Consider the following 55,650-nt stretch of genomic DNA (forward strand, 5'->3'; position numbering starts at 1 on the left):
CAAAGGAAGCCACCGAAAAACAAGCAGCCTAACCGCTGTCTAACTCACCTTGGTACCGCTTGACTTGAAAAATTCCGTCTCGCCAGCTGATCTCTGTGGCGGGGGAGAGCACGGTGTTCTCTGCGCCGTCCATGAGCTGCGCCCATTGACTACGCGTCACCGGTACTGTCCCTATCTCGAAAGGTTCGAGTTGCACCTGCCACTGTCGTTGACGTCGGGCGTCGTGCATCTGTATCTGCCCAGCTGGGAGCAGCTGTAGCTCGAACATGACGGAGGTTTCTTCCTTGAGGATTTGTTGATCGATGCTTAGTGCGGAGGGTGCTCCGCGATGCAGAACAGATTTCCTTCAGGATCGGCCAGAGTAGTCCACTGGACGTGGTCAAACTCCTCGAGAACGTCCCATTTGAAGGTGGCGCCGAGCGCGAGAACGCGCTCCACCTCGCTCTGTCTGGATCCCCACGGGACAGTGAGGTCCAGATGAGAGTCCTGTTGTGACGGCCGATTGCCCTCTCTTGGCTGGAAAAACATGCCGAATCCTTCTGGCCCGCTCGGAGCAAGATAGGCAGTGCTGCCGTTAACGTCAGGGGCACCACCGGTCAGCGCTGCCCAAAAGCTCGACAAGGCGACCGGGTCATGTGCGTCCATGTTGATAGCGCCGAGGGTAATCAAAGATTTACTCATGATCGTGAGTCTAGATGATTATGAGCCGGCAGTCTTCATGAGCCTGGGCGCGGTGAAGTCAGAGTTGTCGACAACGAAAGAGGCCCGTTCCCAAGGACGTGCCGCCTGAAAGTAGAGCCGTTGTCCGCCCACGTAGCGGCGCATCGAGGGGTGTTCGGGATCGGCATGGCTACCGTCTCGACGGGCCATGCGAGCAGCGGTTTCGGTAAATGGGACATCAAGAAATATGGACGCATCCCAGTAGTCAGCTAGCTCCTCACGATGCAGGAACATGCCTTCCACCAAGGTCACAGCGTCCGCGGGGGATTGGAGCCGCGTTGGATGGATCGAAGCATCGCAGTCGTGATCGTAGGACGACGTCGAGTACCACCCGTCACCGGTTGAACCCAGTGGTAGGAGTACCTGCTCACGCAACGCAGCGTAGTTATAGCTGTCCTCCCAAAATCCCAGGGGCGAGGAACGGCCCTGAGCATGTCTGAGCTGTGATGGGTTCAAGAAGTCATCTGCGTGGATGACAATGACCGGCCGGTCCAGAATCAACGGTGCGAGCCTGGCCACGAAGGACGTCTTCCCGCTGCCATCGACGCCGTCAATGGCGACGAGCCGACGGCCAGATCCGATGGTGCCGAGAATCTCGGCTGCCAGCAAGCTCATCAACGGTTCCATACGGCCGTACTCTCACCCGAGCGGTCCAGGCGAAAGGCCGCCGTGACGTGCGGAAAGCTCAAAAGCCCGGTCTTGGCTGATGCCGCACTACTGCCAAGCTGATAGATGCGCGCCAAAACGTCATCACGATCGGGGCGCTCGTTCACGAATGACCACGAGCTGGCGAGGCCGAGGAGTTGTTCCACGGTCATGTCATAACTAAAGGGGAAGTCCTGACGTTCAAAACTGCCTCGGCTGGCCAACACACGAGGCACACTGCGAGTTTGATCGGCTGCCCTCCCGGCCGGCTCAACAATGGCCGCTAAGGCCTGCACCCACTCCTTGCTGCGGTCCCAGGTGTGCCACGCCAAGCCCATCATGCCCCGCTCACGGAGGACACGATCGCACTCGAGAACTGCCAGGGCAGGATTCACCCAATGCCATGCTTGAAGGCACATGATGGCGTCAACACTGTTCGCTTCTAAGGGGAGGTGTTCAGCCGATCCAAGGGCGGTGGAGATGCGAGCCGACATACTCGATGGAAGCTCCTCATTCACCTTTCGGAGCACGGCAAGCATGTCTTCGGAACTATCTACGGCAATGACCGTATGGCCAAGAGCTGCGGCGCTTCGAGTCCCAAGCCCGGTGCCAGCGCCCAGATCCAGAACCTGAAGATGGGTCGCGGGCAAAGGTGACCCCAAAAGCCAGGACAGAACGTCCTCAGGCCATGACGGGCGGACAGTATTGTGCAGAGTGGCTCCGTTAGCCACACCAAGGATCGGTCCGGGCGCCTGATTCATCCCTGGTGTGCTTCGCGCTGAAGAAGGTCGAGGTAGGCGCCTTTCACGAGTGCGGCTTCGTCGATTCCGAGGACCGACATGAGTCGGCGTGCCTCTGCAATCGCGGCTTCAGCGTCTAGCACGTCCCCTACGGTGACCTCTAGCTCGAGGAATTCGCCCAATCCTTCGACCCTGTCCAGGTGAATGGCTGTGTGCCCGGCACGGAACACAGTTCGCTGTTTGCGCACTCGTCCGGATTCGCCATAGGCCAACGACAGCACCTGCCGAAGGCCATCGGGATCGGCTGTTGCCGAGTGGACATAGAAGGATGGTTTAGGCCCTAGCTCATCGCTCCGGCGATAAAAGATCAGGACACCGTGGCCGTCGTCGAGTACTCGGAGTTTGAGGCGGCCGTTCGGACAGGTGAAAACAGTATCGTCCTGCGTGAGGTACTCAGGAGCCGCGTCGGATAGGGACGCGACACGTGGGTGTAGCTCGTCGAGGCTTCCTACTCGGGCCTTAATTTCAGTGTTCGTAGACATATTCTCGCTTAATCAAGTTCTCACCATCGGATGAGTTTCGCCGCACTCGACGATCGGAATCTCAGGTGTAGTCGGCGGCGATGGTGCGGGTTCTGCCGTCCATGGTGATGGTTCCACCGTGCGGCAGGATCCACTGAGGTCGAGTGTGTCCAAACGGGACACCTACGCAGACCACCGCGGCGGAGTTGTAGCGTGCGATTTGCTCGATGACGGTGTCTCGCTGAGCGGCCCGCAGCTGCGCACGCTCATCCGCGCCGGGGAGAGGCGAGTGCATTGTACTAACGGGTGGACGGGCGACGATCACACCAGCGACGACCTCCAGAACGCCGCGTTCGCCGAGGCCGCGCACCCACCGTTTCACCTTGTCGGCGGAGGGAGCCTCTTCGCTGGTCTCGAGCAGGAGAATCGCGCCCCTCAGTGACTCTGTCGGCGGCATGCGATCGGCCAGCGCTATCTGATCGATGACCTCGATGCGCCCGCCCCACGTTCGACCCTCGACGATAATCTCCGAGCCTGCCCAGGTCCACGGCTCGCTCGGTTCACGCACCCCAAATTCATTCAGAGCACGGGGGTTATCCCACGGCACGCCGAAATCCTCCGACTCGCCGGGGTCGGTGAGTTCGAGAACGCCGCCGTCCAGGAGCGCGGCACGCAGCGAGATGAGATGTATTTCGTCAAGATGCGGGCCGGGGCCGAGGTGAACCTGCGTGGAGCCGCCGTAAAAGCTGGGGACCCCGAGGTTCCAGAGCAGATTGTGCACGTTGCTGTTGTCACTGTAACCAAGGAAAGGCTTCGGGTTCGCAGCAAGAACCGTGCTATCGATGTGCGGGATGACGGTGATTTGATCGTCGCCGCCGAGGGTCGCTAAGACCGCCCGAATCGTTGGATCGGCAAAAGCTGCGGTCAGGTCATCCGCCCGCGCCTGAGCACTAGCGCCCAACAGTCGTGTTGTGGGGTACTCAACGGGTATGAGCCCCGTCAACTCCGTCAGGCGTTTGAGTGCCTGCTCGTGTACCGCCTCCGACACGGCAGGCGCCGCGAAGGCCGGTGAGAGTACGGCTACACGATCGCCGGGTCTGGCCTTCGGGACTTTAAGAAATGGCTGCGACGTCATTAGACCATTGAACCAGACCCACTTAACTGCAGGGAGCTGCGAGAAGAGACCGCGTGCCACAGCGGGATAAAGCCGCCGGGGACTGCCCTGATAAATCTTCGCGGCAGCTCGCAAAACCCTGTTGCGCAACCGCTAATCGGTGTTACTATCTACTGGTAGTCAATAACACCAAGTAGCCAAAGGGAGGGTTCCATGGGCAAGCAAAGAACGGAAATGCTCAAGGGGACACTTGAGGGCATCATCCTGGCAATTCTTGCGGTCAAGCCAGCGTACGGCTATGAAATTACGGCCAGGCTGCGAGATCAGGGTTTCACCGAGATTGTCGAGGGCACGGTCTATGCCCTGCTGGTCAGGATTGAACAGCGAGGTTTCGTGGACGTTGTGAAAGTCCCCTCAGAAAAGGGTCCGCCTCGGAAGGTGTATTCGCTCAACCCTCAAGGGAGCGACTACCTCGAAGAGTTCTGGAAGACGTGGAGCTTCCTCTCGGAACGCATTGACCATCTCCACGAGATCATCAAAAACCCCCAGAAAGAAGGACAGTGATCATGGCCGCGGAATGGATTGAAAAGCTCACCGGATCGTTCGAGGACAAGAAACGCTGGCGCCACTACAAGGCCCGCAAGGAATTGCTCCCCGCGAACTACCGAACCACCATCGACGGACTCGAGCGCTACTTCATGTACGCCGGGGCGATCGTCAAGGGCGATGTCCTGATGGCGATGTTTGAGGACCTCATCGATCTGATCGAACGGGCAGCCGCCGATGCAACTCCCATCCGGGAGATCGTCGGGGATGACCCCGTTGATTTCGCGGAAACCTTCATCGCGAATTACGCCAACGGTCAGTGGATGAAGAAGGAGCGCAAGCGCCTCACTGACACCATCGACGGCGCCGCAGACTAAGCCCCACGAATTAGAGAAAGAAACGCTCATGACAACAGATCAGTCCCTCGAACCCGCCATACGGGTCGAGGGCATCGAGAAGTCGTTCAAGGACCTGCACGTGCTGCGGGGCGTCGACTTCACCGTGAGAGCCGGGAGCATTTTTGCCCTCCTTGGCTCCAACGGAGCAGGCAAGACCACGCTGGTGCGGATCTTGTCGACCCTGCTCCACGCCGATGCCGGGGCAGCAACCGTCAACGGCTGCAACGTCGCCACACACCCGCACGAGGTACGGCAATCAATCAGCCTGACCGGGCAGTTTGCCGCCGTCGATGAGGTGCTCACGGGCCGGGAGAACTTGATCCTGATCGCACAACTGCGACACCTGAAGAATCCAGGACACATCGCCGACGAACTCTTGGCGCGGTTCTCCCTCGCCGAGGCAGGGAACCGCAAGGCTGGAAGTTATTCGGGTGGCATGCGCCGCCGGCTCGATATTGCGATGAGTTTGATTGGCACCCCTCCCATTATTTTTCTCGACGAACCCACCACCGGGCTCGATCCACAGGCCCGCATCGAGGTGTGGCAGACCGTCAAGGAACTGGCCCAGGGTGGGACCACGGTTCTCCTCACCACGCAGTACCTGGATGAGGCCGAGTATCTGGCGGACCGCATAGCCATCCTGCACGAGGGCACGATCATCCAAAACGGCACACTCGCCGAACTCAAGCAACTCCTTCCGCCCGCCAAGGTGGAGTATGTCGAGAAGCAGCCCTCGCTAGAAGAGGTCTTCCTCGCTCTCGTTTCCGACAAGGACAACTCCGACGGCGGATCAGACTCGCGCGGCGAAGGTTCAGTCCGCGCAGGAAAGGACTTGCCATGAGCTCCCATGCCTTAGGGGACACCGCAGTTCTCACCGGCCGTTCGCTGCGCCATATTCTGCGCAGTCCGGACACCATCATCACCACGGCCGTCACGCCGATCGCACTCATGCTGCTCTTTGTCCACGTGTTTGGAGGAGCAATCAACACCGGCTCCGCGGAATCGTATGTCAACTACATGCTCCCAGGAATCTTGCTGATCACCATCGCATCCGGCGTCGCCTATACCGCCTACCGCTTATTTTTAGACTTACAGGGCGGCATCTTCGAACGCTTCCAATCCATGCCCATCGCCCGCTCGAGCGTCCTCTGGGCACATGCGCTGACCTCACTGGCTGCGAATGTGGTCTCGGTGGCGATCGTCATCGGCGTCGCGCTCATCATGGGCTTTCGTACCGGCGCCTCTTTAGCGCTCTGGCTCGCGGTGGCCGGCATCCTGGTCCTCTTCACCCTGGCGCTGACGTGGATTGCGGTGATTGCCGGGCTTTCCGCCAAGACGGTCGATGGTGCAAGTGCCTTCAGTTACCCGCTGATCTTCCTACCGTTCATCAGCTCGGCCTTTGTGCCGACGGCGTCCATGCCGGGACCGGTCGCGTGGTTCGCCGAAAACCAGCCGGTGACTGCCATCGTCGACACCCTCCGGGCCATGTTCGCCCAGCAACCCGTCGGCAGCGGAATCTGGATCGCCCTGGCCTGGCTCGTGGGCATCTTGGCTGTGGCCTACGTCTTTGCCAATAGCAGCTACCGCAGAAAAATCAGCTAGGTAGCCCGTCACTTCACCATTAAGTACGACGCCGGACCGTCACCAAGGCGCCTCACCTCAGGTTTTCGCGGGGCAGTTTGGGGGAGTCCGGTGTCGGCCTTTAAGATTGGCTAAATGGTGCCAATCACGCGTCGATCCCGTTCGCTGTCTCTCAGCAAGCCAGAGCTTGCCCTTATCGCTATCACGGCACTCTGGGGTGGGACGTATCTTGTCATCCACGTGGCCATGCTGCACAGCGGACCCATGTTTTTCGTCGGTTTGCGCTTTGCCGTCGCCGGATTGCTGGCCGCCCTGATGTTCGGGCGCTCCTTGCGCGGGATGACCCGTGCAGACCTTGGCGCCGGTGCCGTCATTGGTGTCATGATCTTCTTTGGCTACGGATTACAGACCGTGGGCCTGCAAACCATCAGTAGCAGCACCTCCGCGTTCCTGACAGCCCTCTTCGTTCCGATAGTGCCGTTCCTGCAATGGGCGGTTTTCCGGAAGCGGCCCCACCTCATGGCCTTTGTGGGTGCTGGGCTGGCCTTTGCCGGACTCGTGCTGCTGGCCGGACCGAGCGCCCTGGCTCTTGGGCTGGGAACGGGCGAGCTCGTCACCTTGCTGAGCACAGTCGCGATTGCCGCCGAAATTGTGCTGATCAGCTTGTTTTCGACCAAGGTTCATCTGGGCCGCGTGACAGTGATCCAGCTCCTGGTCTGCAGCATCCTCGCGTTCTTGACCATGCCGGTCGTGGGCGAATCCATCCCAGCATTCTCCTGGGTGTGGCTTGTGGGCGGCGTTGGATTGGGCGTAGCGAGCTGCGTCATTCAACTGACCATGAATTGGGCGCAAAAGTCGGTTGACCCCACCCGCGCTACCATCATTTACACCGGTGAGCCCGTTTGGGCCGGAGTCATCGGGCGGATTGCGGGAGACCGGTTGCCGGGTTTGGCGCTCGTCGGAGCGGTTCTGATTGTTGTGAGTGTTCTGGTCAGCGAACTCAAGCCGCTGGGACGGAAGCCGGCCGGGAATGCCAGTTTCGCCGTCGAACTTCCAAGCGCCGGGCAGGGCGCCGAGGATACGCGGGCGTAGGAGAAGGACCGCCCGTCAATCCATCTCACTCATATCGATCCCGGTCACGGGAACTCCCGCTCGTTCATAGCTCAGCAGGACGGCACCTTGGGGGAACGCCTGCGGAGCTTGCGCGAGGGTGAACGCCGCGGGCATGCCAGTTCCGTCGGCGAAGAGGCGTTTTCCCGAGCCGAGCGCCAGGGGATAGAGGTAGAGATTAAGGCGGTCGGCGAGCTCGGCTTCTAGCAGGGAGCGAGTCAAGGCGCCGCTGCCGATGACGTGGATATCGCTAAATTGCTCTCGCAGTGCGGCCACCTGGTTCATGGTTGACAGTGCTGTGGTGCCTGCCCAGGCTGGATCGTGCGGGGAACGCGACACCACGAACTTCGGCATCGCATTGAATTTCGCGGCAATCAAGTTTCGATCTCCGAGGGCCGGCCAGTAGCCGGCAAAAATGTCGTACGTTATTCGACCCAACAGGAGCGCATCCATCTGCTCAATGCCTGCGCTAATGGCTTCACCCTATTCCGCGTCGCCGTAGCTGCCTTGCCAGCCGCCCAAGGCGAAGTCTCCGCTGGAGTCTTCCTCTGGCCCGCCCGGCCCTTAGTACACGCCGTCGAGAGTTATGAATAAGTCCACGGAAATGGTGCCTATGGTGCGCTCCTTCAGGCACGTAGATGCCGCCCGTTTCCCGAGTCTACGCTTGGCGACAGCTACGAGATAGCCTCCTTTGTGCCTGAGAGAGTCCGCCAAGAGGGGGTTCTGTCTTGTGGCAGGCTCCCTAGTGTTTTTGCCCCAGCAAAGAACGACGGCGCGCCCCGCACCCGCCGCTTCCGTACGTCGACCCGCCAGATAATGCCGCTATAGATTTTTTTAGCGGCATTATCTGGCGGGTCAACGCAGAGGGAGCCGTGTCCGACGCCGACCACCCCACTTTTTGCGCCCAGCCCGCCTCAATCCCACCACCACACCGCACCATCAACACCCACGACTCCTGTCACTGACCCGCGCGGAGACTTTTTCGGGTAATTCCCCGCCACGCCCCTTGACGCATCTTTTTACTCGCGTTGTTCTTCCCGAACTGGTTTGAGGCTCACGGGCGTCATATGGCCTGCAGTTGTGGGGAACTCGCAGGTGAATTCACCGTCGTATCCGAAGAGGAACCCAAAATAAGGGTTGTGGACCTGCATCCGGACGGTGTAGACGCCGCGGGCATCGTCGTAACTTTCATAGAGGTCAGCGGTACCTGTGCCAATGGCCGGAAAGTTGAAGGCCACGGGGCCCTCAAAGAAGCGCTGGCCGGTGGTTTGCAGATGCAAGGATCCATCATCGAGAACCTCCAACACCAAGTCCGTGGCCAGATGCTGATGAGTTCCGAGGTAGTCGACGATGGCTCCACGTATCTTGCTGTGCACCATGGTGGCGTCGAAGCGCCGTTTCTTGCCACCGGGCAGCTGGAGGGTTCTGACGAAGGTGACAGTTTTTCGGCCATATCCATCGAGGTAGGGATAGTTCTCGATCGTGAACGGGATATTGGTGCCCTGTTCGGGGAAGAGAATATTGCGGAAGGCCCCGAGGCGCAGGAAGGGTACGGTCCACCAAGCCCCGCGGCGGACCGAGGAAAAGACGCCCGTCCCGACACAGGCGTACGCTGCGTCAACGTCTACGCCGAAACGTTTTTGCATCATGGGATGCAGGCGCTGAAAGTCTTCTCCAAGTTGAACTTCAAAGATCGACGCCATCTCTATGTCCTGTCCTCTTGATCGCCGGTGGCGGATACGACCTGATCTGGCGCGGGCAAATCGGCGAGGGCTGAGGGTACCCGTGCCGATAGTGCATCGGGTGCCCGGCGTAGGCATCGTCGTGCTTGTGGGACCCCGTCATGGGGCTTGGCGAACAAGGACATGGCAATGGCTGCCATTCCCATCGTGGCCAGGAGGGGGTGCCGTATGGATTGCGCCCGTCGCAGGAGTCCGAATCCTGTCAGGGCACCGGCGGCCCTGCTCCCAACATCTATGAACCAGCGATTTCGAGACACCGTGGGATCCACGTCGGACTCGGCCCACAGACGCATCCGGTCGAAACTCAGGGCGGTGGCCCAGCCCAGCGCAGGACGGATGACTGATGTGTCGAGAAGTTTTCCAACCAGACTCATGCCGGGCACATAGTTGTACCCCGTGATGAACCGGACTCCATGATCCGTGGGGATGTAGCGCCAATAGCCCGCACCAGGGCCGATAGGGGAGAGGGGGTCGCTCGTGGTGAATTTAAGAACGGAACTGGCCTGACCATCTGCACGCTGGCGGTGCCCCAGCGAGGTACCGGTACCTCTAATAGTGTGCAGTGGCAGCCGAAACTCGTAGCGAAAGCGCAGCTGACCTTGTTCGTCTTCTGCGATAGGAACAATGCGGGAGAATCTGAGGTCCCACCGTGGGTGCTGTTGCGGATTCTGGCTGAGCTCCCACACCCGTTCCATGGAGGCTTTGATGTGCGTCTCGATGTAAAGCGGTTTGCCGGCTTGTGTGCGCTGTTCCCGATTGTTCCCCATGGCGTTACTTTATCCCGAGGAACCCACCTCACGTAACAGGGCGCATCGGCGACAGGTGGGGGAGTGGGTTGTGTGGATTGGCCGGCCTACGAGTATTATCCGCAATCAGTGATCCGGTTGGTGGTTGGCCAGTCGCGGCATGGCCAATGCAAGAACCTTTGGCGACGTGTCGTTCCATGTTGCCACGTCATAAATCCATGGCTACCGGCTTCGCCGCAGTGCCTTGACAAGTTCACCATGGTGGAGATAGCAGCGCGTTGTCTCGTCCCAGAAGGGTGCACCGGCACGGGCGGCGAACAGTCAGTCGTTGGGGTGAGCTGGTGCGGAGCTCGGTGACTTCGCCGTTGACAAGCCCGTGGGACGCCACCCAGCGTTGGCAAGGAGAGTTGCTCAATGGGTTTGATGAAGGTCCACCTGGAGTTCATTCGTCCAAATCAGACGGAACAGCGCGGGAGGACCGACCGTATGTCCAGCTGCGCAGGCGACGTTTCGCAGATCAAGCGGACCATCGTGCAATATCCGGAAATATTTGGGCATCAACTGCATCGTGAATGATTGTAGGCGGCAAGCACGTGCAAATTGGCAGCAAGGTCCGGGGGAGTGCCCCAACTATCTTGTAACCCCAGCATACGGTTCGGACGTTCCGAGTCGTGCTGGCAAAGACGTCGCGGTCATGGGCATTGATGTGGTCGTCCGGGCGGACATCAATTACCTTGGACGAACCGACGGAAACTTTCACGAAGTAGTCGGGGACGTGAGAGGAAGGGGTCCGTTGAGTTCAAAATCGAGCCGGAACGGCTGTGAAGCGACGCCAATGATCGTCGGGTCCCGGTCAAGGGAGATCAGCCGGTCGCGTTCGAGCCAAGGCTCATAACCGACTTGCCGGGCATTGCTTGCACACCAGAGCAGGCCGGTGAAATTCTTCTGGCCGTCATAGGATGGCAATGCGCGAACGGGTGCGAAGTCATGGAAAGGTAACGACTAGGCTTGCGTCAAGGGCTGAACGCTGAGCCCGTCGGCGCCGTACTCGCGCGACGCCACATGGCACACGTTGTGACCGAGTGATGGATCAAGTACAGCTGCTGACATCGAGGGCGTCATGCCTCAACTTTACGATTCAGGTGCCGGTGGTCCATGTGTAGTGAGACAGATCTTGCTAATGGTCCATGTGTAGTGAGATTGGGCCACTTTAGATGAGACAGGACAACAACTAGGGACAACGAGACAGTTTCGAGAGGGGCAAATTCACTTTACTTGACATAATGTAGATTATCGGCGCATTTGAAACATTGGCCACTAAGGGGATTAGCGCCCAGAAATCGCTGGGCAAGACCCTGTAACGACAAGCCTTCGGATCCGTGCAGTCAACGTCTCACACAACAGATGACACCAGAGGATCTGCCGTGTCTGCGTGGAGAAATCGCCTCAGGACATCAATCCATTGTCCGGGCTGATCTAGATGAGCGTCATGACTGGCATTGTTCAGATCGGCTCGCAACGTTTCTGGCCTATGGGCAAGGAATGCTGTTTTCTGTTCTTGGGAGAACATTCCGTTGTCTGCGTAAACCACCAGCGTCCGGGCCTGGACACTCAGCCATGCGTCCCATCGAGGATTCATGACGCTTCTGATGCTGGATTTCATGATGTCAGCATCGAATCGTGGCCACAGTCCATCAGGACGACGTTCCATGGCGGCCACCCAGGCCCAAGCTATGGGTGAATCCCCTAGGTACTTTTTCGCTTCAGCAACGTCTTTAGAAGGCACTGGCCAACTGGCGAAATAGGCTTCCAATTTTGAGGCATCCTCAGGGTTTCCTGAACCTGCATCCGCTTCCAACAAAACGAGCGAATCCACTAAATCCGGGCGTATCGCCGCCGCCAGCATGGCCGTATGTGCCCCATGGACTGACCAACTAGATGCACCCGATCATCAGGACTGACATGCTCAATCAGTGCAATTACGTCATCAACATAAGCGTCCCTAGAAAGATCTGACGGCCAACGCATGCTCTGGCCATGCCCACGCTGGTCCAAGGCCGCAACACAGAAATCGGCCGATAACGCCTCAATCGTGGGCACAAACTCCCCCGAATCCCCCGCCAAACCATGCAAAATGACGACGATCTGGCCAGAACCAGCCATCACATACGACAGCTCAGTCTCATCTCGCCGCAGCGAATATCTCAGTGGAGGCACTAGGCTCCCACGTACGACGCTAAATACTGGCCCGTCAGTGTCTCTTGGCCAGCCACCAGCTGGGCCGGCGTTCCCTCGAAAACGATCGTTCCGCCGTCGTGCCCGGCGCCAGGACCAATATCAATGAGCCAGTCGGCATGCGCCATGACAGCCTGGTGATGTTCGATCACAACGACCGTTTTTCCCGACTCCACGAGCCGATCCAGCAGTCCCAGGAGCTTCTCGACGTCGGCCAGATGCAGGCCGGTGGTGGGCTCGTCGAGGACATAAATGCCGCCCTTCTCCCCCAAATGTGTGGCAAGTTTGATGCGTTGGCGTTCCCCTCCGGACAAGGTTGTCAGGGGCTGGCCCAGTGTCAGGTAACCCAGCCCGACGTCGGAGAGGCGGCTCAGGATCTTGTGGGCGGCGGGCAGCTTGCCCTCACCTTCGCGGAAGAATTCCTCAGCATTGTCCACCGACATCGATAGGACTTCGCTGATGTTCTTGCCGCCCAAATGGTATTCGAGGACTGCGGCCTGGAACCGTCGACCCTCACATTCCTCACACACCGTGGAGACACCGGCCATCATGCCCAGATCGGTGTAGATGACGCCGGCGCCGTTACAGGTGGGGCACGCACCTTCAGAATTGGCGCTGAACAGGGCAGGCTTCACGCCGTTAACCTTGGCGAACGCCTTGCGAATGGGCTCCAACAAACCCGTGTAGGTTGCCGGATTGCTGCGTCGTGAACCACGGATCGCACCCTGATCGACTGTCACCACGCCTTCACGTCCGGAGACCGAACCATGAATGAGTGAACTCTTGCCCGATCCAGCCACGCCGGTAATGACGCTCAGGACGCCCAAGGGAATATCGACGTCGACGTTCTTGAGGTTGTTGGCGTGGGCGCCGCGGATTTCAAGGACTCCGGAACCTTTACGAGGCGCTGCTTTCAGGGAGATCCGGTCATCAAGGTGGTGACCGGTCAAGGTGTTACTGGCACGCAAGTCCTCAACGGTCCCCTCAAATACCACCTCTCCCCCGAGCGTTCCGGCCCTCGGCCCCAGATCAACCACGTGATCTGCAATGGCGATGGCCTCCGGCTTATGTTCCACGACAAGAACAGTATTGCCCTTGTCGCGCAGCTGCAGCAGAAGCCTGTTCATCCGGGCAATGTCATGCGGGTGCAGGCCGATGGTCGGTTCGTCGAAGACATAGGTGATATCGGTCAGTGATGAGCCCAGGTGGCGGATCATCTTGGTGCGCTGCGCCTCGCCACCGGAAAGCGTGCCGGAGGGGCGGTCCAGGGAAAGGTAGCCCAGTCCAATGTCCACGAAAGAGTCAAGGCTCTCCCCCAGCGACTTCAATAGCGGTGCCACGGATGGTTCATCAAGGCCACGAACCCAGTCCGCCAAGTCACTGATCTGCATGGAGCAGGCGTCGGCAATGCTGACGCCGTCGATCTTGGAATTGCGGGCGTGCTCGGCAAGCCTGGTCCCGTTGCATTCCGGGCAGGTCGTAAAGACGACGGCGCGTTCCACGAAGGCGCGGATGTGCGGTTGCAGGGCGTCGACGTCCTTGGCCAGCATCGACTTTTGCATCTTGACGATGACACCCTCGTAGGTGAGGTTGATGCCGTCAACCTTGATCTTGGTGGCCTCCTTATGCAGCAGATCGTGCAGTTCTTTCTTCGTGAACTTGCCCAGCTTCTTGTCCATATCAAAGAAGCCGGAACCGGCGAAGATCCGGCCGTACCAGCCGTCCATGCTGTACCCCGGGACGGTGAGGGCGCCTTCGGAAAGTGACTTCTCGGCGTCGAACAGGGCCTCCAAGTTGAAGTCATTGACCCTACCCATGCCTTCACAGCGCGGGCACATGCCGCCGGTGATAGAGAAGCTGCGGCGTTCCTTGATCTTTTCGCCGCCCTTCTCAATGGTGACGGCGCCGGCGCCAGAGATCGACGCGACGTTGAAGGAGTACGCCTGTGGGGATCCAATGTGGGGTTGGGCCAGGCGGCTAAAGACGATGCGCAACATGGCGTTGGCGTCGGTTACGGTGCCCACGGTGGAGCGGGGATTGGCTCCCATGCGCTCCTGGTCGACTAAAATCGCTGTCGTCAGCCCCTCGAGAACATCGACGTCCGGGCGGGCCAAGGTTGGCATGAAGCCCTGGACGAAAGCACTGTAGGTTTCGTTGATCATCCGCTGCGACTCCGCAGCAATGGTGCCAAACACGAGGGAGCTTTTGCCGGAACCTGAGACGCCGGTGAAGACCGTGAGGCGGCGTTTGGGGATATCAACGCTGATGTCCTTGAGGTTGTTAACCTTGGCTCCCCGAACCCGAATCAGCTCGTGACGATCGGCAGCATGAGGTGTATTCAAGGAGGTGCCTGCGTTCGAGGGCATCGTCTCTCAATTCTGTATGACGGCGTTAGCTGTTCCGGGCAAGGATGCCAAGGTTCGACCTTAACTGTATCCGGGGGCCACGACACTCTCCGGGAACGCAGCTGCGATGCAGGCGCGAAATTCTTACATTGCGACGATTCACGGGGTCACGGCTGGGTTCTCCGACGTCGACGGCCACGGATACATCGACATGATGTTCGTGGCCCCCGACTGCCTACGGCGCGGAGTGGCCCATCACTTGCTCCACCATATTGAAGACGTGGCCCATTCAGAAGGAATGAGTGAGCTGACAGCCAACGTCAGCATCACGGCACGTCCCTTCTTTGAGCACCATGGATTCACCGTTCAGGCCGAGCAACATCCGATGATGCTTGGCGTACAACTGACCAACTACAGAATGAAAAAGAACTTACACGGCGATAGAAAATGAAAACAATCAGTCAGCCGTTGGCCTTGGTAAATAGAATTCACTCAGGATAGGCGTCTAATGCTGTCGCAATTGCTTCAAATTTCATCCCGATGGAAAATTTGAGGAATCAATAATTCTTGACTGAAAGTACATCGAGTAGTTAATTCAAAATATTGCAAGTTGCACTCAACTTTCCTTTCGATCAAATCCGCCCACTTCCCCAGCAATTCATGTCAGCGCTCTAAGATTCTGCAACTCGGGGCACGTCACTGACGGCAAGGACTCTGCCGAGCGAGATTTGCCCTCCTTGGTTTCCATAAAACCAAGGCGATTCTCAATTTTCCTAGGAATCTTGCGACCAAAAACATCTAAAAATCGATAAAACGACGGGGATTGTTGTGAACGTCACCAATTTCGTTCTTGATGATTGAAAATTGCTCCTGATTGATTCCCTGAAATCAATCAAGAATGTCAATATGCACAATTCTGTAACGTATAATTGAAAGACCATCTCAATTAGGTGGGTAAGAACTTGCCGAAGGGAGTTGGCGCGTGAAGGCCAACAGGCTGCTATCTCCCCATGATCCTTCTGGAGAGGATCATCTAGAAGATCAGGCAAACAGTCCGAACCCACCATTCGGCTCCCGCCTACGGCTAGAATCCGATGTCGAGTTCATTCATCGGCCTGGGGATGAACTACCTGCAGACGGCAATGACGCAGCAACACGGATCAGGAAGCGATCTGTCCTCGCATGGTTGAGACGTGGAGTGCTCGTGGCGACAGCCCTACTGGTGGTGTGCCTTCTGATCCCGGTCAGCTACGTCTGGGTCACTCCCCCACGCACGTCCTTTATGCTTCAGAATAACGGTCCGGTTGTGTATCAGTACGTCTCCCTCGACCATGTCAGCCGATACATGATCGCCTCCACAATCGCTCATGAAGATCAGTTACTGGGCGCACGCAAGGGCGCCTTCGATTACGACGATTTCAAGAATCGCATTCAAGCATTTGCTGATGGAGAAGCAGACCCTAGCGGTTCAACGATCCCCCAGCAGCTCGCCAAGAACATTTTCTTCTCGGCAGACCAAAACGCCGTCAGAAAAGGCCTAGAAGCCGTCGTCGCCACCGAGTTCAGCTATACCCTCAGCGATCAGCGGATCATGGAGCTCTACCTCAACTACGCTCAGTTTGGTCCCACAATTTATGGAATCTGCGCGGCCACGTGGTACTACTTCAACACGCCACCGTCGGCCATGACGGAGTATCAAGCCGCACAGCTCGCAGGAATATTGCCTTTCCCGGCCACCGTGGCGCGGGACGTCAACGGTGGCATCCGAGCAACCCCAGAAATTCTCCGGGAAGCTAACGAACGCGTCCCGTGGCTGATAGCCGGCCTCGGCGGCTGGGAAGCGGCTGTGGCTACCATTGGAATTCACGATTCAGCCTCTGACCATGCCTCCACTAGGGGCGCGTCTAACGGCTGCTCAACGATGCCGAAAGACGTCGCGAAACTCTTGGCAGGCAAATAACCGTTTCCGGAGAGAGCTCAATGTGTCAGGCAACTACGGTGATCATTGAGCTGACTTGAAGCCGCGACTTAGGAGCCGCTGGTCCAAGGCCAACGTGGAGCGGGCCACGAGCCGGACGGCATGACGCCGTTGGAAACCACACGCGATCCTGCTGCACCACGATCAGCAGACCGTCGTGGTTACCCATAGATGCGAAGGTACTCGAGCAATCGTAGAAATGGGGAATGGCTAACTCCTCGGACAGCACCCTTACGGTGTCCAAGACGTCTGCCACACCAAACCCCACTTCGCTGATCGACAGCATACGAGGACTATCGACGGCGGGATCACCATCCGTCATATCGGCGTCGCGAGCGATAAATTCAAGCACAATGTCCTCTGGACCGAAGAAGTATAGGGAACGCGACTTCCACTCATCCGATCCCAGAATTATTTCTGTTCCTTCCGCCGTCAGCAGCTCAACACGACGAGCAAGCCACTTGTGTGCAAGCTCAAATTCCTGTGGCAAGATTCCGAAGGCAAGGTGATGGGCACCTTCAAAGCTGTCCCCCGATGCCAGGGACAGCCGACTGAAACCTACCGTGACTTCCGCTCCCGAGGAGGTCACCTCAACAGGAAACTGCAAAACGTCGCGATAGAACCGGACCGCTTGTCCCAGGTCGCGGACCGTGAGGGATACGTTGAAGATTTTCATACTTACCAAGCCTTTTCTGTGAGGTTTCTTCTGCGTGATCATCTTTCGCGTCACATGATTCGTGAGCCGAGGCTTCCGACCATCAGGCTCTGGATCGATTCGTGAGGGCGCAAGGTTTTGGGAACTTGCCGTGACCGGTCTTCGCTGCGGTTTAGTTTGCGCAATAACCGCAACTTTCGGCGGTGCTCACCTGCCACCTCGGCTTCTGGCGCGGGGGCCACGCTAGGAACCCGATCGTCGGCTACTTCGCAATCGTCACAGATCAAAATGGCAGTCATGTTAGTCCTTGAACTCGAGGGGCGTTGCCACCATAGAACTAGCTAAAGCTAACTTGAGGTCAAGCTCGCGACATGCAAGCATGAGTCCATGACGACGTCGGAGTCCAAGAGCCTTCTGCCCATTGGAGAAATCGCGAGCAGAGCGGGGCTGTCGGTACCCACCATCCGGTACTACGAATCGCGAAATCTCATCACTTCGGAACGCACATCCGGTAATAAGCGGCTCTTTCGCCGCTACACCTTGCGACGGCTAGCCATCATCGCCGCGGGGCAAAGGGTCGGTCTCACACTGACAGAGATCGCTGAGGCACTCGCCGAGCTCCCTTCCGATCGGGCACCCAGCCAAGATCAATGGCACCAGCTGAGCACGCACTGGGCGCTCATGGTGGCGCGGCGAATCCGCCAGCTAGAAAAACTTCAAGGCTCACTCGACGAATGCATCGGCTGCGGCTGTCTCTCCCTCAAGAAATGCCACCTCTTCAATCCCCATGACGAAGCAGCCCTCGAAGGCCCCGGGTCACGCTGGATCAGAAAGAGCATGGAGTACGACGGCGAGAGCCCCAAGAGCTAATCGGAAGCTAAGTCTCTACTCTGCTCAGGTGACGACTTAGAGCTGCTCCGCCTTGGCGTCATAGCCAAACGGCAACAAGTCACCGGCGGAGACACTCACAAGGTCCTGGCCCGTTGTCATGATGACTCGGATCTTCGGGTAATGATCGGCAAGTATTTGCCGATCGCGTCCACAAGGATTCTTCACTCCTCGACCATGATTTCCCACGGCCACAATGTGTGTCAGCTCCGTTGCGCCGGCAGCACGCGCTGCACCCAACGCGACTAATTCCGCACAAGGGCCGCCCGTGAAATGAAAGAGATTTACGCCAGCAAACATGCGTCCATCTGCTGCCCTGACGGCCGCACCCATCGTGTGGATACCATCTTCGTTCGGGCCAGCGTCTGTCGTGGCATCGATAGTATTTCTCGCAAAATCCACCAACGCGTTTTCTATGTCGGACAAGGCTAGGGCCGAGGGCGGAAACAAATTCGTCATATCGCGATCATAGGTGCCAGTTCAATGCCCCATGAAATACGGCCGACACCTTGCAGGGCACATCATCCCCTACGGCCACGAACAGCTGCCACGGCCCCAGCAAATCGTTCGTTGAATTCGTCAAGCTCCTCCGCTTCGGCACCGGTAGCCACATAGTATCGCCGTTCCAACTCCGCGCCACCCCTCCGAAACCGCTCAAGGGCAGGGATGTCACTGATAATCACAAGAGGATTACTTGATACCAACTGCAGCTCGGCCCGTACCCCTACAGCCAGGCGTCCCCGATCGTCCGTGTCAATATTCGCGCGGAATCGGACGTGGCGCCGTCAAGGCAAACCTCCCAACGGCCCAACCTAGTAGCAAGACGTCGGCCCACCCATGGCGTCAGAACGACGTAGATGAACTCAGATACGGACCACAAGCGGTCGGCTGTCCGCACAAGGATCCTCCACCCGACAAAACACGCTCGGACCCATGTCATTTCAAACGTCATCCTCACGGCCTTGGGATGCTCGTAGGCGGAACCAGCTGCAGAACAGCAATGACAACTGATACTGACGGGCTAGTGTCATATCGACTTACGGTGATGTAGTGATCCATGTTGGGACTCGCGGGCTGTCGAAACCGGAAACGTTGGCTTGAATTTGATCCACGTTTGTCCGTTCCATAAGGGGCCACGATGAGGGTACGAAATCGGACACGGTGCCAAGATCCAAGGAAACACACCACTCCCCTGCAGAATCATCCTTGGGCAGGACGCTTCACTGTTCCCCGACTGAAATTCTAGAAGAATGAACCCTGTTCACTTGCTGACCCTTTCTGTCGGCGTTTTCTGGTTGCTTCACGCCTCCCTGCGGGTTCACAGCAGGAAGGAGGCAAAGTACACCGCTTGGCTACTGCTGGCGGGCCTCCCTGTCATGGCAATCGCCTTTTCCTGGCGGGAATGGCTACTGAGGATCCTGACCATTCCGGATCCTCATCAGGACGAGTGGGCGGCGGGATGGTAGAGGCGATGCTCTTTGTTGAATGTGTCCTCCTGTGGGCCGTTGCGGGCTTGGCCGAGACTATTCTCCTCCTCATCACATCCTCGATGCGGGATCAATCCAGCACCAAAGATGCCGTGATTCTTGGCCGGTGCTAACGACATCGTCAGACCCGTTTCAACTTCCAACAGCGAGAAGATCACCGACTCCACATGTCCCACTTCTAAGGAACTTGGACACTCCTCTGATGGGAATTCCCTGCCAATGTGTGGAGCGCAACGATAAATATCATCCCCTAGTACCCGCAAGCCGAACCTCTGGACAGTCGCCGACCTGCTGGTGGTGTCAGCTTATCGGGCCCGGATCTGATGCCAAGCGAGCATGCGTATGCCTATCGTGCCATCCGTCAGCATGGTGCAACTGTTGACGCTTCACACCTTCCTCGGGGTATCCGCTCTTTTGGGCGACCCTGCATGAAGCAGGATTGTTAACGGAGTGTGCAAGCTCGAGTCTGTGGAAACCTGCACTTCCGAAGGCCCATGCAGATAATTCGTTTAGGGCCTTAGGTGCCACATTGGCGCCGCGGCCTTCAGGGAGAATCCAGTAAGAAAGTTCACCGGAACCGTTGTCCAGATCGATGCGTCGCAAACTGAACTGTCCAATCGCTTCCCCACCGCGAGTTATTGCCCAGCCTGCACCGGACTCGTCTTGCCAGCGGGCGGTCCAGTGAAGCACCCATTCCTGGGCGTCATCGATGGTCATGGTCTTTCCATGCCATTGCATGATTGCCGGGTCTTGGTAGGCCTGAACCAGTACCGGAACGTCAGTGAGGTCCCAGGGCCGGAGCACCAAATCATGGACTTCTAGGACGGGTTGTTTCCGCCGAGCAAAGTCGCCGGACGGTATTGCTGGCTCATTCAACTTCAGGATCGTCCAATCTCATCACTACAACATCATGACGGGGCATTCAGATGCTTAGTCGATAACAGCCGCGACGGCTTCAATTTCTACGACCTGGTTCGTGTAGCCCAGAACAGTGACGCCCATGAGGGTGCTGGGAACGTCGTGGTCACCGAATGCTGCACGAACCACTTCCCATGCTGCTACGAGGTCCGCCTGGTCTGAGGAAGCAACGAGGACCCGTGTACTGACGACGTTTTCCACGCTCGCGCCTGCGGCTTCCAGGGCAATGCGCATGTTCTCAACAGCTTTGGCAGCTTGTACCCGGTAGTCGCCGACCCCAGCAGTCGATCCATCCTGGTTCAACGGGCAAGACCCTGCCAAAAAAATGAGACGTGCATTGCTGGGAACGGTCGCTGCATAAGCATACTCAGCAACATCGGAGAGTTCTTCAGAGCGAATAAGTGTGACCAAAGACTGCCGCATACTTGTCCTCAATACTGAGTTGACGGTTAATTAAGTCCCACCATATCGAAGGAAACACGTGCCCAGAAACCAACTCTAACTGAGATGGATAATCGCTTCGTTTTTACGGCAAGCCACACCAGGGTGGTCCCGACAGGCACAACAGCAGCTTGGCAGAGTTCGGCTGGTAGGTTCGTTGCATGAGTATGTTCCGGCACGTCTGTGTAGCAATATTTCCTGTTGCTGTGGTGATAGCGTTTTTCATTGACGCGCCCCTGTGGATGAAACTTCTCGTTCTTGCCTGGACGGCGATCCCCGTGCTAGTTAGTGGCTATCGGTTGAAGAAGACAGCCAAAGTCGTCGCAGAATTGGTCGATCACACCTCGAACTCTCTCCCTGATCGAACGCTGCACGCCTTTAGAGAACACGTCTAGAGAGCAACCACCCGCATAAGTGGAACCACTGTCTGCCCTGAAATGACTCACCCGGTGCGCGAACTGGGTTTTGAGACCAGGGCAACCGACATGTCTAGTGAGCTCATGGCAATCCCAGCGGGGCACCCTACGATGCGCGCTGTGCGTGTTCGCCACTCCGTTCCAACCAGTCACCAGCGCCGTTTTGCATATACTTCGTCTTCGAACTCGACGAGGTGGCCACGTTCACACACCGAGCGCTCGGGCTGCCTTGCTGAACCTCTCCCACTCCAGCCTCAAGGTGGCTAGTTGCTCGCGACCCGGACCGGAGATGGAATAGACCTTGCGTGCAGGACCTGATGCTGCCGGCTCCCAGGTCGCGGAGATTGCTCCGTCTGCTTCAAGCTTCACGAGTGTCGGATACAACTGAGCTCCTTTGATGGGCTGAAGGCCAACCTTGACAAGCGCTTGCGAGACGCCATATCCGTGTCGGGGCTGACTTTCCAGCACGCTGAGGATCAGCATCGGCAGGGATGCCCGCTGCCAGCCTGCGAGACTCATCTTTGCCGCACCTCCGGGCGATGGCGCCAGCTCGTGTAAGCGGTGACCATGCCGCTCACAAAGAGGAAGATCATTGCGGGTGATCGCCAAGCGCCAAATGACTCGCTGAACGAAACGAGGACACACATCAGGAGAGGCACCGCCACCTGGAAAGAGCTGCTCCAACGCCACCGGCGAATGGCAGCGGGGTTATCGTCCATGGCCAAGGATCGCGCCAACACGACAGGGTGGCCGAACTCGGCATAGTAGCCACCTTCTCCCTCATCGATCCCGGCCCGCACACTCCGCTCGTGCTCTCGAGCGAGCTCCCCGGACAGTCCCTGGCTGCGCATCGCGCCGCGAAAGCGTCTGAGCCACTGGTCGTCTGCCCATGCGGCTCGAAGGGGGCGCCGAGGAACCAAACGGGCGACGAGCAGGACAAGAACGCCGGGCAGAGTCATTCCAATCATCAGCACCCAGAACGGGACTCCTGCAATCAGCAAATGGCCAGGCCCTACGGTCGCCGCGAACCAGATACACCCGGCCATAAAAGCCAGACCTCCAGCGCCGACCACAAGAGTCCATCCAGTCCTACCTGCGACGAAGAGCGTCCACGCGAGATTCGCCGCGATCGCCGCTCCCAGGATGCCGAACACTATGCACAATGGGCCGAGCTCGACATCCATCCGCCAGACACCGCGGGTCAGCATGACTAGCGCGCTGGAGACTCCTAAGAACGTGAGTGCGGTGCCGATAAAGTTCAGCCCCTGACGGGCGCCGCCACCCTCCGAAGCTGAGACGGCCTCCTCATTGGTGCCGAGGACGCGGACATCCTCTTCGGCAATCTCGCCTGGGTCGCCGAAGAGCGCATCGGCGGGGGTATCTGCCTCACGCAAAGCGGAGATTAACTCGCGTGTTCGGGCATCAATGGCCGCCGATGACACTTCCGGCTGAGATACCGCCACCATGTACCGAGTCGCCCACGGGCGGTCACGCTCGGGCCATTCGTCGATCAGATTCATGCAAACTCCAGTATCTAGGTATAGATTCTATCTAGATACTGTCTCAAATCCGATGCAGATGCAACACGGACATCACGTGCCCCGGAGCTGCGTCAGCGTTCCTAGCGCTACGATGCGACCATCGCGAATGATGCTGAGTCGGTCGGCTAGAGTTTCAATCTCGGCGAGAATAAGGCTGGGGAGCAGAACTGTTCCGCCTCGTCGCTGAGCATCGAGAATGAGCAGTTCCGCCTCTGAGGCGAGAACAGCCACCGCCGAAAATCGCCCGCGGGCAAAGTCCTCCGGAGACAACAAACCCGGCGTCTCCACATGGTGCAAGGTGGGGACGCCGGGGCGGAAGAAAAGGATGTGCCGATTAAGCCTCGAGTGCCGGGTTCTTCACGAGGAACAACTCACATTTGGCGTTGTAGTACTTCTTGGACTGTCCCAAATGTTCCATCCCGATCCGGCGGCACACGCTCTGCGAGGCCTCATTAGCGGGGTTGGTCACGGCAATAACGTGGGGAAGTCCGCCAGCAAAGGCATGTTCCAAAACTGCCTCGGCCGCCTCGGAAGCGAAACCATTGCCCCAATGGTCAGGATGGAAGTGCCAACCAATTTCCACGTCCTCGGACGCCTGCAAGGGCTCTTCTCCTGAGGCAGGAATGGGCTTGAGCAAGAGCGTGCCCACGGGCAGCCCGTCCTCTTGGCGTGTCACGGCCCAAACGCCGTGTACGGGATGGTCTAATTCTTGGAATCGACGTACTCGTGTTTCGGCCTCGGAACGGTGTTCCATGACGGCCGGTTCGTTGCCGATGAAGCGCTGCACCACCCAGCGAGAGTACAGATCGTAAACAAAATCGACGTCGGAATCTTGCCAGGGACGCAGCGTAAGGCGTTCGGTTTTAATCACTGAAGTCATCCGACCATTATGCACGGTTGCAGATTTCCGCCGTGGCCTGCCCCTAATTCGCGGGCGGCTTGCCGCGTAACAAAGGATCCAGCCCGCGGGCCTGCGCGGCATACACTCCACCAAATACTTGGCACAATGGGAGGTACTTTCCAAAAGCAAAAGGATCACCATGTCTAGCACGCCCCTCTTTGACGACGCCAACCTCAAGCGCATCGTCGCGAGCATCCTCGACAGTGACACACTGCCCGCGATCGTTCAGGCTGGCCACCCGGTTTTGCGTGCCCAGGCGCTGCCGTTCTCGGGCCAGCTCAGCCGGGAGGAGCTTACCGCGCTCATCGCCCTCATGACCGAGACCATGCGTGCCGCGCCCGGCGTCGGTTTGGCTGCGCCGCAGATCGGGATTCCCTTACAGTTGGCCGTTCTTGAGGACCAATACGAGGTCACCGAGGCCAATGCCCTAGCCCGAGCGCGCGAACCCCTCGAGCTCTTCGCCATCCTCAACCCCCGCTACACGCCGGTGGGCACGGAGCTGGCCTCGCATTACGAGGGTTGTCTGTCCATGTCGGGCTGGCAGGCGGTCGTGGATCGTCCCGCCTGCGTAGATTTGGCGTACGACGACGAATACGGCACCGCGCGGACCGCCAGGTTCTCGGGGTGGCAGGCAAGAATCGTCCAGCATGAGACCGATCATCTCTCCGGCACCTTATATATAGACAAGGCGCACACCAGGTCCCTCGCCAGCAATGTCAACTATGGCGATTTTTGGGCCAATCCGGACATTGCCGCCGCGAAGGCCGGGCTGAGTTTCTAGTCGCGACAAAGACTCCACGCTGCGGCTCAGCACTCGAACAAAAGCGCCGCTGCGGCAAACTAGGATTGAGGGTATGGAAATCACTGCCGTCAATGCCCTGTTGTGCCCTCATTGCGGACAGGGCTTTCACGCTCCGGAGCAGGGTGGCAGCTCCATGACCTGCCTTGCTGGCCATAGCTTTGACATTGCCCGTCAGGGCTATCTGAATCTATTGACAGGCTCCGGTACCAAGTTTGTCCCAGATTCGTCCGAGATGGTGGCGGCACGCGACTCCTTCCTCGACGCGGGCCACTACCAAAGACTGGCGGACGCCCTCGCCGAGAAGGTCACCGCTCATCTGAGACGTGGTAGTGAGGATGCCACGCTCATTGTCGATGCAGGCACGGGCACCGGCTGGTACCTCCAAGAAGTGCTGGCGGCAACAGCCAAAGCCGGGCAGAGCCCTGCCGCGGTGGGGATGGATATTTCTAAATTTGCGCTGCGCAGGGCGGCTCGTCGCAATCCTGATGCCGTCAACATTGTCTGGGACCTGTGGCGTGAGCTGCCGCTGGGAGCCAAGCTGGCCGACGTCGTGCTTGTCATCTTCGCCCCGCGTAACGCGAGCGAGTTTGCCCGCATACTCAAACCCGGCGGCACCTTGCTCATCGTGACGCCCCTCCCCCAGCACCTCGGCGAAATTGCCGCCGATGCTGGGTTGTTGGGCATTCAGGACGACAAGGAAGCGGCGCTGGTGCAGTCATTGGCCGAGGACTTCGAGCTCGTGGACAGTACCGAACTCCTGCTGCCCTTGGAACTCTCGCCCACCGATGTGGCCCACGTGGCGTTCATGGGCCCTGCAGGACATCATGCCAAGGCGGAGGACTTGGCGCAGCGCCTGACGCATCTGCCGCAGAAGACCCCGGCCACGGCCGCCTTTAGGATCTCCGCCTTCAGCCCACGCCGCAGCAGTTAGTCGTTCGTCACCGGTTCCAGCGGACTAGCGACATCCACCATGGCGCTCTGACGGGACTTTCCGTGCAGGTCCACGCGCAACCAGCGCAGGGCTACCTGGGTGATGGGACCGACCCCGAGCGCGAAGGCCGCGGTTCCGGCACCGACAACGCCGCCGAGGAAGAAGCCCACCACTACAACGCTCAGCTCGATGCCGGTGCGGATGAGCCAGACGGGGCGCCCCGTCACTCGCACCAGACCCGTCATGAGTCCGTCACGTGGGCCGGGGCCAAGTCCCGCTCCGATGTAGAGGGCCGTGGCGAAGGCTAGAAGGACCAGTCCGCCGGCAAAGGACGAGACCTGCAAAGCCAGGTGATTGGCCTGAGGGATCAAGGCCAATCCCAGATCGGCGAAGAGTCCGACCAGAATTGCGTTTGCCACCGTTCCCACACCGGGCATCTGCTTGAGCGGAATCCACAGCAATAAAACCACGCCGCTAATGATGATGGTGCATACCCCGAAGGAAATGCCCGTGGTGCGGGACAGCCCCTGCGAGAAGACATCCCACGGTGAGGCGCCGATGTTTCCGCGGATCATGAGAGCAATGGCGACACCGTAGAGGGCCAAGCCAAGAGTGAGTCGCAGCAGGCGTAAAGGCAGATTTTGAGTCGTCAAGAAGGAGCGCATGATCTAAGTGTTAGCGAAACTGGACTTATACAACAGGTCCAATTCAACTAATGTGGATTCATGAACTCTTTTGTGACCGGTCGGCGCTTGGCCCGTGAACTAGGCGAGTGGCGCAGCGGCGCCCCCGCCTACCGAGCCCTGGCCGAGCGCATCCGGGTGCTGCTCATGGACGGTCGACTCTCCAGTGGCGCTAGGCTCCCTGCAGAACGGGAGCTCAGTCAGGCCTTGGACCTGAGCCGCACCACCGTGGCGGCCGCGTACTCAAAATTGCGCGATGACGGCTATCTGGAAAGCGTGCGCGGCTCTGGCAGCACCCTGCAACTGCCTGGGCGGGAACGTGGCGAGCATTCCCTCCAACACAGTCTGGCGCTTGATTTCACCAAGGCCACCTCCCCTGCCTATCCCGGAATTCAGGCCGCCTACGCTGCCGCCGTGGAGGAACTGCCGAACTATCTCTCGCACGACGGTTTTGACCTGGTGGGTCTGCCCGATCTACGTGAAGCCATTGCACAAAGCTACCGAGACCGCGGATTGGCCACCTCGCCTGATCAAATCATGGTCACGATTGGCGCCCAAAACGCCTTGAACCTCATCACGCGCACCTTGTATTCGCCCGGGGAACGCATCCTCGTGGAGCAGCCCACCTATCCCCACGCTCTCGACACCTTCACGCAAGCCGGCGCCCGAGTGATTGCCTTCCCAGTGCGTCAAGACGGTGGCTGGGATTTGCCCGAGGCGCTGCTACAAATCCGGCGCGCCGCGCCAACCCTGGCGTATCTCATGCCCGATTTTCACAACCCCACGGGCATGAGCATGTCACTTCACGAGCGCGAATACCTCGCGGCTGCAGCGTCCAGGGAAGGCACGGTCCTTGTCGCCGATGAGACGACGGCGCTCCTGGACATCGATCGCGGTCAGATGCCGCCCATGGCCACCTTCTCCCCCAACATCATCAGCATTGGCTCCCTTGGCAAGATCGCGTGGGGTGGGCTGCGCATTGGGTGGATTCGTGGATCCCGGGAGGTGCTGGCTCAGCTCCTGCGGAACCGTCCCGCCGTCGATCTTGGCACGCCCATGATGGAACAACTTGTCGCCACGAAACTCATCCAGGACATGCCCTCCATGATGGCCAGTCGAAGTCTGGATCTGCGCCGCGGACGCGACACTGCCATCCGGCTCTTGAAGGAGTATGTGCCGCGATGGCAGGTGCAGGTTCCCGACGGCGGACTTTGCCTGTGGATCAACACCGAAACTGTCTCGAGCTCTGCGCTGGCCCTCGCGGCTAGGGCCGAGGGCATGGGGATCGTGCCCGGGCCCCGCTTTGGGATTGACGGCGCCTTTGAACGCTATCTGCGCCTGCCCTTCAGTTACAGCGAGGAGCAATTATCTGAGGGGATCCAGATTCTGGGGCGGATTGCCCACGGCGTCGGTTCCGACCCCCTGCGCATGCCCTTGCAAGCCGTCATCTAACCCGCATTTGCCGCGCGTGCGTAGTAGGCTCAAAGTTACAGAATTGAGCCTCAAGGGGGACGCAATGCTTGAATGGATTAATGACTTCGGCTGGATCATCTGGCTGACTGTTTTTCTGCTGCTGGCTGTCGCCGAGATGCTGACATTGAACCTGTACTTTATTCTCATGTCAGTAGGCGCACTGGCGGCGCTCGTGGCATTTTTGCTCCACGCCGAGCTGTGGTTGCAGATCGTCATTTTCTGCGTGGTGGCCCTAGCCACCACGGTTCTCATCAGACCCTTGGCACTGGCACATCTGCGACGCGGGCCGGCCGATCAGCTCTCCAACATTGACCGCCTCATCGGACACAACGCGGTGGTTCTTGAGAGCGTGAGCCTCAGCGGCGGCTTAGTGAAAATAGGTGGCGACATCTGGACCGCGCGCATCACCAGCGGAACCGAGCTGCCCGTAGGAGCGACCGTGGAGGTTGAGGCCATCGACGGTGCTACCGCTATCGTCGGCTACCCACAGACCCACACGTCCGCAGGACCCGCCGCAACCACGGCCTAAACTTCATGGCTGCTCCAGGTTCTTGACCCTGCCAGAGCAGCGACAACCGCATTCTTAACACAGAAAAGAGGGGATTTCATGGGAAACGGTGCCGGCACAGGCGTGTGGCTCTTCGTCATCTTGGTCTTACTAATATTTGTCGTGATTGTCCTTGTTCGATCCGTGCGCATCATTCCACAGGCTCGTGCGGGCGTGGTGGAACGCCTGGGTAAATACCAGCGCACCCTCAACCCCGGCCTGACGGTCCTCATTCCCTTTGTGGACCGGCTCCTGCCGTTGCTCGACTTGCGTGAGCAGGTTGTGTCCTTCCCGCCGCAGCCGGTCATTACCGAGGACAACCTCGTGGTCTCGATCGACACTGTGGTTTACTTCCAGGTGACAGATCCGCGTGCGGCAACGTACGAGATCGCGAACTACATTCAGGCAGTCGAGCAGCTGACCACCACGACCCTGCGTAACGTCGTGGGTGGTTTGAACCTCGAAGAGGCGCTGACCTCGCGTGATCAGATTAACGGTCAGCTCCGCGGCGTCTTGGATGAGGCCACGGGCCGCTGGGGTATCCGTGTCAGCCGCGTTGAACTCAAGGCCATTGACCCGCCCCTGTCGATCCAGGATTCCATGGAGAAGCAGATGCGCGCCGAGCGTGACCGCCGTGCGGCCATCCTCACCGCCGAAGGTACCAAGCAGTCGGCCATTTTGACCGCTGAAGGTGAACGCCAGTCCTCCATCTTGAAGGCGGAGGGTGATGCGAAGGCAGCCATTTTGCGCGCCGACGGTGAGTCCCAGGCGATTCAAAAGGTCTTCGACGCCATCCACAAGGGCAATCCCACGCAGAAGTTGCTGGCTTACCAGTACCTGCAGACGCTGCCCAAGATCGCCTCCGGCACTTCCAACAAGCTCTGGATCATCCCCAGTGAGGTGGGCGAGGCTCTGAAGGGTATCGGCAACGTTTTGGGGACCAGCACCCCAGACGCGGACGACGGCGTCAACCTCACCAAGGCGCCCTAACGGGACAGTTTTACACTCAGCACCACAGAGCGCGGCCAAGCACGTATAATGGGTGCTTGGCCGCGCGGCATTTTGCCCGGCCGCACTTTTCGTATTTTGTCTGAGCAGGAACAACTGCCGGCCCTGATGCGTTGAAACTAATGTCGAAAAACCTTCGGACGCCAGCGCTCGTCGCTTGCATTCTGGGTTTACACGCTTGCTCCATGAATGTCGTGGGGTAAGAGAACAACTTGAGGGAGAAGTCATGAGCGATCGCAGCCTACGTGGCATGCGCTTGGGCGCACAGAGCATGGAGACGGAATCCGGCGTTGAGCCGGCCCCCCGCCAGAGCGTCGAGTACCGTTGTGCCGACGGCGAGCAGGTCTTTGTCACTTTCTCGTCTGAAGCTGAAATCCCGGCCACCTGGATGTCCAAGACGGGTAAGGAGGCCCTGCTGGTCAACGGCGAGGCTCCCGACACCTCCAACGACAAGCCGATCCGTACCCACTGGGACATGCTCCTTGAGCGTCGCACCCTTCCGGAACTGGAAGTCATCTTGGCAGACCGCCTGACGATTCTGCGCGAACGCCGCGGCGAAAAGGTCTAAAGCCAGCGTTAACCAAAAAGGTGGGAACCCGTTCACGGGTTCCCACCTTTTTTGCGCCCTCACAGTGGGCTCGAAAAAACTACTTCTTGCGAGAGGTCAGCTTGTTCCAGCGAGCACTCAAGCCCCACTTGGTGACGTTGAGCATGGCTTCTTGGACAATGTTGCCGCTCATCTTGGAGGCGCCAAATTCACGCTCAACGAAGGTGATGGGAACCTCGACGACCTTGGCACCCATCTGCCAGACGCGCCACAGCATATCGACCTGGAAACCATAGCCAACGGACTCCACCTTGGCGAAGTCCAGTGCTTCGAGCGTTCCGCGACGAAATGCACGGTAGCCACCGGTCACATCGCGCACGGGAATGCCCAGCAACACGCGGGAGTAGAGGCTGCCGCACGTGGAGATCAGTTTGCGGTGCAGCGGCCAGTTAACCACTTTTCCACCCGGAACCCAGCGTGAACCAAGCACCAAGTCGGCGCCCTGTTCGATGGCGTCCAGCAAAAGGGGAAGCTGCTCGGGCTGATGTGAGCCGTCGGCATCCATTTCAACGAGAACGTCATAGCCTGCATCCAGGCCCCACGTGAATCCTGCCAGATAGGCAGCGCCCAAGCCTTCCTTGCCGGCACGGTGCAGAACATGCACCTGCGGGTCATTGGCGGCAAACTCATCGGCCCACTGGCCTGTTCCATCGGGGCTGTTGTCATCCGCGACGAGGACATCGGAATGAGGGACGGCCGCACGCAAGCGTGCCAGGGTCTTCGGCAGCGACTCAATCTCGTTGTACGTGGGAATAATCGTCAGGACACGCAACAATTGGTGCCTTTCCGTGATGAATGCGAATGGGAAGGCCTCGCGCCGCAACCGCTGGCGCCATCTGCTGGCAAGTCACTTACAACGGTTGGCTACAAAGGCCAAAACACTATTATAGGTGAGGTGTCTGAGGAAAAGATAAGTTCACGCGCCTTCGGACCAATTAAGTATGATACCTAGGGCACTAAAGCTAACTGTTTTCTACTGACGCGTGAACTTATCTCCGAGCGTCGGTTGGACAGTTTCCTGCACCGACCCGGATCCACCCCCATAGGGGTTCTCCGCTCCCCTAAAACTAATTGCCGACACGTCAGCTGTCAACACGGCCCTGAGCTGCAACGATACGCATCGTCCCAGTTCAAAGCCATGTTACCGACGAGGAATTTTCCTAGCTTGTGACCTCGAAAAAGTCTTCACTGGCATAAAGTTCTTGCCCCAGGTGGACGGTCTGGAGGCAGCGCGGATCGTTGTCGCCATCGAGCGCCGGAAGAAGTGGGGTCCGGGCGCGAGGATCCGTTGACCAGGACTGTACACGCTCATCGGCGACCTGAACCATGAGCTGTTCCACATCCCAGACCGCGAAACTCGCTGGGGCTCCGGCGCCGAGCTGGCCATGGAACGGGTTTTCCGATTTGGCGGCACGCCAACCAGCACGGGTATGCCCGATGAACGCGGCGCGCGCAGAGACGCGCGAACTTGCCTCGTGGTGATTCAACGCGGCACGCACACTGGCCCAGGGGTTCAACGGGGTGACGGGGGCGTCGGAGCCAAAGAAGGCCGGGATGCCTGCACCGTAGAAGCGGGCCAGGGGGTTGAGTTGCAGTGCTCGTTCGACACCCAGACGCTGCGCATACATGCCGTCGGTACCACCCCAGGCCGCGTCAAAGGCGGGCTGCACCGAAACGCCGACGGCGTGGTGAGCCAAAGCGGCGAGGGCAGCATCGTCGACCATCTCCGCGTGTTCCAGGCGATGCCCGGCAGCTCGGATCTTATCGATGCCCACCATGGTGGTGGCCAGCTCGAGTCCAGCAATAGCGATATCCATGCCGCCGTCGCCGATGACGTGGAAGCCACCGGTCAGTCCCAGCTCGGATGTGGCGGCAAAGTGGCGCGCCACCTGATCGACCGTCAGCTGAGCCTGGCCGTAGCTGTCCGGCGCATCGGCGTAGGGCTGGCGCAACAAGGCCGAACGTGAGCCGATAGATCCGTCAATGTTGATGTCTCCGGCTAAGCCCAGCACATCAACGCCCAGATCTGCGAGGTAGGCAACCACCTGGCGAGCTTCGTCCACGCTCGAGACCAGCTGGCCCCAGTAGGGCAGCACCTCCGGAAGCGTGGCTCCCAGGCTCATGAGTGAGGCGAGATCGTCGCCCGAGCCCACATGCGGTGCGCTCATCTCGGCCAGGGCCACATAGCCGTTGGCCGCGGCATGCGACAGGGCGCTGGTTTGCAATTGAGCACGGCGTTCTGGGCTGAGCGTCCGGGCGGCGTCACGGGCCGTGGTGTGGGCCTTGCCGCTGACCAGGCCAGCACCATCCCAGCCGGGCAGTGAAGCAAGTCCGTGCTGCTGGGCGAGGCTGGCCGAGACGAGTCCGGAGTGCACATCGACCCGGGCCAGATATACCTCGCGCCCGCCAGAGGCACGCTCCAGCTCGTCAGCGCTCGGGAGCCTGGCGTCGGCCCACAGCGCGTTGTCCCACCCGTGCCCCAGGACGAAGCTTGCTGCCGGCAGGGCGCTGGCGGCAGCAGCTACGAGATCCAAAACCTCGGTGGCCGAGGCTGCCTGGCTCAGATCAACGGATTCCAAGGCCAGGCCAGTTTCGGTGATGTGCACATGCGAGTCGACAAAGCCCGGCGCCACCAAGGCGCCACGGAGGTCAACCTCACGCATGCGTGAATCAAGGAGCGAGGTGGCGGCATGTTCGGAGCCCACCCAGGCAACAACATCGCCATCCACGAGCATGGCCGTGGCGAAGGGGTCGGCGGCGCTGTAGACGGAACCGTTGCGGTACATGGTTAATGACATGGGAAGAGTCAGTCCTTTCAACAAAAACATTCACAAAATCTTGCTTCACACAGGTTGGACCGGCAGCGTTTAGTCCACGATGGCCGTGTACGACACAACCCCGCGGCGCACCAGTTCCACGGCCTTGCGGCACCCGGCAGAAAAGTCGGAGGGCAGCGAGGGAACCTGGGAGAGTTGCCCCAGCAGATCAATGACCTGCTTGGTCCACCGCACAAAGTCCCCGGCGGCTAGATCGGTGCCATGCAGCGCGTCCTGCAGGCTCCGGCCCTTGGCCCATTTGTACATGGGCCAGATGAGCCCAAGCTCCGGCTCGCTGGTTAAGGGCAGCTTGTGGGCCTCCTCGGCGTCCTGCAGCTTTGACCACAGCATCACAACATCCTCAACCGACTGTTCCAGGCTGATGCTGGGCATGCGGGGCCGGGTAATCTCCGCGTCTCGCTTGGATTGGAACACGAGCGCCGTCACGAAGGCGGCCAGCTCGGGGGCATCCAAATCAGAGAATGCCCCTTGGCGCAGGGCCAGAGCAATCAAGAGATCCTTTTCGCCATAAACTCGGCGCAGGCGCTGGCCGTCGTCGCTGGGACGCAAGTTCCCCGAGTCGTCCGCCACGACAAAGCCGTAACTCGCCAGCAGGTCGATGACCCGGTCAAAGGTCCGTGCAATGGTATTGGTACGGGACTGAATGGCTCGAACAATCCCGTCCGTCTCCTTGCGCAACTTCCACCAGCGCTCGGACCAGCGCGCGTGGTCTTCCCGCTCACTGCAGCCGTGGCAAGGGTGCGCCCGCAAATTCCGGCGCAGCGTCGCAATGGCCTCATTCTCGGCCTCTGCATTGGCAAAACCAAAGGCGGCCGATCGGCTTGGCAGGCGCTGTCCTGGTTCGGCCAATTTTGCCTCGACCGCTGCCAGGAGATTGCGCTTGTCCTTAGGCACCTTCGCATTAAAGCCCTTGGGCACCCGCACCTGGGCCAGCGCCTCGACGGGGCCGCTGAGATCTTGCACATTGAGCCGGCGCAATTCCTTGTCCATGCAGAGGATGGCCGGTCGGGGCATGCGGGCGTGCGGATCGGACTCAAGCACGACGGCGTGACCGGCATTCCGGCCACCCTGGACCATAATCACGTCTCCCGGACGGAGACTGGCAACGGAGGCTGCCACGGCGTCGAGGCGTTGTTTGGCCTTGGACTTGGAAGCCCCCGATTCATGATCGGAAAGTTCCCGGCGCAGCTTGGCATACTCGTTAAAGTCGCCGAGGTGGCACGTCATGGACTTCTCATATCCGGCCAGCGACTCCTCCCTCGAGCGCACCTGACGTGCCAGGTCCACGACGGAACGGTCCGCCTGGAACTGGGCAAAGGAGGATTCAAGAATCTCGCGCGTCCTGGCCCGGCCAAACTGCGCCACGAGGTTGATGCTCATGTTGTAGGTAGGGCGGAAGCTCGAGTTCAGCGGGTAGGTGCGTTTGGACGCCAAACCACCCACTGCAGCGGGGTCAGTTCCCGGCTGCCACAGCACGACGGCGTGGCCCTCCACATCGATGCCGCGCCGACCTGCGCGTCCGGTCAGCTGGGTGTACTCCCCCGCGGTGATGCCCACATGAGCCTCCCCGTTGTACTTTTCCAGCTTCTCTAGGATGACGGTACGGGCAGGCATATTAATGCCAAGGGCGAGCGTCTCCGTGGCAAAGACGGCACGGACCAGGCCGTCGACAAAGAGGTCCTCGACGACTTCCTTGAAACTGGGCAGCATTCCGGCGTGGTGGGCAGCCAGCCCGCGCAGGAGCCCATCGCGCCAGCCCCAGAAGCCGAGAACCTCACGGTCGGAATCGGGCAGTTCGGCACAGGCCGTATCAACCCGGTAAGCAATTTCGGTCTGCTCGGCCGGGCTCGTGAGCCATAATCCGGCCGCGGCGCACTGCTGGACGGCGGCATCACAGGCCGCTCGGGAAAAGATAAACGTGATGGCGGGCAGAAGATTTTGGCTATCGAGGGCTCGGATGACCTGCGGCCGTGAGGCTGCCTTGACCCATCCCGGGTTCCCGCCTTGATACCCACCCCGTGAACCACCGCGCTCGTCGTGGGCGGTGTTCTGGTAGCCGCGTCCACGGGAACCACCCCCACCACGACGCCCATGGCTGTTGCCGCGACCGATTGTGACCGACTCGCTGCGGGCCAGTTTCAAGAGTTCTGGGTTGATCTTAAGGGCCTTGGATGAGGCCGTGTCAAAGGAGACATTCTCGGCAAAGAGGTCCACGAGATCCCGCCGCACCATGACGTGCTGCGAGAGCGGCACTGGACGGTGCTCGGAAACAATCACGGCCGTGTCGCCCCGTACCGTGCCGAGCCAGGCACCGAACTCTTCCGCATTGGAGACCGTGGCGCTGAGTGAGATGACGGCGACCTCACTGGGCAGGTGAATGATGACCTCTTCCCAGACGGCGCCGCGGAAACGGTCAGCAAGGTAGTGCACCTCGTCCATGACGACATAGGCCAGCCCAGCCAAGGTGTGGGAATCGGCGTACAACATATTGCGCAGGACCTCGGTGGTCATCACGACAATGGGCGCCTCGGAGTTAATGCTGGTATCGCCCGTCAGCAGGCCGACGTTCTCCGCGCCATATCTCTCGCTAAGTTCCTGAAACTTTTGGTTACTCAGGGCCTTGATGGGCGTGGTGTAGAACGCCTTGTTGCCGCGTTTCATGGCTAGATACACGGCGAATTCGCCCACGATGGTCTTACCGGCACCGGTCGGAGCAGCAACTAAAACACCGCGGCCGGCCTCAACGGCCCGGCACGCGGTGTCTTGAAATTCATCTAACGCAAAAGCTAAGGATGTCTTGAAATCGGACAAATCACTTCCACGATCAGCAACCCGGGCCTTCGCGGCCAGGTAGCGTTCGGAAGGGGTGAGCATTTCAGAGGCAGACATACCTCCAGCCTACGTTAGATCAGAGGATCTCCAGGTCCTTTGAGGGCGTGGCCACATCGGCTAGCACCTCGGATTCCTTGAGTTTTTTAGCATCCTTACGATCCCGACGTTTGTCATTGAGAATGCAGAGCCCGATCGCACCAAAGTACAAGATCAACAACGGTGCGCCGAGGAAGAACATACTCATAACGTCCGAACCCGGTGCCGCCATCGCCGAAACGATCGTGACGCCAAGAATGGTAAACCGCCAGGCCTTCAGATACGTTTTGCCGCGCACAATGCCAACGGCATTCAGGGCGAAGAGCAAGACGGGTACCAGGAAGGCCGCACCCATAAACAACATGAGCTGCATGGCGAACTGCAGGTATTCAAGGGCCGTAATGATATTGGCCGATTCACTACCCGAGGGGGTAAATGAGGTCAGCGCCTTGACGATATTGGGCCAGACGACCCAGCCGGCGTAAATCCCGGCGAGGAACAAGGGAACTGAGGCAAACATATAGCCCAGCGAATAACGCCGTTCCTTCTTGGTCAGGCCAGGAGTGATAAATGCCCACAACTGGTAGATCCAGACCGGCGAGGCAATGATCAGACCCAAGATCAAGGTGATCTGAATCTTCAAGTCAAAGGACGTCGTGACACCTTGAAAGTTCAAGGTGGCCACAATATTGCGTTCCTGACTGATATCGCGAAGCGGCTGAGTCAAGGCATAGAGCAGCGGATCATAAATGATCCAGCCGAGAATCACGCCAGGAATCATGGCCAGGGCACTCTTGAAAAGCCGGTTCCGAGCTTCAATCAAGTGTTCCTTCAGTGGCATACGCCCTTCAGGATTGGCTTTACGGCCTTTTGTAGCACCCACCGGATCTGCGACCTTTTCTATGACTGAGCGCCGGTACCGGTTCCGGTACCCTCGCCCGAGGCATTGCCCTGTGTCGGGTTGTTGACGATCTTGCCCTCGAAGGGAACATCGCTGGCGGCCGGAGCTGCTGATGCATTCGGGGCGGCGGACGGAGTCTCGTCCTTGCCGTCGTTCTTCATTTCCTTGACCTCGGACTTGATAATCCGCATGGACTGGCCCAGGCTACGAGCCATGCCGGGCAGTTTCGGTGCTGCAAAGAGCAACAGAACAACGATGATGATGATGGTGATAGCCCAGGGGCTCTCAAAAAGTCTTCCCACGGTAACGCCTTTCCTTTTTGGTTCATCCTACGTCTTGTAATGCTTCGATGTCGCGCAAGGATTGGAGCTGTCCGCGTTCTTTCCTGCGGGCGACGCGCCGTTGGAGTCGGGCGAAACGCCGTTCCTCCTTGGCAGCTAGGTAATCATCCTTCATTTCTTCAGGTGTTGCAAAAATCGCACTTCCGGGAACAACTGTCCGCGGTTCTGTGACGTGCTCCACTCTGGCACGTTCTAGGCTTTGCTCCCAATAAGCTTCGCGCTCAGCCGAAACGTCACTGAAAGTGCGAGCCGTTGCGCTCACACCACGCCAGATGCGCCACCCGAGAAATAGCATGAAAAGGAGGGACAACGCAATGAGCGCAATCCAGATAATAATCCATGACCACCAAGGCATTTTTTGAGTCTATCCGTCCGAGCTGAGAACTACCGGGGTGATTTCGCCCACAGCGTCACAGCTGTCCACGGCACGCAGGAGCCAGGCCGCGCACGCATCCCGCAGCTGTTGCGGCCCAGCGACCCAGGCCGTCCCACCCAACCGCGCCATAAGCGGGCCGATAGTGACAGGATCGCCCACGAGCAGGCTCAATCCGACGAGGCCCTCTGCGACATTGAACAGCTGGGCGTTGTAGGCCGGGGCCAGCCGCAGGGCCGTGGTGGGTTCGGCCACAAGCTGGACGCTGACGTCGTCGCTGCCGGGATCATAGACGCTGCTATGGGGCTGCCACTGGCCGAGGGAGGCGTCGAGATTTTCCCGAGGTCCGGCGTCGGAGAGGTCTTTGATGTGATCCACCCGAAAGCTGCGCATTTCTCCTGCCTTGCGGCACCAGGCCCGAACATACCAGGCCGCATCCACCGAGAAGAGTTTCCGAGGTTCGATGATGCGTTCGCTGAGCTCGTCTCGGGAGCGCACCAGGTAGGTGATGGCGCAGGCGTTCCCATGCATGATGGCGTCCTGCAGGGCCGAGATCGTGCCCATAAGCTGTTCAGAGAAAAGTTCAAGCCCGACGGCGTCGGCCAGCCAGGCGTCCTCCCTCGCCACCCGCGTCAGCGCGGAGATGGCGTGATCCAAGGCGATGGCCTGCTCCGTGCCGGGAATGGCGTTCAGTGCCCGTAGGCCGATCAAAACCGAGCTGGCTTCCTCCTGGGTTAGACGCAGCGGGCTCGCAAGCGTCTCGGCGTCGCGAATGAAGACCTGGCCGGACTCGGTCGTGACGTCCATGAGATCGCCGTGATAATAGCCAGGCAGGCCCGTGACATTAAGGGTGTCCTTGTCCTTTGCCCATTCCGTGGCCGTGATGCCGAATTCAGCCATGACCTCAGCCTCGTCGACGCCCGGGTTACTGACCAGATACGGCACCATTGACAACAGCCGGATGAGTCGATCTCGGGTATCGCGCTTCTTTGCGGCCGGGGCGGCGAGCTTGCTCGTCCAGTCCAGGTCCTCGCGCAACGGGGCTACGGCCGCGGCGGCAGCCCGGCGCAGTTGCCCGGCGACGGCGTCGCGGAGTTCGGCAGGCTCCAGAACGAGGGCCGCGGCACCCAAGGCGGCGACGTCGTCGGCCATCAATTCCGCTTCACGGTAGTGCAACTGAAGCACATCCCAGCCGGGACGCTGCCAGGTGGGCAACGTGATGATTTCGGAACCGCCACGACTCCGCAAGGCATAGGCAGACTTTTCCGGCACCGCAATCAGGGCGGTGAGTTGCTTCCCGGTTCCCAAGCTTTGGAGAATCTCGGCGATCGCGAAGGACTCAGGCCGGGTGAAGCTGTCGTCGCCGTGAAGTTGCACGGCAGAGGTGATACGGGAGAGCCGATAGTTCCGTTCCAGGGACTTGTCCAAGTCAATGGCCGCGAGGTACCACTGCCCGTACTTGTTGCCCAGGCCCAGGGGCTGAACGCGACGTTGCGTGCTCTCCGTAGCTCCCGAGGCGCGATAGGAGAAGGAAACACGGTGGTGTCCGCGCAAGGCGGTCCACAAGGTCTCGAAGGCGGGCTCGGCAGTTCGGATCCGTGACTGGGCCGTGGTTTCATCCTCGTACCAACCGGTGCCGCTCCGAGCGGCGATCTTGCGCAGGGCCGACTGTGCGGCGGCGCCTAGGGAGGCTTCGGCCCACAGATTTGCGGCGATCGAGACCAGGGTCATGGCCGATTCATCGAGGCGAATTTCGGGAACGCGGTAGTCCACGGGGTCGATCCGATACAAGACTTGTTCCTGAGCGTCGTCGCCCTGGACCTCGGATTGGCGAATCGGGATCCCCAGCTCGAGCAGGGTCTTTTTATCGCGCTCAAACATGCGCTCAAAGGCGGGCAAGATCTTGGCTTCCTCGGCGGCCGTGGCGGCAACGGGGGTGTAACCATTGATGTTCTCCCGAAGATAACCCTTGCTGCGCCCCAGACGGGTTCCCAGCAGGGCGATGACGAGGTTCAAAAGGCGTTCGGTGGCATCAATTTTTGTGGACACCCTGCCACAGTACCGGCACTGAGTGCGTGTTACCGACCCAGCAACGCCTGACCTTAAACAATCGAACCCGCCTCGAGTGCTGACAGGCTGCGTGTGTGACGCGCCGGCAAGCACCCGAAACGGGTTCGTTGACAAAGAAAAACCAGGTATTAGCGGACTGCTACGAGGTCCACGACGAAGATCAAGGCCTCGTTCGGGCCGATGGCTCCACCGGCGCCACGTGAGCCGTAAGCCAGCTCGGAGGGGATTTCAAGGCGACGACGGCCGCCGACCTTCATGCCCAGGAGGCCCTGGTCCCAGCCCTGGATAACCTGGCCGATGCCGGCCTTGAAGTCCAGCGGGGTGCCGCGGCCCCAGGAAGAATCAAATTCTTCGCCGGTGGAGAAGGCGACGCCCACGTAGTGGGTCGAGACCGTGCTGCCACGGACTACCTCGGTGCCGGTACCTTCGATGAGGTCCTCGATAACGAGTTCGGTGGGAACTGCGTGTGCCGGGAAATCAATTTCCGGCTTGGTGCGATCAAAGTTACGCGCGCCAAATGACATGGTGCTCCTTAGTGCTGAAATGAATTTTTTACTTACTGGACACCAAGGATATCAACAACGAAGACGAGATCTCCCTTGGCATCGCCCTGTCCTGCATCACCGTACGCCTGAGCCGCGGGGATCACGAGCAGTACGCGAGAGCCGACGGTCTTACCCGTCAGGCCCTTGGTCCAGCCCTCAATGACCTGATTCAGGGAGAAGGTGGCGGGGGTTCCCTTGGTGTAGCTGGAGTCAAAGACCTTGCCGCCGACCAGGTTGGCGCCCACGTAGTTGGCAACGATCGTGTCGGTGGCCTTGAGAGCCACGCCCTTGCCCGTGATCAGATCCTGAGAGACAAGTTCGGTGGGAGCTTTGGCATCGCCCATGGTGATGACGGGGGTGCCCTTGTCATCGACCTTGACGGTGGGCAGGCCGGCCGGAGGGGTGACGGTGTCACCCTCGGGGGCACTCAAGGGAGCCACAACATCCTTGACGCCGGTGACGAGGAAAATGCTCAATTCAGCGGGAATCGCAGCGGAGGACGGAGCAGCGGTCGATCCCTCAACAGCGGCAGTTCCGGGAATGCCGTAGGCGAGGTACGAGCCCACCTTGGCGCTGAGGAAGGTCGTGTAGACCATGGGGAACTGGGTCTTGAAGTTGTCATCCAACGTAATGTTGTTGTTCTGTTCCTTCGTGAAGGTCTCGCCCGAAACCGTTCCATCTTCAGCATTCAAGGCCACCTGCTGGAAAGACACGATCTGTCCGGCCTTGATCTGTGCACCGTCACCCGGGGTGAGAACCTTCATGGACTCCGCCGTAATGGCCAGCGGCTTATCGAAGGTGACCGTGGGAGCCTTAGCCTTCCCCTGATCCGCTACCTTGACCGAGGCCAGAGCTTCAGCATTGGACGGCGGAATCGAAACGGACGCGGAAGACGTAGCGGCGGTGTCGCCTGCTTCTTGTGAACAAGCGCTCACAAGAAGCAAGAGGGGAAGTAGCAGGACAAGTAGTCGGCGCACTGAAACACTTTCGTTGGCGGATAGGTGAGGGAAATATGTGGCCGGCAACAAACGTGAGAATGCCGCGAGCCGCATCCAGCCTAGCTGCTGAAACTGTGCGAACGCTGTTGATTTGAAATGGAGCGTCAGTAACTGGGCCGCAACGAGGCGATGAGCTCCGCGACACGATCGTCCTGGTTCTTGAACGGATCCTTACAGAGAATCGTCTGGTGCGAACGATCATTGAGCTTCAGATGCACCCAATCCACCGTGTAGTCGCGCCCCGCGTCGCGGGCAGCCGTGACGAATTGCCCGCGAAGATGAGCGCGCGTAGTCTCCGGTGCGGTGCGCGCCGCAACGGCAATCTCCTCGTTGGTGACGATCTTGGCGGCGGAGCCACGGCGTTCGAGCATATTAAAGAGCCCACGCTCGGGAGAAATATCGTGATAGCGCAAATCAAGCTGCGCTACCTCAGGTGAGCTGAGCGCCAGGTTGTGGCGTTGGGCGTAGGCGCCGAGAAGCTTGCCCTTGATGGCCCAGTCGATCTCGGTGTCGATGCTCGAGTAGTTTTCGCTTTCCACGGCATCCAAGGTGCGTTCCCACAGATCCAGGATCTGCGGCACACGATCGTGGTGAGCGCCGTTGGCGCGCACAAAATTGCTGACCTTTTCCAGATAATGGCGCTGAATCTCGATGGCCGTCATGGAGCGGCCATCGGCCATCTTGACCTCATGCTTGCCCGTGATGTCGTGGGAAATTTCCCGGATGCTGCGAATCGGGTTTTCCAGGCGCATTTCGGCCATGATCGTCCCGGCCTCGATCATGCGCAGGATTAAATCGACGCTGCCCACCTTGAGCATTGTGGTGGTTTCGGACATATTCGAGTCGCCGACAATGACGTGGAGGCGCCGGTACAGCTCGGCATCGGCATGCGGTTCATCGCGGGTGTTGATGATGGGCCGTGAGCGGGTGGTGGCCGATGAGGTGCCTTCCCAGATATGGTCGGCACGCTGCGAGAAGGCATATTTGCCTCCTTGCTGGGCCGGGAGCACGCGTCCGGCGCCAGAGATGAGCTGACGCGTCACGAGGAAGGGGATGAGGATGTCCGCGAGACGGTTGAACTCGCCCTTGCGGGTGATCATATAGTTCTCGTGGCTGCCGTAGGAGTTCCCGGCGGAGTCAACGTTGTTCTTGAACAGGAAAATCTGCCCGTCATAGCCTTCAGCGTGCAGCTGCTTCTGCGCCTCCTGGACGAGCTCGTGCAAGATCAACTCACCCGAACGGTCGTGGGCGACGAGCTGGGCGATGCCATCGCATTCCGCGGTTGCGTACTCGGGATGAGAACCCACATCGAGGTAGAGACGCGAGCCGTTGGGCAGGAACACATTGGAGGATCTGCCCCAGCTGACGACCTTTCGGAAGAGGTATCTGGCCACTTCCTCAGGAGACAAGGGCCGTGAGCCGGGGGCCGAAAACGTTACGCCAAACTCAGTTTCAATGCCAAAGATCCGCCGGTCCACGAGTTAGTTCTCCTCAGTTTGTTTCACAAAAAATCATCAATGTTCTAGGGCTCCTACTGTGCCAGAAGTTCTGCAACGTCCTCGTCGCTCAGTCTCCGGAAGGCACGGTGTGAGCCATGCACGCGCGTCACCTTGCGATCCAAGATGGCCACCTCCAACAGCGCGGCGGTTAGTGGCTCCTGCGGCGACGCAGACGCCGCGTCCTGGCGTGGTGCTTCCAACGCGGCCACAGCCCAGCGTAGTGCCTGACCCAACTCCGCTCCTGAGCCCCACAGCCTATCTAAGACGGCCTGCACCAGATCGGCCTTACCGCCCATGGCTAAGAATCCGGCCTCATCGGCAATTGAGCCATCAAAGTTCAGCCGGAAGATCCTGTCGGCGGACTCCCCCTCCCCCACCTCGGCGACGGCAAGTTCAACTTCGAACGGCTTTTGTTCAGCGGTAAAGACGGTGCCAAGGCTTTGGGCGTACACGCTGGCCAAACCCCGGGCTGTGACGTCGACGCGATCGTAGGAGTAGCCCCGGACATCGGCGTACCGCACGCCTGCCTGGCGCAGGCTTTCAAATTCGTTGTATTTCCCCACTGCGGCAAAGGCGATGCGGTCATAAATCTCGCCAATCTTATGCAGCGTGGGTGAGGGGTTCTCGGCGACCAGGGCAATCCCGTCACGATAGCTCAACACCACGACGGATCTTCCCCGCGCAATACCTTTTCGGGCGAAGTCCGCCCGGTCCTTCATGAGCTGTTCGGGAGAAACGTAAAATTGCTGTCCCATGACTAAGCCTCCCTGCGCTCAAGCGTCCGACGCGTCACAATCGTTTCCACAACGGCAGCCAGCGCCTCGGGCGTGACCCGGGTGGCGCCGTCGTTCGTCACGCGATAGACAACAGGCCATAACTGGCGTACCAGATCGGGCCCGCCCGTGGCGGAGTCGTCGTCGGAGGCGTCAATCAGGGACTCCACGGCCACCGCCAGCGCCTCATCGGCGGACAGCTCCGGACGCCACAACTTTTTCAGGGCGCCCCGGGCAAACACGGCGCCCGAGCCAACACTGTGGTGCTCGAGTTCCTCGTACCGCCCACCCGTGACGTCGTAGGAAAACAGCCGACCGGCACTATCTCCGGGCTCAATTCCGGCAAAAAGCGGTACCACCGCCAGGCCCTGCAAGGCCATGGGGAGGTTGGCCCGGATCATGGCGCCGAGCCGGTTGGCCTTACCCTCGAGGCTCAGGAGGGTTCCTTCAATTTTTTCGTAGTGCTCAAGTTCCACCTGGAATAGGCGCACAATATCGATCGCCAGACCGGCCGTCCCGGCAATACCCAACACGGAGTAACGATCGGCGGGGTAGACCTTTTCAATGCGCCGATTGGCGATCATGGAACCCATGGTCGCGCGCCGATCCCCGGCCATCATCACGCCGCCGGCAAACGTCAGCGCCACGATCGTGGTGCCGTGCGGGGTTGCGGGCATAGTCCCTACGGGGAGGTTTTGCCCGTACGGCAAGAGGTCAGGATGGCTGCGGCTCACGTAGTCAAAGAACGACGACGAGGAACCCGCAGCTACCAGCGCCGGAAAGTCACCACCGGAGGACCCCATGGTGAGCTACTGTCCACCCTTTTGGACGAAACCTCGAACGAATTCCTCGGCATTGACTTCCAAGACGCCGTCGATCTCATCTAAGAGGTCGTCGATCCCGGAGGTGTCGGCCTGCGCTGCGGCAGGGGTCGGCGTTGGCAAAGGCAATTCTTCAACGTGCTCCTCCTGTGTGCTAGCGGAGACGTTCTTTTGTTCCTGTGAAGCCATGATGCATCCTTCTTAGCGTGGTTCCCAGATACCTACACCGGTACCTGTTCCCATCCTGCCACGGACGCAGCGAGAATGCGTCAGGTGGCAGGATGGTGTTCACGTTTTGACAGGGTGCACCGGTACACCTAGGAGGCGTCCAGAACCTGATCGACCACCTTGGCCAGGTCCGGTGCGGCTGACCCTTGAGCGTCGCCGCCGATCTGCACGACCGAAATGAGCAGGCTGCCTTGCCGTGCTTCCACCGTGATGGTGCTGTTCGTGACGTCCCCAGGCAGGAGTTGGCTGACGAGCATGGCGTTTTCCGCCTCGGCGGCCGTGTCCACGCTCAAAGGCTTGAGCGTCGTATCGATGGACTGCCCGGCAATCTCGACCGTGAACGACTCGCACGCGTTGCGCTTATCCGCCACCGTCGTGAGCTTCTCGTCCAAGACCTTGACATCGGCCGACAACAAGGTGACTACGGTGGTCGCGCCGCTAGCGGAATCTGCAGGCCAGCTCCCGGCGGCATAAACACTGCCCTCGGGCAATTGCGCGTTGCTGCTGGCGAAGGTCTTGCACTCTTCTGGGGTGATCTTCATACCGGCCAGCAGCGACTTCTGCATTTCGGCGCCCTGAGCAAGATCGGCAGCCGGGAGAAGTGTCAGCGCTGCTCCGCCGCTGTCCTTCAGGCCCGCCAGGATCGCGGTCAGCTCCGCCTCGGTGAATTGCTTATCGCTGACTGCCTCCGGCTTCTTCTCCTCCGTGGCCGGAGCATCGCCGGCGACGGTTTGTGAGGCACCAGCCTTCTCCGTCTGCGGCGCATCCCCCGTGGACGCCGTGCTGCCGCAGGCCGAAAGGGCCAGAACGGCGACGGCCGCTGCGGAGATGACCATGGCGGGCCGCGATACCTTATTATGACGCTGCAGTGCTGTTCCGAATGAGATCATTTTAGTTTCCCCATCAAATAGTCGAAATGCCAATATATAGCCATGTCGTCCAGCAACGCCAGAAATTTCCATCCGTGGCGGGGAACTAATTTCCTTTAGTGATGGCCCGCGAGGAGTTTCTCGAGGAAGTCCTGCACATCCGGATTGCGATCGAACAGCTCAGCCGTCAAGGCGGCCGTCCCCCGGAGAGGCTCCTTCGTGGAGACCCGTTGGAGCCGGCGCAATTGCGGCAACTCAAAGATGACCGAGTCCCAGCTCGCACCCACAACATGAGAGCCAAATTCCTGGATGCAGCGGCCCCGGAAATAGGCGCGCGTATCCCGAGGCGGCTGTTCCACGGCGGCCGCGATGGACTCATCACTGACGACTCGTTGCATGCGTCCGTGCTGCAGGAGCTTGTAGTAAAGACCCTTTTCGGGGCGAATGTCCGACCATTGCAGATCGATCAGGCCCAATCGTGGATCGTCCCACTCCATGGCGTCACGGCTGCGATACTGCTGGAGCAAATTGAGCTTGGCGACCCATTCCAATTGATCGGCCAGGCTCATGGGGTCATTCCCCAGACCCGTCAAAATCTCTTCCCACTTCATCAGGAGGGCCCCCGTGTGCCCGTCGCCGGTGTCCGGATGACTGGAGCCATTGGCTTCGGCGTGGGCCTTGGCCGCGTTGAGGTAGAGCCATTGCACCTCGAGCGCGCTGATGAAGCTGCCATCCACGAGGAGGTGCTTCTCCTGCAGCTGCCAATCGTGGCTGATGTGGCGCAGCGTGGCGACAGGACTGGCAAATTCCAGCTCGGGCGCCGTGCCGTGCTCGATCATGTCCAACACGATGGCCGTGGTGCCGAATTTGAGATAGTTCGAGACCTGCGCAAGATTCGCGTCACCAATAATGACATGGAGCCGGCGATACTTATCGGCCACGGCATGGGGTTCATCCCGAGTATTGATGATGGGGCGGCGGATGGTGGTTTCCAATCCCACCTCGGCCTCAAAGAAGTCGGCTCGCTGGCTGATCTGGAATCCAACGCCCTGACCGTCCTGGCCCAGTCCTACCCTGCCGGCGCCGCACATGATGGCGCGTGTGACGAAGAATGGGGTCAGCCCGGCCACGATACGGGGAAAGGGTACCGAGCGCGGCATGAGGTAATTCTCGTGGCTGCCGTACGAAACCGCCTTGTTATCCGTATTGTTTTTGTAAAGGTTGATATCGGGCACACCGGGGGTGGCCGCAATATGCCGGACCGCAGCCAGAGCCACCAGATCGCCGGCGGCATCCCACCGCACAGCATCGAGCGGGTTGGTCACCTCGGGTGAAGAGTATTCCGGGTGCGCGTGGTCCACGTACAGCCGGGCACCATTTCCCAACACCATATTCATCATGAGCGGGAGCGTTGCATCGCCGCTTTCGCCACCCTCGAGGGCGATCTGCGCTGCCGTCACCTCCATATCGGTGAGCTGGCTGGGGTGCGCGGCCGCGCGAGGCATCGACCAGCCGCGGGCATCCGCCAGAGGATCCTCATCCGTGTAGTCCCACCGGGTCTCCCCGCCGGCCGCGGCACGATGACGGGTCTGGCGTGAATACGCGTTGACGACCTGAGTCGAGAGCCAGGTGGCATTAAAGGAGGTCTCGCCCGGGGCATGGATGCCATACTCGGTCTCGGTGCCCATGACCCGCACAACACTCATAGATACTGTCCCGTGGAGGGCAGGGTCTCGAGGGTCTTCCCGGGCACCTGGCCTTCCTTGCTCTGCACAATCGTGCGGATGTAGGTGATGCGCTCACCCTTCTTGCCCGAAATCCTGGCCCAGTCATCGGGATTCGTGGTGTTGGGCATATCCTCGTGCTCGCGGAATTCGTCCACGACTGCGCGCAGCAGATGTTCGATCCGGATACCCTTTTCGCCACTCGTCAAAAGATCCTTGATGGCGTATTTCTTAGCGCGGTCCACAACATTTTGAATCACGGCACCGGAGTTAAAGTCCTTGAAATACAGCATCTCGCTGTCGCCATTGGCGTAGGTGACCTCAAGGTACTCATTGGATTTATCCGTGGCGTACATGGCCTCCACGGTACGTTGAATCATCGCGTCCACCGTTTCCTGCAGGCTCGATCCGTGGGCGGCCACATCGTCGGCATGGAAGGGCAACGAGGTCGTGATGTATTTGGCAAAGATATCGGCGGCGGCCTCGGCGTCGGGACGCTCAATTTTGACCTTGACGTCGAGCCGTCCCGGGCGCAAGATAGCCGGGTCGATCATGTCTTCACGGTTGGAGGCGCCAATCACGATGACGTTGTCAAGGCGTTCCACGCCGTCAATCTCACTCAGCAGCTGGGGCACGATCGTGGTCTCAACATCAGAGGAGACGCCCGTGCCGCGGGTACGGAAGAGCGAATCCATCTCGTCGAAGAACACCACGACGGCACTGCCATCGGAGGCTTTTTCCCGCGCCCGACTGAAGATCAAACGGATTTGCCGTTCCGTCTCACCCACGTACTTATCCAACAGTTCCGGACCCTTGATGTTCAGGAAGTAGCTCTTTTGGTCCTTGACGCCTGAGCGTTCTGCCGCGCGCTGGGCCAGTGAGTTAGCCACGGCCTTCGCGATGAGCGTCTTACCGCAACCGGGCGGGCCGTAGAGCAAGATGCCCTTGGGGGCCTTGAGTCCGTGTTCGCGGTACAGATCCGGATGCAGGAAGGGAAGTTCGACGGCGTCACGGATCTGTTCGATCTGGGACCGCAGTCCACCAATATCTGAATATGAAATATCGGGGACTTCTTCCAGGATCAGATTCTCCACCTCGGAGCGCGGAATCTTTTCCAGGGCATACCCGGTCCGGCCATCCAGGCTCAGGGCATCGCCAACCTTGACGGCACCACCCTGCAGCACGGAGGCCAGGCGGACCACGCGTTCCTCATCGGCCCGCCCAATGACCAGCACTCGCTTAGCGTCTAGAAGCTCCTTGACGGTGACGAGTTCGCCGACCTGATCAAAGCCCAGGGCCGCGATGATGGTGAACGACTCATTGAGCAGCACCTCCTGGCCCAGACCTAAATCATTCAGGCGTAGCAGGGGGCTCAGGCCCACGCGCATCTTGCGTCCCGACGCGTACACATCCACACTCTCGTGCGTGACCGAGGAACTGGTCCCGGAGCTTGCGACAGCCGCGTTGAGCGCAAGGATCGTGCCGAAGCTATAGGGGGGTTCGCCGTCGCGCTCCAAGGCCGAACGCAACTTCATGATCTCGGTCTTGGCCGTCTCCAGCATGGCCACGAGCTTGGAGTTATTCTGCGTGGCCGAGGAGAGCTGGCGATCGAGATTGCGTGACTTGTCCCGTAAAACGTTGAGCTGACGCTCGAGGACGGCCTGCTGGCCGGGGCCCGTCGTGTAGTGGGCCCCGGCGGTACCGGGTGCGGGAGTTCCGGGCGTTGGCGCGAGGCCTTCGTCGGAGGGATCCGAGGTGGAGTGCGTTGCGTCGTTCATGACCGTGTCCTTCCGCAGCCGTTTGCGTTCAGCGCAATAGCGGCTTGCCGGTTCTCAGGCGTTTTTAGAGTGTGTTACTGCTCGAGCTCGTGACGGGTTTCGGTTTCCTCCGACTGCTCCTGGTTGCGCTTGGTCTGCACGGTGGAGGAGGCATCGCGGGCGGCGCGGCGCAGCTTCTTATCTGAGACCGAACGCTCACCCACGGCCGCGGGAGTCCAGGCGTCGAGGTCTTCCTGGGCAAAGTCGGTCTTGGAGGCGCGTCGCTTGGGCGACATGCCGGTCACACCGTCGGCGAGGCGTCGGGTCACCATGAGGAAACCGGTGTGGGCCACCATGCGGTGATCCGGGCGGACGGCGAGACCCTCGAGGTGCCAGCCACGCACCATGGATTCCCAGGCGTCGGGTTCCGTGAAGCGGCCGTCGGCACGGATAGCCTCGGCGGTGCGGGACAGCTGGGTCACGGTGGCAACATAGTTGATCCACACGCCGCCCGGTGCCAGCACGGTGGCGACGGCGTCGAGGCATTCCCAGGGTGCGAGCATGTCCAGGACGACGCGGTCAATGCTGCCGGGCTCTTCCTGGGCAACGACCTCGTCCTGGAAGTCACCGAGGGAGATCTTCCAGGCTGGGTGCGGGCCACCGTAAATGGTTTCAACGTTGCCGCGGGCGATATCGGCGAATTCCTGGCGGCGCTCAAAGGAGTGCAGGTAGCCGTTGTCGCCAACAGCCCGCAGAAGGGAGATAGAGAGGGCGCCGGAACCAACGCCGGCCTCGACGACGCGAGCACCGGGGTAGATGTCACCCATGGTGATGATCTGTCCGGCATCCTTGGGGTAGACCACGGCCGCGCCGCGGGGCATCGACAAAACAAAGTCAGAGAGCAGGGGACGCAGGGCCTGGTACTGCTGGCCAACGTTACTCTCCACCATGGAGCCCTCGGGCTGACCGATGAGCAGATCGTGATTCAAGAAGCCTTTGTGCGTGTGGTAGGCCGTGCCGGGCGTCAAGGTGATGGTGTTCATGCGACCGCGCTCGTCCGTCAGCTGCACACGCTCCCCGGCGCGGAATGGCCCGCGGCGTGCGGCTGCGCCGTGGGGCGCGGTAGTGTTTTCGGCTGCGGAATCCTGGTGATTCATGGTGGGTCCTGTTCGTTTGGTACTCAAAAAATTATGGGGTGCGATGGAGCTTAGATGGGGCAATGAGCCGGGGTTCTGTGCCGATGTCCGGCGGGATCATCCAGCCGTCATGGGAGGGTTTTTCCGGTGATGGCCGCGACGACCTTGGCCTGGCTCAGGAGTCCTGTGACCTTTCCATCAAGGTTAATCACGGCGTACTCACTATCGGGCAGTTGGGCGAGATATTGGACAAGTTCCGCCCCGGCGGCCACGTCGGGAACGTAAGCGCCCTGCGAGAGCGCCCGCGATACTGCCGTGGCAGGGGTGCTTGCCGCGGCTTCCGGTGGCACGTGCGCCAGCGCGTATTCGTCGACGACAGCGGCCGGGCGGCCATCGGCGCCAAAGAGCACGATGGGCTCATTCGGGTACTCGCCACGAAGGGTCCAGAGCTGAGCCACGGAGCACAGGCTGGAGGCGCTCACGGCCGGAGAGGCCAGCGTTCCCGCGGATACCTCCGGCAGGCGCAGCCTGATTCCCGCTCCCTTGATGGCCCCGCTCGCACCGGCCCAGAGGAAGCCGGCCAGCAAGATCACGATGAAGGAGGTGGTCAGATCGGGGCGTGATCCGGTGAGATACGGCCCGCCCAGGGCTACGGCAATGATCACGACGACGATGATTCGTCCGGCCCAGCCGGCCGCGATGGTGCCTTTTTCCTGGCTGCCCGTTGACTTCCAGACGATGGACTCCACCAACCGTCCGCCGTCGAGCGGCAATCCCGGCAAGACATTGAAGAAGCCGATGAGCAGATTCGCCCAGATAAAGATATTCGCCAGGAGCATCACGACCGCTAGGGACAGACTCACGGGACCATCGGCGGCACTGGGCAGGGCCAACTGGACGAGCCAGCCAAGCCCCGCGAGCACAAAGTTCGCGATGGGGCCGGCGAACGCTACGACGAGGGCCTTGCCCGGGGTTGCCTTGCTGAAGTCAAACTCGGTATGCCCACCCCACAGGTTCAACACGATCTTGTGGGTGGGCCACCCGTACATCTTTGCGGCCACGGCATGCGCCAGCTCGTGGATCAGCACGGAGAAAAGCAGCAACAACGCATAGGCGAAGGCCACGGCATACGAGCCAGCACCCAGCCCGGGGAAGGCACTCTTGAGCTGCGGCCCAAAGATCAGCACCGTGACGCCGGCAATAAGGAACCAGGAGTTGGCCAAGATGATGGGCGTGCCACGGACTGAGCCCAACACCAGACCCTCGCGGCGGGTCTTGGTGCCATGCACGGGTGCACTCACAGGGCGACCCCCGACGTTCGTGAGTGATGAGCGATGACTGTTGCGACGTCGTCGTACGTTTTACCGGCCAGCGTCTCCCACGTGGTGCGGCGGGGATCTTCGGCCAAGGCAACAGCATTGGGGATCGCAATCGTGGCCACACCGGAGGCAACCGCGGAGGCGACACCGGGTACGGAATCTTCCATGGCGGCACAGTGGGCCACGGTCAACTCGGAATCACTCTGTCGCAGTTGCGCAACAGCCTTCAGGTAGGGCTCGGGATGCGGTTTGCCGTGCGTGACCTCATCACCTGTGACGAGGAATTCAAAGTAGTCACCGTCCAGGGCGTTGACGACCTCGGTGGCCAGGGTGCGTTCGCTCATGGTGACAAGCGCACAGCGCACGCCTTGGGCATGAAGTTCGGAAAGCAGCTCGCGGGCCCCCGGACGCCATGGGATGACGTTGCGAATCCCGGCAATCACCTCAGCCGAGAGGTGGTCGATAATCTCACGGACAGAGAGCTTGACGCCGGCATTTTGCAACACGACGGCGGAATTTTCCAGGGCGCTTCCCACCAAGGTGTGGGCCATTTCCTCATCCCAGTGGCCGCCATGAGCGGTCACGAGGGAGATCTCGGCGTTGATCCAATAAGGTTCTGTATCCACCAACGTCCCATCCATATCCCAGAGGACGGCTTTGAGGACGGGCGTAGTCGTAGTCGCGGGGTTCACGGCGGCGGCAGAAGGAGCATGCATGTCACCAGTCTACGTGGCAAGAACGACTGAACCGTTTACCGGCCGCGGGAGCGCGTGGTGCATAGTGCCACGCGCGCCAAGTCGCCGTAGGCTGGGACTGTGATGAACATCAAAAATGGGGAATCCGGCGACCACGAGCGGTTGCTGCAACCGGCGCCGGGCGAAGAACGCGTGACGGTCATGCTGGCCGCCTTCGAGGGCTGGAACGATGCCGGGGAAGCCGCCAGTGATGCGCTGAAGTACCTCCACAAGCTGTGGCATGCCAAACGTGTGGGTGTCGTGGAGCCGGATGAGTACTACGATTTCCAGTTCACCCGACCCGAGATTCGACTCACCTCCACCGGAGGCCGGAAGATCAAGTGGCCGCTGACCCGCATCGCGCAGGCCTCCGTCCCGGGGACCAATATTGATGTGGTGCTGGTTCATGGCATCGAACCGTCCTACCGCTGGCGGGCCTATACGGCAGAGATCCTCGCCAAGGCGGCCGCGCTGAACGTCAGCCACGTCTTCCTCTTGGGCTCGCTCTTGGCAGATGTTCCCCACTCCCGCCCCTTGCCCGTCACGGAAACGTGCGACGACGAGGTGCTCGCCGAACGCTTGGGCCTCGAGGGCTCCCAGTATGAGGGTCCCATTGGGATTGTGGGAGTGCTTAATGAGGTGGCCTTGTTGGCGGGGCTGCCCACCATTTCGCTGTGGGCGGCTGTGCCGCATTACGTCGCACAGGCACCCTCCCCCAAGGCCGAGCTATCGCTGTTGAATCGTCTCGAGGATTACTTCCAGGTGCCACTGGCCACGCAGGACATGGTGGATGACACGCAGGCCTGGGAACGCGGTGTCAACGAGCTGGCTGCCAGCGACCCCGATATTGGCGGGTACGTCCACCAACTCGAGGAGGCTAAGGATACGGCCGAGCTGCCCGAAGCCAGCGGTGAATCGATCGCCACCGAATTCGAACGCTATCTGCGTCGGCGCGGTCACGAACAGCCGTAATCCTTAGCCTGTTGCGCTAGAGCGTAATGCCCAGCAGTGCCTCGATAGCCTCGGCAACGAGCAGGCCGTCCTGTTCCGAAAGCTGTGGGGCTACTGTTGCGGTGGCCGAGAGCGCTCCCGTGGCCCAGGCATCGATCGCGGCGAGGGCGCGCGGTGCATCCAGATCCTGCGAAAGGGCCGCACGTAGTTCTGCGAGCAGCAGCTCACCGGAGCCAGCCGGGGCAACACGCAACGCCTTGCGCCAGCGTTCGATGCGGTATTCGGAATCATCGAGCAATTCCTGAGTCCAGAACCAATCGGTGCGGTAGTGATTGGACAGGATCGCCGCGCGGATGGCGGCCGGCTCAACGCCTGCGGCACGCAGCTTCGAGACGAGCACCAGGTTCCCGAGGGACTTGCTCATCTTTTCCCCGTCGAGTCCCACCATGCCGGTGTGGGCGTAGTGGCGGGCCATCGTGGTTTCTTCTAGAGCAAAAGCGTGTCCGGCACCCATTTCGTGGTGCGGGAAGACGAGGTCGCTGCCGCCGCCTTGGACCGTGAACGGCTTCGGCAAGAAGCGCTGGGCGATCACGGTGCACTCGATGTGCCAGCCGGGGCGGCCCGCACCCAAGGTGCCACCATCCCAGGACGGCTCACCGTCGCGGGCAACACGCCACAAGAGGGCATCGAGCGGGTGTCGCTTGCCGGAACGCTGCGGGTCTCCGCCGCGCTCGGCAAAAACGGGAAGCATTTCTTCCTCGGTGAGCCCGGAGATCTGACCCAACCACCACGGGGCGTCCGGTCCACTGACCTTTGCGGCAGCCGAGGCGGCGGCGACGGAGAAGTAGATATCGCCGTCGGGCTCCCCCTCGGTACCGGTGACCGGGTAAGCGATCCCGGCGGCAATGAGCTTCTCCACCTCGGGAACGATCCACTCAATCGCCTCAACGGCACCGATGTAGTGCTCGGGGGCGAGGACGTTCAGGGCTTCCATATCGGCATGAAAGAGTTCCGTCTGCTCGATGGCCAGCTCACGCCAGTCGACGCTGTCACGAATGGCGCGCTCGAGCAGCGGGTCATCAATATCTGTGACATTTTGCACATACCGCACCTCGCGATTTTGGTCGCGCCAGGCCCGATTGAGCAGATCGAAGGCGACATAGGTCGCGGCGTGGCCCATATGAGTGGCGTCATACGGGGTGATGCCACAGACATAGAGGCTGGCCGGTTCTGACTCCGGCAGTGGAACGACGCGCTGAGCGGTGGTTTCGTGCAGATGGATGGCCGGCATAACGCCAGGCAGCTGAGGGAGGGCATGGGACTTCCAAGTTTTCACAGAGCTAAGCCTATAGGCCAGAGCGCATTATGACGTGATGACCCCGGTGCCGAGCAGGATGAAGAGCAAGAGGCCCAGGCAAATGCGGTACCAAACGAAAGGCCTAAAGCTCTTGGTCGAGATGAACTTCAGGAACCAGCCGATGATGAGGTAGCCGACCACAAAAGCAATGACCGTCGCCAGGGCAGTTTCCCCGATACCAAAGGGCCCCTGGGCGCCTTCGTGCTTGGCAAAAATCTTGTAGAGCTCATAGAAACCACTGCCAAAAACGGCGGGAATGGCCAGCAGGAAGGAGTAGCGGGCGGCGGCCTCGCGGGTGTAACCCATGAGGAGGCCGGCCGTGATCGTGCCGCCGGAGCGGGATACGCCGGGGATGAGCGCCAGGGCCTGTGCCAAACCAAAAATGATGCCGTGCTTGAGCGTGAGCTTCTTGATGTCGCGCTCCTGGCTGGCGACCTTGTCGGCCACGGCCAGAATCAGACCAAAGACGATCAAGGTGGTGGCCACGATCCACAGATTGCGTAGCGTCGATTCAATATGGCTCTGGAACACGACACCGAGCAGGGCGATCGGGAGGCTGCCGAGAATGACCAGCCAGCCCATCCGCGCATCTGGATCGTTCCGGGCGACGCGGCCACGCAGAGATCCCCACCACGCGCTGATAATCCGGACGATGTCACGCCAAAAGAACACGAGCACTGCTGTTTCGGTACCTAATTGACTCACGGCCGTAAAGGCAGCCCCCGGATCAGCACCCGAAGGCAGGAATTTTCCGACGACAAAGAGATGGGCGCTTGAGGAAATCGGGAGGAATTCCGTCAGGCCTTGCACGAGGCCTAAGAAGGCTGCTTCAAACCAGTTCACGCGTTTCAGCCTAGAGCATTTTAACCCTGTGGCCGGTTCGCCCTGGACTATGTGGCGCGTAATGCACCATTAAGTCCCCGTAAGCTTGCAGCTATGGAACAAAGATTCATGGGCACCAGCGGCTTGCGCGTGTCCACGCTCACACTGGGCACAATGACCTGGGGCAATGAGACAGACGCCGAGACGGCACGGGCACAGTTACGCGACTTCCTCGACGCCGGAGGCACCACGCTCGACACCGCTGTCAGCTATGTTGAGGGCCGCAGCGAGGCCATCCTGGGTGAGTTGATCGGCGACGTCGTGCCGCGCTGTGATGTGGTGTTGGTCTCAAAGGCAGGCATCAGCCACCGTCGCGGCAAACGCATGGTGGATACCTCTCGTCGCGCCATGCTCAGCGGCTTGGACGCCTCGCTGGCCAGGCTCGGAACTGATCATCTGGATTTGTGGCTCGCCAATATTTGGGATGAGAACGTCCCGCTTGAGGAAACACTCGGAGCGCTCGAGTACGCCGTGAGTTCCGGTCGCGTCCGCTATGCCGGCGTGTCCAACTACAACGGCTGGCAGCTGGCCCGGGCCGCCACCTTGAGCGAAACCCCGCTGATCGCCAATCAGGTCGAATATTCCCTGGTGGCCCGTCACGCCGAGCAGGAAATACTTCCAGCGGCCGAACATGTCGGCGCCGGAATCATGTGCTGGGCTCCCCTGGGTCGAGGCGTCTTGACGGGCAAGTACCGTGGCCACCTCCCCGCAGATTCTCGGGGCGCCAGTGACACCATGAGCGCGTATGTGGAAAAGTACCTGCAGGGCCGTCCGGCGCGGATGACCGAGGCGCTCATGACGGCCGCCAACGGTTTGGGGCGAGCCCCCTTGGATGTTGCACTGAGCTGGTTGTTGGGGCATTCGGCGGTCTCGAGTGCCGTTATCGGGCCACGCACTCAGGAGCAGCTCAAGGAAATTCTCGACTCTTCGCTGGCTCCGCTGCCGGAA

The 55,650-nt window shown here is 60.0% G+C and carries 58 protein-coding genes (1 of these 58 only partly in view); 16 read left to right on the top strand and 42 right to left on the bottom strand.

The features are described 5' to 3' along the window. Nucleotides 1-28: 28 nt before the first annotated feature. The 6 genes from CVS30_RS14685 to CVS30_RS14710 all read right to left on the bottom strand — a co-directional run bounded on the left by CVS30_RS14685 (nucleotide 29) and on the right by CVS30_RS14710 (nucleotide 3,761). Nucleotides 29-268 carry an SUMF1/EgtB/PvdO family nonheme iron enzyme gene (locus CVS30_RS14685; RefSeq protein ID WP_110486245.1) on the bottom strand — a complete coding sequence of 80 codons (240 nt, stop codon included), beginning with the start codon at nucleotides 266-268 and terminating at the stop codon, nucleotides 29-31. Nucleotides 269-306: 38 nt separating this feature from the next. Further along, on the bottom strand, nucleotides 307-681 hold the full coding sequence (locus tag CVS30_RS14690) for a VOC family protein (protein WP_110486247.1): 375 nt from the start codon (nucleotides 679-681) through the stop codon (nucleotides 307-309). 18 nt (nucleotides 682-699) lie between these two features. Next, nucleotides 700-1,335: a nucleoside/nucleotide kinase family protein gene (locus CVS30_RS14695; RefSeq protein WP_245934628.1), complete on the bottom strand. Its 636-nt coding sequence runs from the start codon at nucleotides 1,333-1,335 to the stop codon at nucleotides 700-702. After that, the gene (locus tag CVS30_RS14700) at nucleotides 1,335-2,126 is read right to left on the bottom strand and encodes a class I SAM-dependent methyltransferase (RefSeq protein WP_110486251.1); all 792 of its coding nucleotides are present in this window, start codon (nucleotides 2,124-2,126) and stop codon (nucleotides 1,335-1,337) included. The genes CVS30_RS14695 and CVS30_RS14700 overlap by 1 nt, the downstream gene beginning before the upstream one ends. Continuing rightward, on the bottom strand, nucleotides 2,123-2,647 hold the full coding sequence (locus CVS30_RS14705; protein WP_110486253.1) for a class IV adenylate cyclase: 525 nt from the start codon (nucleotides 2,645-2,647) through the stop codon (nucleotides 2,123-2,125). Before CVS30_RS14705 ends, CVS30_RS14700 begins: the two co-directional genes overlap by 4 nt. 61 nt (nucleotides 2,648-2,708) lie before the next feature. Beyond that, nucleotides 2,709-3,761, bottom strand: coding sequence for a S66 family peptidase (locus CVS30_RS14710; RefSeq protein ID WP_110486255.1), 1,053 nt, complete (start codon nucleotides 3,759-3,761; stop codon nucleotides 2,709-2,711). Nucleotides 3,762-3,953: 192 nt separating this feature from the next. Between CVS30_RS14710 and CVS30_RS14715 the strand changes: the two genes are divergently transcribed. From CVS30_RS14715 to CVS30_RS14735, 5 genes are all read left to right on the top strand, one after another. Next, nucleotides 3,954-4,304, top strand: a complete 351-nt coding sequence (locus tag CVS30_RS14715; RefSeq protein ID WP_110486257.1) for a PadR family transcriptional regulator — start codon at nucleotides 3,954-3,956, stop codon at nucleotides 4,302-4,304. A 2-nt stretch (nucleotides 4,305-4,306) separates the two neighbouring features. Next, entirely contained in the window at nucleotides 4,307-4,663 is a 357-nt protein-coding gene (locus tag CVS30_RS14720; protein WP_110486367.1) for a DUF1048 domain-containing protein, read from the top strand. Between the two features lie 28 nt (nucleotides 4,664-4,691). Beyond that, complete coding sequence (locus tag CVS30_RS14725) at nucleotides 4,692-5,525, top strand: ABC transporter ATP-binding protein (protein WP_110486259.1); 834 nt, start codon at nucleotides 4,692-4,694, stop codon at nucleotides 5,523-5,525. After that, nucleotides 5,522-6,286, top strand: a complete 765-nt coding sequence (locus tag CVS30_RS14730; RefSeq protein ID WP_110486261.1) for an ABC transporter permease — start codon at nucleotides 5,522-5,524, stop codon at nucleotides 6,284-6,286. Before CVS30_RS14725 ends, CVS30_RS14730 begins: the two co-directional genes overlap by 4 nt. 114 nt (nucleotides 6,287-6,400) lie before the next feature. Next, nucleotides 6,401-7,357 (top strand): DMT family transporter, encoded by a 957-nt coding sequence (locus CVS30_RS14735; protein ID WP_110486263.1) that lies wholly within the window; start codon nucleotides 6,401-6,403, stop codon nucleotides 7,355-7,357. Between the two features lie 15 nt (nucleotides 7,358-7,372). On the opposite strand, the gene CVS30_RS14740 is transcribed toward CVS30_RS14735, so the two are convergent. The 6 genes from CVS30_RS14740 to CVS30_RS14765 form a co-directional block, all read right to left on the bottom strand. After that, entirely contained in the window at nucleotides 7,373-7,828 is a 456-nt protein-coding gene (locus CVS30_RS14740; protein WP_306418782.1) for a dihydrofolate reductase family protein, read from the bottom strand. Nucleotides 7,829-8,394: 566 nt separating this feature from the next. After that, entirely contained in the window at nucleotides 8,395-9,078 is a 684-nt protein-coding gene (locus CVS30_RS14745; RefSeq protein ID WP_110486265.1) for a DUF4166 domain-containing protein, read from the bottom strand. Nucleotides 9,079-9,080: 2 nt separating this feature from the next. Beyond that, on the bottom strand, nucleotides 9,081-9,884 hold the full coding sequence (locus CVS30_RS14750; RefSeq protein WP_110486267.1) for a hypothetical protein: 804 nt from the start codon (nucleotides 9,882-9,884) through the stop codon (nucleotides 9,081-9,083). 1,372 nt (nucleotides 9,885-11,256) lie between these two features. Next, complete coding sequence (locus tag CVS30_RS14755) at nucleotides 11,257-11,769, bottom strand: alpha/beta fold hydrolase (RefSeq protein ID WP_146233415.1); 513 nt, start codon at nucleotides 11,767-11,769, stop codon at nucleotides 11,257-11,259. Further along, the gene (locus CVS30_RS18590) at nucleotides 11,739-12,026 is read right to left on the bottom strand and encodes an alpha/beta fold hydrolase (RefSeq protein ID WP_110486270.1); all 288 of its coding nucleotides are present in this window, start codon (nucleotides 12,024-12,026) and stop codon (nucleotides 11,739-11,741) included. The genes CVS30_RS14755 and CVS30_RS18590 overlap by 31 nt, the downstream gene beginning before the upstream one ends. Nucleotides 12,027-12,079: 53 nt before the next feature. Next, a complete protein-coding gene (locus CVS30_RS14765; RefSeq protein ID WP_110486272.1) occupies nucleotides 12,080-14,464 on the bottom strand; it encodes an ATP-binding cassette domain-containing protein in 2,385 nt (794 codons plus the stop codon). A gap of 106 nt (nucleotides 14,465-14,570) precedes the next feature. Here CVS30_RS14765 and CVS30_RS14770 point away from each other — a divergent pair, with 106 nt between their 5' ends. Beyond that, complete coding sequence (locus tag CVS30_RS14770) at nucleotides 14,571-14,894, top strand: GNAT family N-acetyltransferase (RefSeq protein ID WP_110486274.1); 324 nt, start codon at nucleotides 14,571-14,573, stop codon at nucleotides 14,892-14,894. A gap of 753 nt (nucleotides 14,895-15,647) precedes the next feature. Further along, complete coding sequence (locus CVS30_RS14775) at nucleotides 15,648-16,403, top strand: transglycosylase domain-containing protein (protein ID WP_245934629.1); 756 nt, start codon at nucleotides 15,648-15,650, stop codon at nucleotides 16,401-16,403. Nucleotides 16,404-16,428: 25 nt separating this feature from the next. On the opposite strand, the gene CVS30_RS14780 is transcribed toward CVS30_RS14775, so the two are convergent. After that, nucleotides 16,429-17,097, bottom strand: a complete 669-nt coding sequence (locus CVS30_RS14780) for a VOC family protein (RefSeq protein WP_110486276.1) — start codon at nucleotides 17,095-17,097, stop codon at nucleotides 16,429-16,431. Between the two features lie 366 nt (nucleotides 17,098-17,463). Between CVS30_RS14780 and soxR the strand changes: the two genes are divergently transcribed. After that, complete coding sequence (gene soxR / locus CVS30_RS14785; RefSeq protein ID WP_110486278.1) at nucleotides 17,464-17,946, top strand: redox-sensitive transcriptional activator SoxR; 483 nt, start codon at nucleotides 17,464-17,466, stop codon at nucleotides 17,944-17,946. A 36-nt stretch (nucleotides 17,947-17,982) separates the two neighbouring features. On the opposite strand, the gene CVS30_RS14790 is transcribed toward soxR, so the two are convergent. The 7 genes from CVS30_RS14790 to CVS30_RS14830 all read right to left on the bottom strand — a co-directional run bounded on the left by CVS30_RS14790 (nucleotide 17,983) and on the right by CVS30_RS14830 (nucleotide 23,647). Then, on the bottom strand, nucleotides 17,983-18,423 hold the full coding sequence (locus CVS30_RS14790; RefSeq protein ID WP_110486280.1) for a cytidine deaminase family protein: 441 nt from the start codon (nucleotides 18,421-18,423) through the stop codon (nucleotides 17,983-17,985). Between the two features lie 1,328 nt (nucleotides 18,424-19,751). Further along, the gene (locus CVS30_RS14800; RefSeq protein WP_245934630.1) at nucleotides 19,752-20,327 is read right to left on the bottom strand and encodes a GNAT family N-acetyltransferase; all 576 of its coding nucleotides are present in this window, start codon (nucleotides 20,325-20,327) and stop codon (nucleotides 19,752-19,754) included. A 54-nt stretch (nucleotides 20,328-20,381) separates the two neighbouring features. Beyond that, entirely contained in the window at nucleotides 20,382-20,792 is a 411-nt protein-coding gene (locus CVS30_RS14805) for a RidA family protein (RefSeq protein WP_110486285.1), read from the bottom strand. 638 nt (nucleotides 20,793-21,430) lie between these two features. Next, entirely contained in the window at nucleotides 21,431-21,745 is a 315-nt protein-coding gene (locus tag CVS30_RS14815) for a PadR family transcriptional regulator (RefSeq protein WP_110486288.1), read from the bottom strand. Next, a complete protein-coding gene (locus tag CVS30_RS14820) occupies nucleotides 21,742-22,746 on the bottom strand; it encodes a hypothetical protein (protein ID WP_110486290.1) in 1,005 nt (334 codons plus the stop codon). Before CVS30_RS14820 ends, CVS30_RS14815 begins: the two co-directional genes overlap by 4 nt. A 72-nt stretch (nucleotides 22,747-22,818) precedes the next feature. Beyond that, the gene (locus CVS30_RS14825) at nucleotides 22,819-23,055 is read right to left on the bottom strand and encodes an ATP-binding cassette domain-containing protein (protein WP_220033929.1); all 237 of its coding nucleotides are present in this window, start codon (nucleotides 23,053-23,055) and stop codon (nucleotides 22,819-22,821) included. A 46-nt stretch (nucleotides 23,056-23,101) separates the two neighbouring features. After that, complete coding sequence (locus CVS30_RS14830) at nucleotides 23,102-23,647, bottom strand: GNAT family N-acetyltransferase (protein ID WP_110486292.1); 546 nt, start codon at nucleotides 23,645-23,647, stop codon at nucleotides 23,102-23,104. A gap of 160 nt (nucleotides 23,648-23,807) precedes the next feature. Here CVS30_RS14830 and CVS30_RS14835 point away from each other — a divergent pair, with 160 nt between their 5' ends. Continuing rightward, on the top strand, nucleotides 23,808-24,449 hold the full coding sequence (locus tag CVS30_RS14835) for a peptide deformylase (RefSeq protein ID WP_110486294.1): 642 nt from the start codon (nucleotides 23,808-23,810) through the stop codon (nucleotides 24,447-24,449). 73 nt (nucleotides 24,450-24,522) lie between these two features. After that, the gene (locus tag CVS30_RS14840; protein ID WP_110486296.1) at nucleotides 24,523-25,401 is read left to right on the top strand and encodes a putative RNA methyltransferase; all 879 of its coding nucleotides are present in this window, start codon (nucleotides 24,523-24,525) and stop codon (nucleotides 25,399-25,401) included. Here the strand turns inward: CVS30_RS14840 and yczE are convergent. Continuing rightward, complete coding sequence (gene yczE, locus CVS30_RS14845) at nucleotides 25,398-26,066, bottom strand: membrane protein YczE (RefSeq protein WP_110486297.1); 669 nt, start codon at nucleotides 26,064-26,066, stop codon at nucleotides 25,398-25,400. The genes CVS30_RS14840 and yczE overlap by 4 nt on opposite strands. 60 nt (nucleotides 26,067-26,126) lie before the next feature. Between yczE and yczR the strand changes: the two genes are divergently transcribed. From yczR to CVS30_RS14865, 4 genes are all read left to right on the top strand, one after another. Beyond that, entirely contained in the window at nucleotides 26,127-27,536 is a 1,410-nt protein-coding gene (gene yczR / locus CVS30_RS14850; RefSeq protein ID WP_110486299.1) for a MocR-like transcription factor YczR, read from the top strand. A gap of 64 nt (nucleotides 27,537-27,600) precedes the next feature. After that, a complete protein-coding gene (locus tag CVS30_RS14855; RefSeq protein ID WP_110486301.1) occupies nucleotides 27,601-28,086 on the top strand; it encodes an NfeD family protein in 486 nt (161 codons plus the stop codon). Between the two features lie 78 nt (nucleotides 28,087-28,164). Further along, entirely contained in the window at nucleotides 28,165-29,094 is a 930-nt protein-coding gene (locus CVS30_RS14860; protein WP_110486303.1) for an SPFH domain-containing protein, read from the top strand. 244 nt (nucleotides 29,095-29,338) lie between these two features. Beyond that, nucleotides 29,339-29,680, top strand: a complete 342-nt coding sequence (locus tag CVS30_RS14865) for an RNA polymerase-binding protein RbpA (protein ID WP_110486305.1) — start codon at nucleotides 29,339-29,341, stop codon at nucleotides 29,678-29,680. Between the two features lie 79 nt (nucleotides 29,681-29,759). On the opposite strand, the gene CVS30_RS14870 is transcribed toward CVS30_RS14865, so the two are convergent. The 19 genes from CVS30_RS14870 to CVS30_RS14960 all read right to left on the bottom strand — a co-directional run bounded on the left by CVS30_RS14870 (nucleotide 29,760) and on the right by CVS30_RS14960 (nucleotide 51,494). Further along, nucleotides 29,760-30,491, bottom strand: coding sequence for a polyprenol monophosphomannose synthase (locus CVS30_RS14870; RefSeq protein WP_110486371.1), 732 nt, complete (start codon nucleotides 30,489-30,491; stop codon nucleotides 29,760-29,762). Between the two features lie 388 nt (nucleotides 30,492-30,879). Next, the gene (locus CVS30_RS14875; protein WP_110486307.1) at nucleotides 30,880-32,517 is read right to left on the bottom strand and encodes an amidohydrolase; all 1,638 of its coding nucleotides are present in this window, start codon (nucleotides 32,515-32,517) and stop codon (nucleotides 30,880-30,882) included. A 69-nt stretch (nucleotides 32,518-32,586) separates the two neighbouring features. Then, nucleotides 32,587-35,445: a DEAD/DEAH box helicase gene (locus CVS30_RS14880; RefSeq protein ID WP_181419820.1), complete on the bottom strand. Its 2,859-nt coding sequence runs from the start codon at nucleotides 35,443-35,445 to the stop codon at nucleotides 32,587-32,589. Nucleotides 35,446-35,464: 19 nt separating this feature from the next. Continuing rightward, nucleotides 35,465-36,265: a twin-arginine translocase subunit TatC gene (tatC, locus tag CVS30_RS14885; RefSeq protein WP_110486309.1), complete on the bottom strand. Its 801-nt coding sequence runs from the start codon at nucleotides 36,263-36,265 to the stop codon at nucleotides 35,465-35,467. 59 nt (nucleotides 36,266-36,324) lie between these two features. After that, on the bottom strand, nucleotides 36,325-36,627 hold the full coding sequence (gene tatA / locus CVS30_RS14890) for a Sec-independent protein translocase subunit TatA (RefSeq protein WP_110486311.1): 303 nt from the start codon (nucleotides 36,625-36,627) through the stop codon (nucleotides 36,325-36,327). 22 nt (nucleotides 36,628-36,649) lie between these two features. Then, nucleotides 36,650-37,021 carry a hypothetical protein gene (locus tag CVS30_RS14895; RefSeq protein ID WP_110486313.1) on the bottom strand — a complete coding sequence of 124 codons (372 nt, stop codon included), beginning with the start codon at nucleotides 37,019-37,021 and terminating at the stop codon, nucleotides 36,650-36,652. Nucleotides 37,022-37,030: 9 nt separating this feature from the next. Next, nucleotides 37,031-39,088 (bottom strand): WYL domain-containing transcriptional regulator, encoded by a 2,058-nt coding sequence (locus CVS30_RS14900; protein WP_110486315.1) that lies wholly within the window; start codon nucleotides 39,086-39,088, stop codon nucleotides 37,031-37,033. Nucleotides 39,089-39,237: 149 nt separating this feature from the next. After that, nucleotides 39,238-39,633 carry an FKBP-type peptidyl-prolyl cis-trans isomerase gene (locus tag CVS30_RS14905; RefSeq protein ID WP_110486317.1) on the bottom strand — a complete coding sequence of 132 codons (396 nt, stop codon included), beginning with the start codon at nucleotides 39,631-39,633 and terminating at the stop codon, nucleotides 39,238-39,240. Nucleotides 39,634-39,665: 32 nt separating this feature from the next. After that, nucleotides 39,666-40,631, bottom strand: a complete 966-nt coding sequence (locus tag CVS30_RS14910; protein WP_110486319.1) for an FKBP-type peptidyl-prolyl cis-trans isomerase — start codon at nucleotides 40,629-40,631, stop codon at nucleotides 39,666-39,668. A 125-nt stretch (nucleotides 40,632-40,756) separates the two neighbouring features. Next, nucleotides 40,757-42,130, bottom strand: coding sequence for a Pup--protein ligase (pafA, locus tag CVS30_RS14915; RefSeq protein WP_110486321.1), 1,374 nt, complete (start codon nucleotides 42,128-42,130; stop codon nucleotides 40,757-40,759). Between the two features lie 53 nt (nucleotides 42,131-42,183). Continuing rightward, nucleotides 42,184-42,906, bottom strand: a complete 723-nt coding sequence (gene prcA, locus CVS30_RS14920; protein WP_110486323.1) for a proteasome subunit alpha — start codon at nucleotides 42,904-42,906, stop codon at nucleotides 42,184-42,186. A 2-nt stretch (nucleotides 42,907-42,908) separates the two neighbouring features. Further along, the gene (prcB, locus tag CVS30_RS14925; RefSeq protein ID WP_110486325.1) at nucleotides 42,909-43,727 is read right to left on the bottom strand and encodes a proteasome subunit beta; all 819 of its coding nucleotides are present in this window, start codon (nucleotides 43,725-43,727) and stop codon (nucleotides 42,909-42,911) included. A 6-nt stretch (nucleotides 43,728-43,733) separates the two neighbouring features. Further along, entirely contained in the window at nucleotides 43,734-43,934 is a 201-nt protein-coding gene (locus CVS30_RS14930) for a ubiquitin-like protein Pup (RefSeq protein WP_110486327.1), read from the bottom strand. 128 nt (nucleotides 43,935-44,062) lie between these two features. Further along, nucleotides 44,063-44,863, bottom strand: coding sequence for a hypothetical protein (locus tag CVS30_RS14935; RefSeq protein ID WP_110486329.1), 801 nt, complete (start codon nucleotides 44,861-44,863; stop codon nucleotides 44,063-44,065). 95 nt (nucleotides 44,864-44,958) lie between these two features. Beyond that, nucleotides 44,959-46,548 (bottom strand): depupylase/deamidase Dop, encoded by a 1,590-nt coding sequence (gene dop, locus CVS30_RS14940; protein ID WP_110486331.1) that lies wholly within the window; start codon nucleotides 46,546-46,548, stop codon nucleotides 44,959-44,961. Next, complete coding sequence (arc, locus tag CVS30_RS14945) at nucleotides 46,545-48,344, bottom strand: proteasome ATPase (RefSeq protein WP_110486333.1); 1,800 nt, start codon at nucleotides 48,342-48,344, stop codon at nucleotides 46,545-46,547. Before arc ends, dop begins: the two co-directional genes overlap by 4 nt. A 74-nt stretch (nucleotides 48,345-48,418) precedes the next feature. Further along, nucleotides 48,419-49,480 carry a tRNA (adenine-N1)-methyltransferase gene (locus tag CVS30_RS14950; RefSeq protein ID WP_110486335.1) on the bottom strand — a complete coding sequence of 354 codons (1,062 nt, stop codon included), beginning with the start codon at nucleotides 49,478-49,480 and terminating at the stop codon, nucleotides 48,419-48,421. A gap of 107 nt (nucleotides 49,481-49,587) precedes the next feature. Then, nucleotides 49,588-50,760, bottom strand: a complete 1,173-nt coding sequence (locus CVS30_RS14955) for a site-2 protease family protein (protein WP_245934631.1) — start codon at nucleotides 50,758-50,760, stop codon at nucleotides 49,588-49,590. Continuing rightward, nucleotides 50,757-51,494: an HAD family hydrolase gene (locus tag CVS30_RS14960; protein WP_110486337.1), complete on the bottom strand. Its 738-nt coding sequence runs from the start codon at nucleotides 51,492-51,494 to the stop codon at nucleotides 50,757-50,759. The genes CVS30_RS14955 and CVS30_RS14960 overlap by 4 nt, the downstream gene beginning before the upstream one ends. Nucleotides 51,495-51,596: 102 nt before the next feature. On the opposite strand from CVS30_RS14960, the gene CVS30_RS14965 reads away from it, so the two are divergent. After that, a complete protein-coding gene (locus CVS30_RS14965) occupies nucleotides 51,597-52,484 on the top strand; it encodes a PAC2 family protein (RefSeq protein ID WP_110486339.1) in 888 nt (295 codons plus the stop codon). A gap of 16 nt (nucleotides 52,485-52,500) precedes the next feature. Here CVS30_RS14965 and mshC read toward each other — a convergent pair whose 3' ends face one another. Further along, nucleotides 52,501-53,799, bottom strand: a complete 1,299-nt coding sequence (gene mshC, locus CVS30_RS14970) for a cysteine--1-D-myo-inosityl 2-amino-2-deoxy-alpha-D-glucopyranoside ligase (protein ID WP_110486342.1) — start codon at nucleotides 53,797-53,799, stop codon at nucleotides 52,501-52,503. Nucleotides 53,800-53,826: 27 nt separating this feature from the next. Continuing rightward, nucleotides 53,827-54,663 carry an undecaprenyl-diphosphate phosphatase gene (locus tag CVS30_RS14975; RefSeq protein WP_110486344.1) on the bottom strand — a complete coding sequence of 279 codons (837 nt, stop codon included), beginning with the start codon at nucleotides 54,661-54,663 and terminating at the stop codon, nucleotides 53,827-53,829. Between the two features lie 93 nt (nucleotides 54,664-54,756). Here CVS30_RS14975 and CVS30_RS14980 point away from each other — a divergent pair, with 93 nt between their 5' ends. Further along, a protein-coding gene (locus CVS30_RS14980) for an aldo/keto reductase (protein ID WP_110486345.1) crosses the window boundary here: on the top strand, nucleotides 54,757-55,650 show its 5' portion. It continues 45 nt past the right edge of the window; the window shows 894 of its 939 coding nt (coding positions 1-894); it begins with the start codon at nucleotides 54,757-54,759; its stop codon lies off the right edge, out of view.

The organism is Arthrobacter psychrolactophilus, assembly GCF_003219795.1.
GTDB lineage: Bacteria > Actinomycetota > Actinomycetes > Actinomycetales > Micrococcaceae > Specibacter > Specibacter psychrolactophilus.

What these genes read in the sequence shown, in the direction of transcription:
- CVS30_RS14685 (WP_110486245.1), bottom strand. Translation starts at nt 268, where the DNA reads ATGTTCGAGCTACAGCTGCTCCCAGCTGGGCAGATACAGATGCACGAC.
- CVS30_RS14690 (WP_110486247.1), bottom strand. Translation starts at nt 681, where the DNA reads ATGAGTAAATCTTTGATTACCCTCGGCGCTATCAACATGGACGCACAT.
- CVS30_RS14695 (WP_245934628.1), bottom strand. Translation starts at nt 1,335, where the DNA reads ATGAGCTTGCTGGCAGCCGAGATTCTCGGCACCATCGGATCTGGCCGT.
- CVS30_RS14700 (WP_110486251.1), bottom strand. Translation starts at nt 2,126, where the DNA reads ATGAATCAGGCGCCCGGACCGATCCTTGGTGTGGCTAACGGAGCCACT.
- CVS30_RS14705 (WP_110486253.1), bottom strand. Translation starts at nt 2,647, where the DNA reads ATGTCTACGAACACTGAAATTAAGGCCCGAGTAGGAAGCCTCGACGAG.
- CVS30_RS14710 (WP_110486255.1), bottom strand. Translation starts at nt 3,761, where the DNA reads ATGACGTCGCAGCCATTTCTTAAAGTCCCGAAGGCCAGACCCGGCGAT.
- CVS30_RS14715 (WP_110486257.1), top strand. Translation starts at nt 3,954, where the DNA reads ATGGGCAAGCAAAGAACGGAAATGCTCAAGGGGACACTTGAGGGCATC.
- CVS30_RS14720 (WP_110486367.1), top strand. Translation starts at nt 4,307, where the DNA reads ATGGCCGCGGAATGGATTGAAAAGCTCACCGGATCGTTCGAGGACAAG.
- CVS30_RS14725 (WP_110486259.1), top strand. Translation starts at nt 4,692, where the DNA reads ATGACAACAGATCAGTCCCTCGAACCCGCCATACGGGTCGAGGGCATC.
- CVS30_RS14730 (WP_110486261.1), top strand. Translation starts at nt 5,522, where the DNA reads ATGAGCTCCCATGCCTTAGGGGACACCGCAGTTCTCACCGGCCGTTCG.
- CVS30_RS14735 (WP_110486263.1), top strand. Translation starts at nt 6,401, where the DNA reads ATGGTGCCAATCACGCGTCGATCCCGTTCGCTGTCTCTCAGCAAGCCA.
- CVS30_RS14740 (WP_306418782.1), bottom strand. Translation starts at nt 7,828, where the DNA reads ATGGATGCGCTCCTGTTGGGTCGAATAACGTACGACATTTTTGCCGGC.
- CVS30_RS14745 (WP_110486265.1), bottom strand. Translation starts at nt 9,078, where the DNA reads ATGGCGTCGATCTTTGAAGTTCAACTTGGAGAAGACTTTCAGCGCCTG.
- CVS30_RS14750 (WP_110486267.1), bottom strand. Translation starts at nt 9,884, where the DNA reads ATGGGGAACAATCGGGAACAGCGCACACAAGCCGGCAAACCGCTTTAC.
- CVS30_RS14755 (WP_146233415.1), bottom strand. Translation starts at nt 11,769, where the DNA reads ATGCTGGCGGCGGCGATACGCCCGGATTTAGTGGATTCGCTCGTTTTG.
- CVS30_RS18590 (WP_110486270.1), bottom strand. Translation starts at nt 12,026, where the DNA reads ATGGCTGGTTCTGGCCAGATCGTCGTCATTTTGCATGGTTTGGCGGGG.
- CVS30_RS14765 (WP_110486272.1), bottom strand. Translation starts at nt 14,464, where the DNA reads ATGCCCTCGAACGCAGGCACCTCCTTGAATACACCTCATGCTGCCGAT.
- CVS30_RS14770 (WP_110486274.1), top strand. Translation starts at nt 14,571, where the DNA reads ATGCAGGCGCGAAATTCTTACATTGCGACGATTCACGGGGTCACGGCT.
- CVS30_RS14780 (WP_110486276.1), bottom strand. Translation starts at nt 17,097, where the DNA reads ATGAAAATCTTCAACGTATCCCTCACGGTCCGCGACCTGGGACAAGCG.
- soxR (WP_110486278.1), top strand. Translation starts at nt 17,464, where the DNA reads ATGACGACGTCGGAGTCCAAGAGCCTTCTGCCCATTGGAGAAATCGCG.
- CVS30_RS14790 (WP_110486280.1), bottom strand. Translation starts at nt 18,423, where the DNA reads ATGACGAATTTGTTTCCGCCCTCGGCCCTAGCCTTGTCCGACATAGAA.
- CVS30_RS14805 (WP_110486285.1), bottom strand. Translation starts at nt 20,792, where the DNA reads ATGCGGCAGTCTTTGGTCACACTTATTCGCTCTGAAGAACTCTCCGAT.
- CVS30_RS14815 (WP_110486288.1), bottom strand. Translation starts at nt 21,745, where the DNA reads ATGAGTCTCGCAGGCTGGCAGCGGGCATCCCTGCCGATGCTGATCCTC.
- CVS30_RS14820 (WP_110486290.1), bottom strand. Translation starts at nt 22,746, where the DNA reads ATGAATCTGATCGACGAATGGCCCGAGCGTGACCGCCCGTGGGCGACT.
- CVS30_RS14830 (WP_110486292.1), bottom strand. Translation starts at nt 23,647, where the DNA reads ATGACTTCAGTGATTAAAACCGAACGCCTTACGCTGCGTCCCTGGCAA.
- CVS30_RS14835 (WP_110486294.1), top strand. Translation starts at nt 23,808, where the DNA reads ATGTCTAGCACGCCCCTCTTTGACGACGCCAACCTCAAGCGCATCGTC.
- CVS30_RS14840 (WP_110486296.1), top strand. Translation starts at nt 24,523, where the DNA reads ATGGAAATCACTGCCGTCAATGCCCTGTTGTGCCCTCATTGCGGACAG.
- yczE (WP_110486297.1), bottom strand. Translation starts at nt 26,066, where the DNA reads ATGCGCTCCTTCTTGACGACTCAAAATCTGCCTTTACGCCTGCTGCGA.
- yczR (WP_110486299.1), top strand. Translation starts at nt 26,127, where the DNA reads ATGAACTCTTTTGTGACCGGTCGGCGCTTGGCCCGTGAACTAGGCGAG.
- CVS30_RS14855 (WP_110486301.1), top strand. Translation starts at nt 27,601, where the DNA reads ATGCTTGAATGGATTAATGACTTCGGCTGGATCATCTGGCTGACTGTT.
- CVS30_RS14860 (WP_110486303.1), top strand. Translation starts at nt 28,165, where the DNA reads ATGGGAAACGGTGCCGGCACAGGCGTGTGGCTCTTCGTCATCTTGGTC.
- CVS30_RS14865 (WP_110486305.1), top strand. Translation starts at nt 29,339, where the DNA reads ATGAGCGATCGCAGCCTACGTGGCATGCGCTTGGGCGCACAGAGCATG.
- CVS30_RS14875 (WP_110486307.1), bottom strand. Translation starts at nt 32,517, where the DNA reads ATGTCATTAACCATGTACCGCAACGGTTCCGTCTACAGCGCCGCCGAC.
- CVS30_RS14880 (WP_181419820.1), bottom strand. Translation starts at nt 35,445, where the DNA reads ATGTCTGCCTCTGAAATGCTCACCCCTTCCGAACGCTACCTGGCCGCG.
- tatC (WP_110486309.1), bottom strand. Translation starts at nt 36,265, where the DNA reads ATGCCACTGAAGGAACACTTGATTGAAGCTCGGAACCGGCTTTTCAAG.
- CVS30_RS14895 (WP_110486313.1), bottom strand. Translation starts at nt 37,021, where the DNA reads ATGCCTTGGTGGTCATGGATTATTATCTGGATTGCGCTCATTGCGTTG.
- CVS30_RS14905 (WP_110486317.1), bottom strand. Translation starts at nt 39,633, where the DNA reads ATGTCATTTGGCGCGCGTAACTTTGATCGCACCAAGCCGGAAATTGAT.
- prcA (WP_110486323.1), bottom strand. Translation starts at nt 42,906, where the DNA reads ATGGGACAGCAATTTTACGTTTCTCCCGAACAGCTCATGAAGGACCGG.
- prcB (WP_110486325.1), bottom strand. Translation starts at nt 43,727, where the DNA reads ATGGGGTCCTCCGGTGGTGACTTTCCGGCGCTGGTAGCTGCGGGTTCC.
- CVS30_RS14930 (WP_110486327.1), bottom strand. Translation starts at nt 43,934, where the DNA reads ATGGCTTCACAGGAACAAAAGAACGTCTCCGCTAGCACACAGGAGGAG.
- CVS30_RS14935 (WP_110486329.1), bottom strand. Translation starts at nt 44,863, where the DNA reads ATGATCTCATTCGGAACAGCACTGCAGCGTCATAATAAGGTATCGCGG.
- dop (WP_110486331.1), bottom strand. Translation starts at nt 46,548, where the DNA reads ATGAGTGTTGTGCGGGTCATGGGCACCGAGACCGAGTATGGCATCCAT.
- arc (WP_110486333.1), bottom strand. Translation starts at nt 48,344, where the DNA reads ATGAACGACGCAACGCACTCCACCTCGGATCCCTCCGACGAAGGCCTC.
- CVS30_RS14950 (WP_110486335.1), bottom strand. Translation starts at nt 49,480, where the DNA reads ATGAATCACCAGGATTCCGCAGCCGAAAACACTACCGCGCCCCACGGC.
- CVS30_RS14960 (WP_110486337.1), bottom strand. Translation starts at nt 51,494, where the DNA reads ATGCATGCTCCTTCTGCCGCCGCCGTGAACCCCGCGACTACGACTACG.
- CVS30_RS14965 (WP_110486339.1), top strand. Translation starts at nt 51,597, where the DNA reads ATGAACATCAAAAATGGGGAATCCGGCGACCACGAGCGGTTGCTGCAA.